Origin of the sequence: Ochrobactrum sp. BTU2, from assembly GCF_024539785.1 — a bacterium.
Taxonomy (GTDB): domain Bacteria; phylum Pseudomonadota; class Alphaproteobacteria; order Rhizobiales; family Rhizobiaceae; genus Brucella; species Brucella anthropi.
This window is the reverse complement of sequence record NZ_JAHWRG010000003.1, coordinates 517403-575073: the sequence shown is the minus strand read 5'-3', so window position 1 is coordinate 575073 and position 57671 is coordinate 517403. Positions and strand designations below refer to the sequence as shown.

The following is a 57671-nucleotide window of genomic DNA, read 5'->3' as shown; positions in this document are numbered from 1 at the left end:
GATTTGGTCCAGTGCAGCGTATCCGGGCTTGCAAAACGCATAAAGATGGTGAGAAGCGCGCCAGCCAGACCAGCGCCCATTCCGGCAAGGACAAAGCCGTAAAGCTTGTAGCGATAGGTTTCGATCCCCATGGCCGTCATGCGCCGCTCGCTCTGGCGAATGCCGGAAAGCACCGCGCCATAGGACGAATGCACGACCCTCCAGAGGAAACCGAAATACAGGATCATCGAAACGAGGATGACATAATACATCGTCGTCTTGTCACGCAGGCTGAGGCCGAAAAGATCATTTGCCCGGCGCACGATGATACCGTCTTCGCCGCCATAGGTTTTGAGCGAAACGAAGAGGAAGAACAGCATCTGGGCAAAGGCGAGCGTAATCATGATGAACTGCACGCCGGAAGTGCGCAGCGCCAGCGCACCGATGACCAGCGCGGCAAGACCTGCCACCAGCATGGCCGCCGGAACGGTGATCAGAAACTGGTCGGAACCCGGAATGAAGCCGAAAAGCAACGTCTCTTCGGCGTGGTGGAAATAAAGGATACCCACGACATAAGAGCCGATCCCGAAGAAGGCGGCGTGACCGAAGGAAACCATCCCGCCATAGCCGAGGATCAGATTGAGGCTGGCCGCGGCGATGGCATAGATCATGATCCGGGCAACAAGGCTGGATGCAGCAGTCTGCCCCAGCGCTTCGGCCCCGAAGGGGAAAAGTGCAAGCGCCACGCAGCCGAGGAAAACAAACAAAATACGATATGACATGATTCAGGCTCCCACCGGAAAGAGGCCTCTCGGGCGGAACAGAAGAACGATGGCCATCAGCAGATAGATGCCCATGGACGCAATGCCCACGCCAAGCGCGTCAGCTTCGGCCCCGGCCATGAATTGACGCAGAATGGAAGGCAGAAAGGCGCGCAGGCAGGTATCGATGATACCGAGCGAAATACCGGCAATGAAAGCTCCCTTGATCGAGCCAACGCCGCCGATAACCACGACCACGAAGGTGGCAAGCAGGATTTGCTCGCCCATACCGACCTGAACGGCAAGGATCGGTCCGGTCATGAATCCTGCAAGACCCGCAAAAGCCGCACCAAGCGCAAACACCAGCGTATAGAGCAGACGGATATCCACGCCGAGCGCGCGGACCATATCGCGGTTGGTCGAACCTGCCCGAACCAGCATGCCGATGCGGGTACGGTTGATGAGCAGATAAAGACCACCGGCAACCAGCAGGCCAGCCACAATGATGAGCAGCCGGAACGGCGGATAGCTCAGGCCTGAAAACAGTTCGATCGGCTGCGAGAGCGATGCAGGCAACTGCGTGAAAATCGGTTGGCGGCCAAAGATCAGCACGGTCAGCTCATTGAAAATCAGAATGAGCGAAAAAGTCGCCAGCACCTGATCCAGATGATCGCGCTGATAGAGCTTTCGCATGACGCCAAGCTCGATCACGATACCGGCAATCGTCGCGGCCAGAATGGCTGCGGGCAAGCCCAACCAGAAATTCCCGGTCTGCACGGCCACCCAGGTGCCGATGAAAGCGCCGATCATGTAGAGCGAGCCATGAGCGAGGTTGATGACGCCCATGATCCCGAAGATCAGCGTCAGCCCTGCTGCCAGAAGGAACAACATGACGCCGTAGAGAAGGCCATTCAAAAGTTGCTCGAAGATGAGTGTCATTGGAGGAAACGACCTTCATGAGAAATGAAAAGAAGCGTGGCGCGCACTTTCGCGCGCGCCGAACGGTGGCTGTTAGAGCTTGCACTCTGCAGAATAGGAATCACCGTAATTTTCGATCAGCTTCTTCTTGATCCTGGTGGTCGGGTTGCCGTCCTCGCCCTTGACGACATCAAGGAGATACCAGTCCTGCAACGGATGCTGGTTCGGACCGAAGGCAAAATTGCCACGCACCGACTGGAAGTCAGCCTTCCGCAACGCTTCGCGCACCGCATCGATATCGTCAACGCCGCCGGTCTGCTTCAAGGCAGAAGCAATCAGGCGAGCCACGTCGTAGCCTTGCGTGCCGTAATAGGTCAGAGGCCGGTCAGGATAAGCGGCTTTCCACTTTGCCACGAGTTCCTTGCTCGCGGCATTGTCCATATCCGGGCTCCAGTGGCTGGTGGCCATGATACCGACCGAAGCATCACCCAGTGATTTGAGGATCACCGCATCGCTGGACGGTTCGGAAAGAACCATCGGAATCTTGCCGAGAAGGCCTGCCTGCTGATACTGGCGCATGAACGCAATGCCCATGCCGCCCGGATGAAACTGGAAGACCACATCAGGGTTTGCGGCGCGAATTTGCGCCATCTCAGCCGAATAGTCGGTTTGGTCGAGCTGGGTGTAGATTTCACCGACAACTTCGCCCTTGAACCGGCGCTTGAAGCCAGCCAGCGCATCCTTGCCTGCCTGATAGTTCGGCGCAAGAATGAAGGCGCGCTTGAAACCTTCCTGTTCCGCAGCAATGCCCGATGCCTCGTGGAGCGAGTCATTCTGCCAGGAAACCACGAAGTAATTCGCATCGCAGCCCTTGCCCGCCATGTTTGATGGCGCGGCGTTGGCGCTGATATAGATACTGTCATTATCGATAATATCCGGCACGGTTGCGCCAGCTACATTCGAGAAGATGATGCCGGTAAAAAGCTTGACGCCGTCTTCCGACATGAACCGCTCGGCGATCTGTCGTCCGTTGCCGGGCTTGGCAGCGTCGTCCTCGACCTTCAGTTCAACCGGCACACCGCCGAGTTTGCCGCCTTCGGCATCAATGGCAAGCTTCATGCCATCGCGCACGTCCTGACCGAGATAACCTCCCGGACCTGACAAGGTCGTAATCACGCCGATCTTGACCGGTTCAGCAGCAGCAGCACCAGTCGTCAGCCCCGCCAGCAGGCCGATCATCAGGAGTTTGTTTTTCATTTCATTTCCCCTTGTCTTTTTATGGATGGGCGCCCGGCAGTTCCGCCGGGCATGCCTCATCAGAGCGCAACCCAGCCTTCCGGCGGGTTCTTGCCGGGGTGGACAGTATTGCAATGTGGGCAGGTCCGCAGTTTCTCATCGTTGTAGAAAGCAGCGTAGAGCGGCGGCAGATCGTCGACGATGGATTCCAGATCCACTTCGGCGCGATGAACGAGACCGCTGCATTCGAAGCAATACCATTCGACGGCATCGAGAACGCCTTCAGGACGGGCCGGTTCGATCACCAGACCGATGGAACCTTCTTGCGGGCGCTGCGGCGAATGACGGATATGCGCCGGCAGAAGGAAGATATCGCCTTCGCGGATCGGCACGTCGTAAAATTCGCCAGTCGACGTGTCATGCAGCTTCAGCAGCATGTCGCCCTTGAGCTGATAGAAGAACTCTTCGACCGGATCGTCGTGGTAATCGGTGCGCTTGTTCGGGCCGCCAACGACCGTCACCATCAGGTCCGCATCCTTGAACACCAGCTGATTGCCGACAGGCGGCTTCAGCAGGTGCTTGTGTTCATCGATCCATTTCTGGAAATTGAAAGCGCTGAGTTTTGTCATTCTTGTTCCCCTTTTCGGTTCGATCAGGACAGTTTGAGACCGCAGCTATCAAATGCCTCCCGGATTGCCCGTTTTTCAGCGTCGGTCAGCTCAAGCATCGGCGCACGAACAGGTCCACCAACCTGGCCGAGCAGCTCCTGCCAGTATTTTTGATGCGAAGTGGGCTTTTCAGCCGGTCGCGTCGACTTGAAGGCATGACGGACAGGCTCGAGGCTCTGCCAGACGGCGCGCGCCTCGGCCTCTTTTCCCGCAAAGGCCAGGTCGGTATAATCGCGCATGCGGCGATCAACCTTGGTCTGCAGCGTGTAGGGCGGTGAAGAGCAGAGATAGAGCTGCCAGCCCAGTTCGAGAATATTATCCAGCCATTCGTCTTCCGATGCGGTCGAGACCAGAATGCGGTCGCCTGCAAGTTCCGTGAGCTTGCAATACATGTCGCGCGGGACCGAATATTTGATCGCGACAACCGTTTCGATGTCGGCCAGACGATTGCAGAGCTCAGGGCTCATCAGATAACCGCTATCTGGATGCGACCAGAGTGCAAGACCGATATCCACCTTCGAGGCAATGGTTTCATAGTAGCGCAGCAGCGTTTCGTCCTGCGCACGCAGGAAATGCAGAACAGGTGCATGGACGACGATATAGTCCGCGCCGCAGGCCTGCGCATGCTTGGCCAGATCGATAACCACATCCATGTTCTGGTCCGAGCAGGACATGATTGTCTGCGCCTTGTCACCTACTGCCGAGACAGCCAGATCGAACATGCGCTTGCGCTCGTCAACCGACATTGAGAAGAATTCGCCCTGCTTTCCCGCGACGAAAAGTCCGTCAATGCCCAGATCGTTGATCCAATGGTCGACATTCTTGCGAAAGCCGCCTTCATCGATCGATCCGTCCTGATTGAAAGGCGTGTTTGCCGCAGCCCAGATACCGCGCATCGTAGCGCGCGAATGGGCCTTGGCGTTCTGACGGTCATACTTCATCGGAATCCTCGCTTCGGGGCGGGTCACTCCAAACCCGCGTCTCCCTGATCGAGCCTGACTTTCTTTCATTCGAGAAGTCTTGTAAGTAGAATATATTCATAAACAAAAACTCATAAGTGAGCCGATGCGTCCCACTCTCCGCCAGATTGAATGTTTTCAAGCCGTGGTCGAACTGGGAAATTTTTCCCGCGCAGCCGAGCGTGTCAGGACGACCCAGGCCAATCTTTCCCACACGATCCGTGATCTGGAGACGGTGCTGGACGCGCGGCTTTTCGACCGGACAACACGGCGCGTCAGCCTGACGGATGCCGGACGTGCCTTTGCCGAAGGTGCGCTTGCCGGTCTTGCCGAAATTGACCGCGCCGCCGAAGTCGTGCGCGATCTGGGGAAGTTACGGCGCGGTCAGGTCAGCATCGCAGCCCCGCCTTTGCTGTGCACGACGGTGCTTCCGCATCTGGTTCGCCGCGTGGCTGATGAACACCCCAACCTCGTCATCAAGATCGAGGATGTCGGGCCTGAAATCGTCATCGAACAGGTTCGCAACGGGCGTTGCGACCTCGGCGTTGGCACGTTTTCCGGTGAAGATTCCGACGTCGAAAGCCAGATGGCACTGCGCGATCAGCTGATGATTTTCGTGTCGCCCCATCACGATTTCGCCGGGCATGAGCAGGTCCGTTGGGCAGAACTCGACGATCAGCCCATCATTACGCTTACCCAGAAAAGCAATATCCGGCTTTTGACGGAAATCGGCTTCGAACAGGCAAAACTGGCGCTTCGACCGCATATGGAGGTCAACCAGATTCACTCGGTGTTGTCGCTGGTCGAGGTCAATGCCGGTATCGCTGTTCTACCCGCCTATGCCTTTACCGCGCTGCGCGGTCGCGGCATCGTGGCCCGCCCCCTGACGGACCCAGCCATCGTGCGCGAGGTGCGCCTTATCACGCCCCGCGACCGCGAACAGTCTGCAGCCACCGTCGCCGTACGATCCATCCTGCGAAACCTGCTGCGTCAGATGATCCCCGAAATTCCCGGAACCGGCAGCGCCAGTTAAACCGCTTCTACGCATGCCTCCCGAGCCTTTTGAGCTTGCTTCACGAGCCTTTGCGCGTTCAAATGCTGCCGCACCGCTGTTTAGAATCATCTGAAAAAGTCGATACTGAACAACCCGTTGAAGGTCGGTCGCGTCGCAAGCAAGGGAATGCAGCCTCATGAATACATACGGAAAACTATTTTCAGCCGCGCTGGTCGCGGCTGCGCTCAACAGCACGGCGGTCGGACAGGTCTTTGCCAAGACGTTGATCTATTGCTCCGAGGCATCTCCTGAAATGTTCGATGCGGCGCAAACGACATCCGGCGCCGTGTATGATGCGTCGGCGCGCAATGTGTCCAACGGACTTATCAAGATCAAGCGCGGCTCGACGGAACTGGAACCCGGCCTCGCGGAAAGCTGGGACGTTTCTGCCGACGGCAAGGAATATACGTTTCACCTGCGAAAGGGCGTGAAGTTTCACACCACGAGTTTTTTCACTCCGACGCGTGAATTCAATGCAGACGATGTGATCTTCACGTTCGACCGTCAGGGGAACAAGGATAATCCCTACTACAATCAGGGTACATGGCCGCAATTCGGAGCCTATTCCTTCCCGTCGCTGATCGAGAAAATCGAAAAGATCGACGATCACACGGTCAAGTTTGTGCTGGCGCATCCCGAAGCGACGTTTATCTCGACGCTGTCGCTGACATTCGCCGTCATTCAGTCCAAGGAATATGCCGACAAGCTGGTCGCCGAAGGCCGCATTGCGGAGTTCAGCCAGCAGCCAGTCGGAACCGGCCCTTATCAGTTTGTCGCCTATCAGAAGGATAGCGCCATCCGCTATCAGGCCAATCCCGACTACTGGGCGGGCAAGCAGAAGATCGACAATCTCATCTTTGCGATCACGCCGGATGCGGCAGTGCGTTATCAGAAACTGAAGTCGGGCGAGTGCCATGTCATTGCCGCTCCCAATCCCGCCGATATTGCAGAGATGAAGAAAGACCCGGCCGTCGAAATGCTGCACAAGGAAGGTTTGAACCTGTCCTTCCTAGCCTACAACACCCAGCAAAAACCGTTTGACGATGTGCGTGTCCGCAAGGCGCTGAACATGGCAGTCAACAAGGCTGCGATCATCGATGCGGTCTATCTCGGCTCTGCGGTCGCTTCGGTCAATCCGCTCCCGCCCAGTGTCTGGGGCTACAACAAGAACGTCAAGGACGACGCTTACGATCCTGAACAGTCGCGCAAAATGCTCGATGAAGCAGGCGTCAAAGACCTGAAAATGAAGATCTGGGCCATGCCCGTGCAGCGGCCCTATATGCCGAATGCGCGCCGTGCAGCCGAGCTCATTCAGTCCGACTTCGCCAAGGTGGGAGTAACGGCGGAAATCGTCACCTATGACTGGGGCGAATATCTCAAGCGTTCGCTGGATAAGGACCGCGATGGTGCCGTCATGCTTGGCTGGACCGGTGGCATTGCCGATCCCGACAACTTCCTCGCCGCACTTTTGAGCTGTCAGGCCATCGGTAGCGCCAATCGCGCAAACTGGTGCGATCAGGACTTCGAGAAGCTCATTCAGGCGGCCAAGCTGACCACCGATCAGGCCGAGCGCACCAAGCTCTACGAACAGGCGCAGGTCGTGTTCAAGGAACAGGCTCCCTGGCTGACCATTGCTCATCAGATTGTCGAGCAGCCGATCAGCAAGAAAGTCAAAGACTTCCGCATCGATCCCTTTGGCGGCTATCTGTTCGAAGATGTCGACATCGAAGAATAGGCTTCGTCCTCCGCCGGTTTGATGACCGGTGATGAAATTCTGGGTAGCCGGCATAGAGCATAATCCGACCGGAGTGAAACGAGGATCGATAAGATTATGCTTGAAATATAAGAGGTTAGAGCGCCGATCTGATTGAATCAGATCGGCACTCCAAACGCCCGCTATTCTTCTTTGGTTCTCGGATCAAATCCGGGCCGATTCCGACCAATAACCGAGAAAATATAATGGATATCGTAGACCGCTTTCTAGCCTATACCCGCATCAACACGACCGCTGTGCCGAATGCAGGCAACCTCCCGTCGAGCGAGGGACAAACCGATCTCGCAAAGTTGCTCGCCAGCGAAATGCGCGCCATGGGCATGGATGTTGAAGAGCGTGACCACTCGATCGTTGTCGGCACATTGCCTGCCAATGTCTCGAATGCCGATCAGCAGTTTCCGACGATTGCATGGGTCGCCCATCTCGATACGTCCGGCGAATATACGACCGATACCCGTGCTCATGTGGTCGATTATCGGGGCGGAGATATCCTGCTCAACGAAACGACCGGTGCTGTCATGCGGCTTGCCGAGTTCCCGGAGCTGGAACGTTATGTCGGGGACCGGATCATCGTGACGGACGGCACCAGCCTGCTCGGCGCCGATAACAAATCTGCCATTGCCGAGGTCATGCATGCCATGCAGATCCTGACCACGCATCCCGAAATCGAGCACGGCACGGTCAAGGTTGTTTTCGTTCCCGATGAGGAAATCGGATTGCTCGGAGCCAAGGCGCTCGACGTCGCGTCCCTGAACGCCGATTTCGCCTACACGCTCGATTGCTGTGCGGTTGGCGAGATCGTGTATGAGAACTGGAACGCCGGTGAATTCCGCCTCACCTTCAAAGGCCAGCCAGCCCATCCGATGTCGGCCAAGGGCAAGCTGCGCAATGCCATTCTCTACGCCCAGCAATTCATTGCCATGATGCCGGGCGGCGAACGCCCGGAATATACGGAAGGTACCGAAGGCTATTATTGGGCCAAGGGCATTCAAGGAACAGTAGCCGAGACCAGCCTGATCATCGACATCCGTGATTTCACGAAGGACGGTTACGAAACACGTCGTGCATTCATCGAAAACCTCGCCGCAAGTTTCAACCAGCTTCATGGCGAGGGCACGGTTCATGTAGACTACAAGGCTGTCTACCGGAATGCCGCCGAAAGCCTGCAGGGCGAAAATCGCTACCCGGTCGTGCTTGCCCTTCAGGCCATGAAGGCAATAGGCGTGACACCGACACCGCTGCCGATGCGCGGCGGTTATGACGGTGCGGTGCTGTCCGAAAAAGGGCTGCCATGCCCGAACCTGTTCTGCGGCGCGCACAACTTCCACTCGATTTACGAGTTTCTACCGGTCGGTTCGCTTAACAAAGCCTCCGAAATGGTCATCGAAATACTGAAGAGCGCACGGATAACCGACAAAAGCATTGGTTGATCCGACACAGACATTGAGGAGACGTGAATTCATCTCGTCTCCTCGCTCTGTCTATGCCTTCGGCCACCGGCAAAACGGTTCTGTTTTAGAGCATTTCCTGTTTTGATTGAATCATTAGAAATGCTCTATCTGTTTGTTTTTACGCATGTCTTTATCCCGAAACCGGTTCCCAATTTCGGGAGACATGCTCTAGTATCCTATTGCAGCACCAGCGACGGCACGGCTGTCGATAGCACCGTAGTAGCGGTTGTCGCCACCCTTTTCGATGGCTGCCATATCCTTGCCGCCGACAAGAATGCCAGCTGCCTCGCCCCAGACCGGCCAGTCAGCGTCTTCCCCGACCGTATAGCCCATGCCGGTCAGCAACCGGATCGTATCCGGCGAAAGCGCGTTCGCTTCCATATAGACCCGATCCGGCAGCCACTGGTGATGGATGCGCGGGGCATCGATAGCCTCCTGAATGTCCATGCCGTGATCGATGACATTCATGATCGCCTCAAGCGTGATCGTGATGATGCGCGAACCGCCGGGACTGCCGATGACCATGAATGGCTTGCCATCCTTCGATACGATGGTCGGGCTCATTGAGGACAACGGTGACTTGCGCGGTTCGATGGCATTGGCTTCACCTTGTATGAGACCATAGAGATTGGCCACGCCCGGCTTGATGGTGAAGTCGTCCATCTCGTTGTTGAGAAGAATGCCGGTGCCCTCGGCCACCTTGGCCGTGCCGAACGATCCATTCAGCGTATAGGTTACGGCGACAGCATTGCCGTCCTTGTCCACGATGGAATAATGCGTGGTTTCGTTGGACTCCTTGAATTCAGCCGGTTTCAGCGCCTCGCTGACACCTGCGCGATAAGGATCGATACGACTGCGGATTTCCGCGGCATAGGCCTTGCTGGTGAGCTTCTCGATCGGATTGTCGACGAAATCAGGGTCGCCCAATGCCGTGTTGCGGTCCACATAGGCGTGGCGCATCGCTTCCACCATCAAACGCGTGGTTTCCGCGGAACCATAGCCCAGATAGGAAATCGGGTAGCCCTCAAGCACGTTCAGGATTTCACAGATGATAAGTCCGCCCGAAGAAGGCGGCGGCGATGAGACGATGTCATAGCCGCGATAGCTGCACTTGACCGGTTCCAGCTCACGGACCTTGTATTCTTCGAAATCGGCCTTGGCGAGAATGCCGCCATTCTCCTTACTCGATTTGACAATCAGATCGGCGATATCGCCCTGATAGAAGGCTGCCGGGCCTTTTTCCGAAATGGCCGAAAGCGACTTTGCCAAATCCGGCTGGACAAGCTTTTCACCCAACGGAATCGGTTTTCCGTCTTTCAGGAATATCTTGGCAGCCGCCGGGTCTTTCGCCAGTCTTTCATTGCCATCGGCGAAGGAGAGAATGTCGCCCAGCTCCAGCGTAAAGCCGTCCTTGGCAAGTTTCAGTGCCGGGTCGATCAACTCCTCGCGCTTGCGGGTGCCATATTTTTCGCGTGCTTCCTCAAGGCCAGCCACCGTGCCCGGCACGCCGATGGCGAGATAGGTTTCAGTGCTGGCGCCTTCGACCGGCTTGCCATCCTTGTCCAGATACATGGTCTTTGTTGCAGCAAGCGGCGCACGCTCGCGAAAATCGAGAAAGGTGCTCTTGCCGTCCTTGAAGCGGATCGTCATGAAGCCACCCCCGCCGAGATTACCGGCAGTCGGATAGACAACCGCCAGTGCATAGCCGACAGCGACAGCCGCATCGACGGCATTGCCACCGTTCTTCAGCACATCGATACCGACTTGCGACGCAAGATGCTGGGCCGTAACCACCATGCCATTCTGGCCTTCAGCCGGCGCTGGCGATGCCGCGTAGGCCGAAGGCAGATGGCCTGCAACGGCAATGACAGCGGCAAGGGAAAGCGATTTCAGTCTGTAATGCTGCATGTCTTTCCTCCCATGTGTTCTCCCGGACAGGAGTCCCGACAACAACGTCCGCAATATCTTGCGCAAAAGCAAGCGTGAGAAATTCTATCCAGCCGAACTTGCGGATAGAGCGCTAAGAGATGATAATGCGAAGTATTCGGTTCAGATGCTGCTGGAGTTGCAGCCGAACCCGAAGCCCTAGCCAGTTCCTTCCGGAACACTCTGGCCATTCGGGCTGTATTTCCATTCCATTTCTGATGATGCGATCTCACCTTGCAGGAGAAATCCATGACCTATGCTCAATGCGTATGCGGAAATCTGACAGTAACGCCCCACGGGCCACCACAATTAACGGCACTGTGCCACTGCTTCGCCTGTCAGCGGAGAACAGGTTCGCCATTCAGTGCAAATGCCTTCTATGCGATAGGCTGCGTTGAAATTTCAGGCGCATCGACGGAATTCATTCGGACGGCGGAAAGTGGCCGCAAGGTCCGGATGCATTTTTGCCCGGCTTGCGGCTCGACCGTCTATTGGCTGCCTGATGCGGTCCCTTCCGTAATCGGCGTGGCAGTTGGCCTTTTTGCCGATCCGGCTTTTGCCCAGCCCACCCTATCTGTATTCGAGCAATCGAAGCATGAATGGGTGTTCCTTGATGAAACGATGGAGCACTTTCCACGTTTGCCGGAAAACGACTAGAGCATGTCTCTCGAAAGAGGGAACCGGTTTCGGGATAAAGACATGCGTAAAAACAAACGGATAGAGCATTTCCTATGATCCAATCAAAACAGGAAATGCTCTGGCAGTCTGCTTCCGACAGATCGTCAAACTATTCCGATCATTCTTCTGGAACTTTACGCACCGGTCGTTGCCAGCGTTCGTAGCAGGGTTGAGAAAGTGAGGGAGCGGTTCGCGTCAGACTGGCTGTCGCTGATGCCGTCGTTTCGCGACAGCGACTTGCGGACATTGCTCGGACTATAGCCAAAATGCTGCGTGAATGCCCGCGTGAAATTGGCTGCCGTATCGAAGCCAAACAGCTGCGCTATGTCGGACACCCTGCGGTTTTCGGATGCATCCGCAAGCATCTCATGTGCTGCAAGCAAACGCTTCTGGCGAATATAGTTGAGTACCCCGCCCGAGCCTTCGAACAGCTGATAGAGATGCGTGCGTGAGATGGCGAGCTCCTTGCTCAGTGCATCGGGCGTGAGTTCACGGGACATGAGATTTTTCTGGATGAAGCGTCTGGCCTTGGTCATCAACCCCAGAGAGGCCCCGAGAGACGCATTGTGTTCGCTCGCATCGTTTTCCTTTACCAAAGGGGCGATCGTATCAAATACGATCTGGCGCAGGGCGTCGCGCAGCTCCGGCAGGTCTTCGCTTCTGATATGGTCAAGTCCCGCCTGGATCGTCGATACGAAATCGATCAGCAGCTTGGCGCGATAGCCTCCGAGCGTCGCATTGTTGCACGCTTCCGGCATACCGCCCAGACCGGCGAAATGATCGACCGGAATGATCAGCAGCACCACGTCCGTTGCCAGCGCACGACCGCGAAACGGATAACCAAACGAACGGATATTGATCATGCCGGGCTCGTTTTCCGCCACACGATCATCCACCGCCGTCCATGTGCGACCGCTTCGCAGAAAACTGATCTGCCAGTGATCAATCGGGCTGGAACGAACCTTTTCCGCTGTACGTTCATAACTGAATGGAGGAACAGTCTGTTCTATCAGCAGCATGCCGCGCAGATTCCAGACTTTCTGGGTAACGGCAAAACCGTCTTCGGCGTTCACACCATCCGGCATCCGCACATCATAGAGGGGAGCCACGTGCTGTTGCCATGTGGGAAACTGTGCGCAGGGTTCCAGCTCTTCGGTCGTAAAGACCAGCGGGGTCAGAATATTGGTGCTTCGGGCATCTTCTCCAAGGGGCGCGAGTGGAACGCGCACTGACTGGCGGCGCTCCACAAAATCGGGCTTCAGATCACGCGAGGCCTTGTCGCTCGGGGATGTCACGGCAACTCCCTAAACCAACCCGGAGGCTCGAGGCGCGGTAATGGCGACCCAAGCCCTGCGTTGATAGTAGCATTTGCACGTATAAAATCAAAATAAGCTGGAACACTATCAGCCACGTAACCGTTCAGACCGGTAGCCGACGTTTCCTCTTACGCGCCGACAACCCCGCTTTCCCGGCCTTTTCCCAGATTTGGCCGGAAGTGTCGGAGCGCGCAAAACGGTCTCTGAAATGAGTTAATTGCATCCCATTTGATGAAAATTTTCAGGAAAATCCGGCCAGAATATTAAAACGCGTCCGATAGAAAGCACGGTAATAACAACCGGAGGCAATCGCATGAACAATGTATTTGCATATACTGTGCGCCGCGAAAGCTTGAAATGGGCTGCCGCTATTGTCGTTGGACTGTCCGCTTCATTATGCCTGACGGCAGGCGCCGAAGCCAAGGATGCCCGCAAGCAGAAAAGCGAAACAGTTTCCGTTTACCTCGTCAAGTACAAGGTGAATAGCCAAGCGCGCTACAACAAGCCTGCATCGGCCAAGGTCATCAGGGTTTCCGCCACGCAATATGCGGCCGGCACGCCCTATGTGTGCACGCCGAGCGGTTTCGGGCAGAAATCCCGCTGCTTCATCCGCGATTAGAGCACAATCCGACCGGCGTGAAACTGTTTTCGGAATGCACTCCTTGGCATACCGGCTCGCAAGAACTCCATACAGATCAGCGAGCCGGCATGCTTGCCTGGCGATTATCTCGCCTTGGCTTTCATGATCGCCAGTCCCTTGCTAACACGGTCGCCGCGCAGCAGCTTGGCGGCCTCATCGGTCGGGCGTGGCGGATTGTTGCGGAAGACATACCAGCTGCCGCCCAGTGAGCGCTTCTGATAGATGACGCCATCTTTCTCACGATGGAGGAAGCAGGTCGTATCGCTGCCGCCGCCCATCTTGTTGACCCAATAGGCCTGCAGGCAAAGCTTGCCGCGATTGGTGGCATACCAGCGCCCCTGCCCGTAAGACCACGCCCTGCCTTTCTGCGACCAGGCGATGAAACGATGTCTGTCGGCGGAGAAATAGCCGCCGCCATCCTTCCATTTCCATGACTTACCGGAATAGAGCGCCTCAAGCGCGTCGGCTGACAGCGGTGCAGCCGCCGCAGCCTTGATGGCGATCGGGTCCTCGGTTTTCTGTTTCGGCGCCGCATCGGCAGCGCCTGCCAGAAGAAGTACGGACAGCGCCGCACTTACGGTTCTCAAACGGATCGAAAACATTGTCGTATTCCTGTTCAGACGTTGGAGCATTTCCAGCAAAAATGCGAAGCGGTTTTGCGTGAGGTAAATGCGACATCAATCAAGCGGATGGTTCGCAACCCGCCAGTCAGGCCGCCCGACACCCCGTGGCCACGGATAGACTTCGCGGTCGTTGAAGTAGACGGTCGCAGTCAGTTCCGGAAATTCGGGCTGCGGCTTGTTGGTTTCCTGTGCCCAGGCCCGGACATAGGCGTCGCTTCCTTCATAACCGAGCTCAGCGATAACAATCGGCTTCTTGAAGCCTACCACCCGGTCGTATCCCGGTTTTGTCCGTTCAACGAATGTGGACGCATGTCCCAGTTCCAGCATATCGTAAGGTTCGTAGCCGAACACCGACAGGCCGATCACATCGACATAACCATCGCCCGGATAATAGGCCTCAAGCCCCGCATCTCCCTTCGGCGACCACATATACTTGGCATTCGGCAATGACTTGCGGCAGACATTGACCGCATGCTGATAGGCACGGACGTAACCCTGTGCCGACCAGTAGGACCAGGTGAACTGGCCCGTCTTGTCGTCCATTTCCTGCGCCCAGCGAATGGTCACAGGGCTCTTCAGCTTCGAAGCAGCGGAGCAGACGGCAGCCATGTTTGTATCGTAATGCCCCCGCACGATTCCGCTCAGGAGATCATCCGGTGCAACGCGCCAGTCGCGAGCCCACGACCAGGGTTCGACGGTGATCAGCAGTTCGCGGCCCCGTTCCTGCGCATAGGCATCAGCGGTTGACAGGCTCGTCAGGTCCACATCCTCCCACGGAAGGAACAGATGCTCGATGCGGGAATTGGGATCGTTGGTGAAATCCCCGTGCGGATCATAGGCCCCGAACTTGATGGATTGCGGGGTAATGACCGGGCGCTTGTCGTGGAACATGTTGCGGGTGTCGACATTGGCACCCGAAACACCGCTCGCTGCGTAAACAGCGGTTGAAAGCAGCCCACCGCAAAGAATGGCCGTTGCTATTTTATATGAGGTTTTCATCGCCGCCTCCTTTATTGTACGGGCGATTGGGCAACGGGCAACGCCAGATTCAGCGCTTCCGTTTTGGGCGTTATTGTTTCGATGGAGAGGAGCTTGCGCGCTTCGTCATCCTTGTTTCCGCCAGCATGGCGGAAGACGTACCAGACACCGTCCGGCTCACGTTTCTGATAGATCGTCCCATCGGCGATACGGTGAGAGAAGCAAGTCTTGTTCGGGAAGACGCCCTGAGCCAGATGCCATTTCGCATCGAAGCACATCTGGCCCGACCAGGTGATCCGCCAGCGGCCTTCAGCCCAGGCCTTGCCCTTCTCCCCATCGACACGGGCGGTGAAACGGCGGTTCTGGCTTTCCATCCGGCCAGCGCCGTCAGCCCACTGCCAGTTCTTGTCGCGATAGAGTAGGTAAAGCTCGGCAGGCGTCATCACACGGGCGCCGTCGGGCAAACCATCTACCGGAACCGTTGCCGCTCCAGCCGGTCCACTTAGCCCCGCAAGCAGGACAACCAGCGGCAGGACATATCTGCTCCGATCAGTGTTCCGACCAGATCGGGACCGTTGGCCTTCAAACATCACATGTTTCATTTGAACCTCCCACGACCTTCAGGTTGCGCGCACCCGCCAAGGGTTCTTGCGATTGACGGATGCGCGCGTGCGGCAGAACGTTTGTTGGTCTTGTTTCCTGCCGCAGTTGAACAGGACGGCCGATTGTCGAAATCCGGAAGCCCAGATTCTCGGCAACCGCCGGTGAAAAGACATTGCGCAAGTCAACGAGTACGGCGTCCCGCATGACCTGTTTCATCCGAACGAGATCAAGCTTGCGGACACTGTCCCATTCGGTCACGACCACTGCCGCATCGGCAGTGCTCAGGCACTCGTAAGGGTCGTCGTAAAACTCGACGTCGCTGAGAAGACGGCGCGCATTCTCCATTCCGGCCGGATCGTAGGCCCGGATGCTGGCACCGAAGCGCTGCAAGGTTTCGATAAGCGGGATGGACGGCGCATAGCGCATATCATCCGTATCGGGTTTGAACGTCAGGCCGAGGACGGCAATCGTCCGGCCTTCGACGCTGCCGCCGAGCGCATCCAGCACCTTCAGCGCCATGCGACGCTTGCGCGCTTCATTGACGGTAACCGTTTCCTCGACCAGCCGCAGGGCGACCCCGTGATCCTGCGCGGTGCGCAAAAGCGCTATCGTATCCTTCGGAAAACAGGAGCCACCATATCCCGGCCCCGCATTGAGAAAACTGGTGCCGATACGCTTGTCCAGCCCCATGCCGAGCGCCAGCTCGGTGACATCGCTGCCGACTTCCTCACACAGATCCGCCAGTTCATTGATGAAGGTGATCTTGGTGGCGAGAAAAGCGTTGGCCGCATATTTGATCAGTTCCGATGTCCGGCGCTGCGTGATCACGATTGGCGTCTTTGCGGCCTCAAGCGGTGGAGCGTAAAGGGCGACGAGCGCAGAACGAGCGCGCTCATCTTCCACGCCGATGACGACGCGATCGGGCTCCAGAAAATCGCGGATCGCAACACCCTCACGCAGAAACTCCGGATTGGAAGCAACAGAGAATGTGCCGGGTCGGCGCACCGAGCCGATGATCTTCTGCACCACATCGCCTGTGCCGACCGGAACGGTGGACTTGACCACGACGACGCTATGGTCTTCGATCAGCGGCGCAAGCTCGCGAGCGGCCATATAGACGAAGGACAGATCGGCATCGCCGTGCCCCGCCCGTGCCGGTGTGCCGACGGCAATGAAGACAAGCTCCGCACCCTTGACGGCTTCCGCCAGATTGGTCGTGAAGCTGAGCCGGCCAAAGGCGAAATTGCGTTCCACCAGTTCATCCAGCCCCGGCTCGTAGATCGGCACGATGCCGCGCTCCAGCCGGACAATCTTCTGGGCATCCTTGTCGACGCAGACGACCTCGTGTCCCCATGCCGCGAAGCACGTGCCACTGACCAATCCGACATATCCCGTACCGATGACAGCGATCTTCATAATCGTCGCGCCTTTCCCGCTAGTTCGTTCCACTGGCGGTATTCGTGCGCCAGCGTGGATTGAAAATTGTCCTGTGGACGTCGCGTCCGCCTACACCGGCACCGGCAACCGAGAAGCGGTCGTCAAATACCGTGAAGCTTTTCGTGCCCCAGCTCAGTGCCTCGATGCCGTCGCGTCCGCGCTCGACAGTGGTAAAGCCGGTCAGCGCGACCAGCGCCGTAAAACTGCATGCCATTGCCGGTCGATAGAGGCGGCTCGTCATCCGCACGTGATTTTCGCGTGTGTGCTGGATCACGATCATCGCCATCAGGAACAGGTAGAAACACGCATTGATGATGGCGAAGATGAAGAAGCCTCGTGTCTGATCAGCACCGCTGACCAGGAGGACCGGCAGAATGGACAGACCGGAGATCAGCGCATAGGGCGCGATCACCCGCAGTGGCACCGGATCGACCTCGGATGAGCCTTTCGGCGTGACACGAAAATCGACAAAGGAACCGGTCAGCCAGTCACGGAAAGCTGCGAAGGTTCCAGCCAGAACCCAGGGCCACCGCGCCAGCAGGAACAGCATCGCTTCCCAGCTGAAAATCCTGCCGTCGACAGGGCGGAACGTCTTGCTCGACCGCCACCAGAATGCCAGCGCCAAAATCACGAGCGATTGCGGCATGAAGTGCATCAGGAAAGCGGGATAGGTAACGCTGACGAAATTATCACCATAAGCCAGAATGGCTATCGGCAGAACGAATGTCAGTGCCAGAAAGAAAGCATAGAGAGGATACCAGAGCTGCGAGAACAGAAACTGGATCTTCAGGCGCAGCGGCAACCGTCCGATCAGCTTCGGCGTATATTGCAACAGGATCATCACGAGGCTGCGCGACCACTGGAATTCCTGCGTCACAAGATCGGCGAAGGTGCGCGGACCGTCGCCATGGGCGATGGCATCCAGCGCGTGAACACCCCGCCAGCCATGCGCGTTCATGAACAGGGTCGTGGAATGATCCTCGGCCAGTTCCGGCCCAAGACCGCCGATCTCCTTCAGCGCTGCCGTGCGTACCGCATAATGAGAGCCGATGCAGACTGGGGCAAAGCCGCCGTTGTAACCGGCCTGCAGCGAGCCATGCATGCTGGCTTCCACATAGAGACGCCCGCGGGCCGACCAGCTTTCATGCGCATTGCGATCACAAATGCTTGGCGCGGAAACATAACCGACAGCGGGATCAGCGAAGGGCCGCAGCATATTGAAGAGATAACCCGGCTCAGGCACATGGTCGGCATCGAGCTGCGAGACGAAATCATAGCGCTCATAGCCATAGTGATCGTAGAAGAAGGCGAGATTGCCTTCCTTGCACCGGGTACGGCGCGGCCAGGTCTGCCGATGATAGTCGGCACGGCCCTTGCGTGTGGAAACGAACACGCCATGCTCACGGCACCAGGCAAGTGTCGAGGGTGAAGGGTCCTCATCGGCAAGCCATGTATCGTGCGGCACATCCTGCGCCAGCATGGCGCGCAATGTTTCAGCCACCACCTCGAAAGGCTCAGACGGAGCCTTGGTGACGACCATGGCGACGCGGCTTCCGGCGGGGATGCGAAGCGGGCCGGTCGGGCGCGCTGCGTGGAAGAAAATAGTGATGAAATAAAGCGGCAGGATCGTGATCCAGGCCAGCAGCGCGGTCACCAGAATGGAGCCGAGCAGATGATTGTGCTTCGCGCTGATGAACCACCATTGCCAGAAATAGGTGATGGCGAGCGCCCACAGGATGATGCCCACCACATATTCCACCCGCTTGCGGCCAGTGAAGATGGGCGCCAGCAATGGTTCCCTTTCGCCGTTGTCGCCGTCAATGGCCGGATGAAATTCGCGCCGTGTCATGTCCGCATCTCCAGACCAAAGAAGGGCGCAGCCGTGCGGATGATCGTGTCGAGATCGGAATGGAGCGTGCGAAACCCAAGCTTCGCTGCCGCTTCAGCCGGGTCGGCATAAAGCACCGGCGGATCGCCCGCCCGGCGCGCGCGCATTTCGACAGGCACCTTGCGTCCGGTAAGCCGGTCTATCGCATCCACGATTTCCTTGATGGATGTTCCGCGCCCGGTTCCCAGATTAAGGACCAGATTGCCGCCGCCATTCAGCAGATGCTCGACCGCAAGCACATGCGCCCGTGCCAGATCGACCACGTGAATATAATCGCGAATGCAGGTGCCATCCGGCGTATCGTAATCATCGCCGTAAATTTCGAGGCAATCTGCGGTTCCAGCGGCAGCCAGCATGGCGCGCGGTATCAAATGAGTTTCGGGATCGTGCTTTTCGCCCAGTTCGCCATCCAGATCAGCGCCGCAGGCATTGAAGTAGCGCAGTGCCGCATAGGGCATGCCATAGGCTGCCGAATAATCGGCCAGCATATGTTCCGCAATCAGCTTTGTGCGTCCGTAAGGGTTGATCGGATTCTGCATTTCGCCTTCGCGGATCGGCAGCACATCCGGAATGCCATAGGTGGCGCAGCTCGACGAGAAAATGACCGGGCGTTCACCTGTCAGGCGGCTGGCCTCCAGAACGGACTGGATGCCGCCGACATTGTTGCGATAATATTTTGCGGGGTCCGTGACGGATTCACCCACATAGGCCGAAGCCGCAAAGTGGATGATGGCAGCCGGATCGAAGGTCCTGATAGCAGCGATAAGCTGTTCCTGCGAAAGCGTGTCGCCCTCGACAAACTTGCCCCAGCGCACGGAAGACCGGTGACCCGTCGACAGGTTGTCATAGACGACCGGCGAGAATCCGCTCTTGTGCAGAAGCTTGGCGGTATGGCTGCCAATGAAGCCAGCACCACCGGTGACGAGTATATTTTGCCGGGTCATCTCGCCACCTCGAAGAGCTCGCCCGATGGTCTGACCAGCTGGCGTTCAAAATAGGCGATCGTCTGCTTCAGCCCTTCGACAAGTGCAATCTGTGGTTCCCAGCCAAGTTCACGCTTGGCGAGCATGATGTCCGGGCGCCGCTGGCGCGGATCATCAGTTGGCAGCGGGCGATAGACGATGCGCGAGGACGAATTTGTCAGCGCAATGATCTGCTCGGCCAGCTCACGCACAGTGAATTCGCCCGGATTGCCGAGATTGACGGGCTTCTGAACCTGACTGCTCATCAAGCGGCTGAAGCCTTCGATCAGGTCATCGACATAGCAGAAGGAACGGGTCTGCGAGCCGTCGCCATAGATGGTGATATCTTCGCGCTCGAGGGCCTGAACGATGAAGTTCGACACGACACGACCATCGTCGGGTCGCATGCGCGGGCCATAGGTGTTGAAGATGCGCACGATACGGATGTCGACGCCATACTGCTTGTGAAAATCGTAGAACAGCGTTTCGGCCGAGCGCTTGCCTTCGTCATAGCAGGACCGGGGGCCGAAAGAGTTCACATTGCCCCAATAGGCTTCCGGCTGCGGATGTGTTTGCGGATCGCCATACACTTCCGACGTTGAAGCCTGAAAAATCCGAGCCTGATAATGCGCGGCAAGTTCGAGCAGATTGAGCGAGCCAATGACGCTCGTCTTCATCGTGTGCACCGGATCGGCCTGATAATGTGGCGGCGATGCGGGGCATGCGAGATTGTAAATCTCATCCACCGGCAGATCGATCGGGTTGACAATATCGTGACGCACGAAGCTGAACGTGTCGTAGCGCAGGAGATTGCGCAGGTTCTCAAGCCGCCCTGTCGAAAAATTATCGACGCAGATGACGAAGTTTCCTTCGTTCAAAAGACGTTCGCAAAGATGAGAACCGAGAAATCCGGCACCGCCTGCTACAAGAATGCGCCGTGTTGACATGCGCTCTGCAGATATACCCGATGATCTGAAGTTTATACTCACGAGAACCTCCAACGCTACTTCTTCACTTGCGTGATCCGGCAAAAAGCAAAGAATTTCCCTCAACGCACCCGAATAGAAGCGCGCCGGTCGGTGTTTTTCGATTGCTTTACTAGATGATTGAAGATAGCCGGGCTGAAGTCTTGAGTCGTTAGCGTAGAATCCGGAATCTTATCCTTGCGTCCATTTTTGAAATGGAGCGATTTCTGTTATCCGGTGCTTTCGTGCTGCTGTGAATGCGCTATTTCGCGCCATATTCCAGAGCATGTCACCCATAAGGGAAACCGCTTTGGGGAGACATGTTCTAGAGCATAATCCGACCGGAGTGAAACGAGGATCGATAAGATTATGCTTAAAATATAATAGGTTAGAGCGCAGGCCTGATTGAATCAAATCTGCGCTCTAACGCAGAATATCGGACAGACGCTTCTGTTCTTTTTCGACACGCTCGAGATTGAGGCCCGCCAGAAGATCAAGAATATGGGTCTTCATCAGGGCCGCAGCGTCGTCGCTCCTGTGCTCTTCGATGGCATCGACCAGCGCATGATGCGCGTCGCTCTGGCAGGTCGTCTCGCGCCGTTCCCAATAGAGCGAAATGATGAGCGAGGAACGCGGCAGCAGATCGCCGACAAAACCCGCCAGGATCGAGTGTCCCGAAATTTCGGCCAGATGCGTATGGAAAAGCGCCGACAGCATGATCGCCTCGCTGTCGCGTCCGGCATGAAGTGCTTCATGCTCGTCATGGAGATGCTGGCGCAGCTGCTTGACCTGCTGGGGCTTGATGACCTTCGCTGCAAGCGAAGCCACCTCCGGCTCGATCAGCAAGCGCGCCTCGAACACTTCGCGCGCTTCCTCGCGCGAGGGTTCGGCAACGAAGGCACCGCGATTGGGTTCCAGACGCACCAGCCTGTCATGCGCCAGCGCCTGCAGGGCGGAGCGAACAAAGGCACGGCTGACGGAATAGATCGTCGCCAGCTCGTCCTCCGGCAACTTGGTGCCGGGAAGCAGACGATGGCTGACGACCGCCTCGCGCAAGCCGTTATAGACCGGAAGCCAACGCACATTCCCGCCGTTTTGGTCTGTCATGTTCGTCGCAGCCAGGTTCATCATCATCCAGTAGAAGCTGTTCAAATGGCAGATGCAATCGGTCGATACTGCATCCGCAAATCCTCTATCAATTTCCTTACATATCGAACACAGGTCCGGCGAGTGTCAACAATGTCGCGAGTTTTGATGCACAAACCCGGCTGAAATCATCTGAACGTCAATTCTGGGGCGAAAAAGGTTCAAAAATACCTTGAAAATCCTTCATTCGCGGCAGCTGATAGCCACCCAGTTTCGATGTTTTCAAGCCGAGACCGACAAGGCTTTCACACAGTTTCACCGCACAGGTCACGCCGTCGATGACCGGCAGCCCATGCTCCCTGGACAGAGAAGCAGCAAGGTCGGCCATGCCCGCACAACCAAGCACAATCGCTTCGGCATGGTCTTCCCGGATCGCCTTCGCGATCTCGTTCGAGACCTTGTTGCGCGCGTCTGATCCCGGAATTTCGAGGTCAAGTACGGCCACGTCGCTGGCCCGAACACGGGCGCAACGCGACATGAGACCATAGCGGGACAGGTTATGCTCGATTGCAGGCACCGAACGCGACAATGTGGTGACAACGCTGAACTTTCCGGCAATCAGGCTTGCCATGTGAAAAGCCGCCTCGCCGATGCCGATCACCGGCATGGTTCCGGCACAGCGCGCTGCATCAAGGCCGGTATCGTCGAAACAGGCAATGACGCAGGCATCGGCGGTCGGGCGCTTCTGCATTTCCCCGATCATGCCGGGAATGGCAAAAACCTCGTCGAAATATCCTTCGATGCTCGGCGGACCGTCGGCGGGATTGCTTGCGATGATTGTCGTGCCGGCACCTGCCACGCTGCGTGCAGCCTCGCCGATCTTGTGCGTCATCGATGCAGTTGTATTGGGGTTGATGACAAGTATTTCCATTTTCCTCGAACCATCGAAATATTTGTTTTCGTTCTGGATGGTCCAGAGCGTCTTTCGGACGCTCTGCCTAGTCTGCAATACCGGCGGTCAGATTTCCCCGCCCAGATAGAGTTTCGCGACGCGATCATCCGTCGCCAGTTCTTCCGAATTACCGGACAGGACGATCTTTCCGGTCGTCAGGGCATAGGCGCGCTGCGAGATGCGGAGCGCCATCCGTGAATTCTGCTCGACCAGAAGAACGCTCACCTTTTCGTCGCGGTTGATGGCGACGATGGAGCGGGCGATATCCTGCACCAGTTTGGGTGCGACCCCGAGAGATGGCTCGTCCAGCAGCAAAAGCTTCGGTTTGGCCATGAGCGCACGCCCAATGACCAGCATCTGCTGCTCGCCGCCGCTCATTGTGCCTGCGGCCTGCGAATAGCGTTCCTTCAGGCGCGGGAACCGCCCCAGAACCATCTCCAGCGTGTTGGCGATATCCGCCTTGCTGGAACGGGTAAACGCCCCCATCATCAGATTGTCGCGCACGCTCATATAGGGAAAGACGCGGCGGCCTTCCGGTACCATGGCAATCCCCATCTTGACGATCTCGTCCGACCGGGTGCCGTCGATCCGGCGGCCCTCATAATGGATTTCGCCCTTGCGGATCTTTTTCAGCCCCGTGATCGCCCGCAGGATCGAGGATTTGCCCGCACCATTTGCGCCGATCAGCGCGACTGTCTCTCCCTCCTGAACGCTCAGCGAAACGCCTTTCAGCGCATAGACGTGATCGTAATAGAGTTCGGCATCGGAAACTTTGAGAAGCTCTGCCATGGTCAATATCCAATCGTTTCGTCTTCTGCGCCGAGATAGGCTTCGATCACCTTCTCGTTTTCCTGGATCTGTTTCGGCGTTCCTTCCGCGATCTTCTGGCCGAAATTGATGACGACGATCCGGTCGGAAATATTCATCACCGCCGGCATGTCATGTTCCACCAGCAGCACCGTGACACCCCGGTCACGGACCGCCCGCACCATTTCCACCGCCTTGACGGTTTCGTCATGGTTCATCCCGGCAAAGGGTTCATCCAGAAGCAGGATTTTCGGCTCCGTGGCGAGACCGATGGCAATGCCAAGCGCCCGCAAGTGACCATGCGGCAGGTTCTGCGCAACCTCGTCCCGCTGCTTCCACAGGCCGAGAAACTGCAGGATTTCATCGGCGGAGCGTCCGAATTCCTCCTGATCCCGGCGAGCAAGGCTTGACCCCACATAACAGCCGAGGAAACTCGCCTTGGCGCGCAGATGGTGGCCGACAATCACATTGTCGCGCACCGTCATGCCCTTGAAGATCGTCGTTTCCTGAAAGGTGCGCACCACGCCCTTTCGCGCCACGATATGCGGTGCCAGACCGGAAATGCGTTCGCCCTTGAAGCGGACTTCCCCGGAGGTGGGCGTGAGAAATGAGGCGATCAGCTTGAACAGCGTGGATTTGCCCGCGCCATTCGGCCCGATGACCGACAGGATTTCCTTTTCACGCACCGAAAAGGAGACATCGTTGACCGCCACCAGACCGCCGAAACGTTTGGTAACGCTTTTGACTTCCAGAAGATCGCTCATGATCCTGCTCCCTTCTTTCCGGTCAGTCTGAGGCTGAGAAGCCCGTTAGGCAGGAACAGCATCAGGATGATGAGAACGCTGGAGAAGATCAGAAGCTGGAACTTGCCGGTCTGGAACAGGAAGTCCCAACCGAAATAGAGGACGAAGGTTCCAATGATCGGACCGAAGACATAGCCAAGCCCGCCCAGGAAGCAGTTGAGCATGAAATTGACCGAGTCCGTGACGGTGAAGCTCGACGGATAGATCGACTGCGAGATCGCCACGAACATCGCACCGCCAAGCCCGCCAAGGAAGGACGAGATCGCATAAGCCAGCACGCGCAGATTGGTGATGTTGACGCCAATCGACGAGGCAAGCTCCTCATTTTGCTGCAACGACTGGCAAAGACCACCGATGCGCGAATTGATGAGGCGATAAAGCCCCGCGAAGCACAGCACCATCAGCACAATGGATACGAAATAGAAGGCCGCGCGCGGGTTCTGCAATGTTGCGAAATCCGGCAGGATGGTCAGGCCGAAAAGCGATATGCCACCCGGCATCGGAATGCTGACCATGCCCTTGGCGCCATTGGTGATGGGCAGCGCCATCGCCAGAAGACGGGCAACTTCGGTCAGAACCAGCGTGACCATGGCGAAATAGACGCCGCGAAGCCGCAGGATCGGAATGCCGATCAGGATGCTGGCGAAAGCGCAGAACAGCCCGGCCAGAGGAAGCGTCAGCCAGAAGGAGACGCCATATTTCACCATCAGGATCGCCGACACATAGCCGCCCATAAGAGCATAGGCACCCTGGCCGATATTGATGCGACCGATATAGAAGGTGAGCCACACCCCGCCACTAACAATGGAGAGAAGCGCCACCGAAGTGAGCGTATAATAGAGGTCGTGCCGTCCGGTAGTCTCGATCAGCACCGGAATACCGATGAAGATCAGAGCCAGAAAGGCAGCAACGCCGATAAGCTTTGTTGTCTTTGTCATGATTGCCCCCTCAACCCCACGGCTTGCCCATGAGCCCGTTCGGACGGATGCTCAGGAACACCATCAATGCGGCGAAGATGACGAGATAGGTGATGTCGCCATAGGAGCGCAGCACCGTCAGCCCGACGGATTCCATCATACCGAGGATAAAGCCGCCAGCAATGGCACCGCTCACGACGCCTGCGCCGCCGATCATCACCATCATGAAAGCCTTGATGGAGATGGCGCCGCCGATGCCGGAATTGACGCCGGTAATCGCGACCAGCAACCCGCCCACCAGACCTGCAAGCATTGCCCCCAGCGCGAAGCCGATCATTGAATAACGATCGACATTCACACCCATCAACTGCGCGGCCACGCGGTCCTGGGCAAGTGCGCGCATGGCGCGACCGGGTTTGGTGTATTGCATGAAAAGAACGAAAGCTGCGATGAAGACCACGGCAAGCACTCCGATCAGAATGCGGTCATAAGGCATGATCAGGCTGTCGGAGACGAACACGCCATTGACGATCTTCGGCACGCCGCGCTGCTTTTCACCGAACAGAAGCAGGATCACCGCATCCAGAAAGAAAGCGACGGCCGCAGCAAGCAGCATCGTGCTTTCATCGCGCAGACTTCGCTTGATGACCGGCCGGAAGAGAAATTTTTCGATCAGCGCACCAACGATCATCAAAGTGACCGCGGAAGCCAGAAGAGCGACAACAAACGGCAGGCCAAGCTGTCCGTAAACCGTATAGGTGACAAAACCGCCCAGCACATACATCTGGCCGTGCGCGAAATTGAGGACGTTCATGAGCGCGAAGATCAGCGTCAGTCCCAACGCGATCAGTGCATATTGCGCACCCAGATATAGCCCATTGGCTATCACTTGTTCCATGAAGGCAGACTCCCTCGTGTGAAGTGCCGGGTAAACTGCAAGGCAGGCCCAAAACTCCGTGACAGTTCCTGGAGCATTTCCCGTTTGGCATGAGCCATTGGAAACGCTCTAACTGTTTGTTTTAACGCGCATCTTATTCCGAAAACCGCTTTGCACTTTTCGGGATGCGCTCTAGCGATTGGGAGGCCCGAAGCAGAAGTACCCCTCTTCCGCTTCGGGCTTTTCACAGGCCTATCGGTTAATCGACCTGGCCGACGAAAAGCGTTTCAAACTTGCCGTCCTTGTATTCTGTCACAACCATCGGAATACCGAGCTGGCGCTTCTGCGTGAAGGAGGAGGTGCCGACATAGGTCAGCTTGGAACCGTCGCCATCGCCCTTGACGAAAGGATTGGGCGCGGAGAACGTGTCCACCGTCTTCTTGAATTCCTCGACATTGTCGACCGCAGCCGGGTTGGCCTTCAGCGTCTCGACAATGTATTCGAGCGCATAGACCTTGGTGTTGGACTCGTCATTATATTCGCCATAGGCCTTGGTATAACGGTCAACGAATTCCTTCATCACGTCGGATGCGATTTCAGGCGTGGAAGCGCCACCCACCGAGATGAAGCCATTGGCGAGTTCGCCTGCACCTTCTTCCAGAACCTTGGCGTCCTGCGCGGTTTCGGTGGAAATGAAGCCCTGATAACCAAGCTCACGCGCAGCGCGGATCAGCAACGGCGCATTGCCCGGCGCAACGCCCGACAGAACCAGCAGATCCGGCTTCTGCATGACAATCGGCGTCAGAACAGGCGTGAAGTCGCGCGTATCGTTCTGATAGGCATCGTTGGTGGAGACGACTTCAAGACCGAGCGCCTTGGCTGCCTCGATGCCGCTGTCGCGCTGGCTGAGCGGATCGGATTCATTGGCCGCCACAAAGGCCACCGTCTTGATGCCCTTGTTTTCCTTCAGATATTTATAGATCGCCGGGCCGGACTGATAGTTGGCGATCATGCCGAGAACAGCATTGGACGCTGGTGGCGTATAAAGTTCCTTCGGGAAGGAATAAGGGAAATAGATGATGCCCTTGGCTTCCGCCACCGGACGGACGGCAGCGGCGCCGTCATCCACATTCGGACCCACGACGTAGTGAATGCCTTCCTGTGCCATCTTTTCCATGCCGGCGATGGCGCGCTTCGGGTCTTTCTGATCATCGAAGGTGACGACTTTGATCTTGTAGGTATCGTCGCCGATCTTCACGCCGCCCTGCTCGTTGAGCCAGTCGGCACGAACCTGCATCGAGCGAACATTGGATGTGCCCCAGGCCGCCGCAGGGCCGCTGGTGACACCGACGAAACCGATCTTCAGCTCCTTGTCCGCTGCCTGGGAGGCCGACGCGGACATGAGCGCAAATATAGAAACGGCGCCTAGCGCCGCAGTCTTAACAACTGCGCGTCTATTGATCATTTTAGTTCCCCTTACTTAGCTTTACCTTTCCCTCATTTGGCGGAGAAAGGATATTCAAGCTAAACACGCGTTCGAAATATTGTCAACAATCTGAATATTTTTAATGAACGATCTTGGAACGACGCGTCATCAATTCCAGAAAATTTCTGAACGGAAAAAGGCGCGTCGGTTTCCGACGCGCCTATTGAAATGACAAACTGGGAACAGACTAGCTCCGCGCCTGCAACTGCGCGAAATGGGCGAGCATCCGGTTCGGGTCAGCCTTGATGCCACTGAAGAGTTCAAACGCGCCGACCGCCTGAAACACAGCCATGCCGCCACCGTCGAGTACGCGGCATCCGCGCTCCCTGGCAAGCCGGACAAGCGCCGTCTGCAGAGGAAAATAAACAATGTCCGAAACCCAGAGGTGCGGCTGCACCAGCTCAGGCGCAAGCGGCAGACCCGGATGCGCGTCCATGCCCGTTGGTGTTGCATGGACCAGACCCGAAGCCTGTGCCAGTGTCTCCTCCAGATCGGCCCCGGCAATGAAACTGCATTGCGGCTGCACCGAAACAAGCTTGCCAATTACCGCATCGACCTTCGTGGCATCGAGGTCGAAGATGTGGACCTCCCTTGCACCCATTTCCGCCAGCGCATAGGCAACGGCAACGCCCGCCCCGCCCGCACCGAGCAACACGACACGCTCCAACGACGCATCCGGCAGGCCGCGGCGAAACCCTTCAGCGTAGCCCCACCAGTCGGTATTGTGACCGATGCGCCTGCCGTCGGAAAACACCATCGTGTTGATTGATTGCAGGGCCAAGGCATGGGGCGAAAGTTCATCGACCAGCGCCACCGCAGCCTGCTTGCAGGGATGGGTGATATTGAGCCCGGCAAATCCTGCAGCTTCGGCCTCCGCGACAAGGGCTGGCAGATCGCGTTCCGAACGCCCGTTCTCGGCGATGTCGATAATGTCGTAGCGATAGGCCAGCCCGGCGGCCTCGCCTTCCCGCATATGCATTGCCGGCGAAAGCGAACGTTGAATGTTTGCGCCGATCAGACCCACATGCACACGACGTTTGGTCACTTCACTTATCAATTCTCATCTCCGCAGGATCGGACGATATGTCGATCCTCGTTATTCCGGGCTTTTCAAAAGAGCGATGATCGTATCGCTGATCAGGCGGCGATGCCGCGCCTTCACGTCGGACGCCATCAGGTCGGTGCCGAAAATCGCGCCGAACGTATGTCTGTTGGACACACGAAAGAAGCATTGCGCACTGATCAGCATGTGAAGGTCGAGCGCGGAAATGCGCCGTTGAAAGATGCCCTGCTCGCGCCCGCGCTCCAGAATTTTCTCGATCGTCTCCAGAATGGTTACATTCTGGCGCGACAGAACATCCGAGCGTTCCATATGTTCGGCGCGGTGAATATTTTCCACCGCGACGAGCCGCACGAAATCCGGATTGGCATCGTCATGGTCGAAAGTGCTTTCCACCAGACTGCGCATGGCGGATTCCGGGTCCTGATCGTCGAGCGACAGTGAGCTTTCAAGCGTGCGTATCTTGCCATAGGCCCGTTCCAGCACGGCGAGATAAAGCCCATCCTTGCTGCCGAAGTAATAGTAGATCATGCGCTTGGACGTGCGGGTCTGCGCCGCGATTTCATCCACGCGCGCGCCGGAGAAACCCGATGCCACGAACTCCCGCGCCGCGACATCGAGAATATTCTCGCGCGTTGCGTCAGGATCGTTCTTGCGCGGCTGCGCCTTGGCGAGTGCCTTTGCCATAGTCCTCCCCCTTCAGCGTTCAGAGTGCCACAGCACTTTTTGGCATGCCCGCCGGACGCATGTATCGCCGCAGCGCCGCAATGCGGAAGATCGCATTGGCTGCGCCATATCCCTTGTAGCCTCGCCTCTGCACGACTTCGAAAAAGAAGCCCTGATCGTCGGTCGGGCTGTAAAGCTGGAAATATTCCCCGCTCTCATCGCGATCATAAAGCACGTTCGCGGCCTTGAGCCGGTCGGTGAATTCCGGATCGAGACCGAGACGTGCTTCCAGATCGTCGTAATAATTCGGCGAGATTTCCAGCGTATGGAAGCCGTTGTCGCGCAAAGCCGCAGCCGTCGCGAAGATATCATCCGTCGCAAAGGCCAGATGCTGGATGCCCGACCCGAAGGTCTCGGCAATGAAGCGACCGGCCAGTGTGCGACGGTTTTCCGCACCGTTGAGCGTGATGCGCAGCGTTCCCTCGTCGTTTTCCACCACCTGACTGCGCACGACACCGCCCGGATCGACGATATCGACCATGGGCGACTTCCGCGATTCCGTAAGCGAAGTATAGAAAAGCAGCCAGGTCAGAAGTTCATCGAACTTCATCGTCTGGGCAACGTGATCGATATGGGTGAGACCGACACTGGTCCCTGTATCATTGCCTGCGACCGGCTCGAACTCGATATCAAAGATACGGCCGAGATCGGTCTTCTCATCGAGGAAATAGACCAGCCCGCCGCCAACGCCACGAATGGCAGGCATACCGATTTCGCCCGGATCGAGCGGTTGCTCAAAACTTTCCGCGCCCATGGCCACTGCGCGGGCATGGGCCTCAGCCGCATCGTCCACGACAAGCCCCATGGCATAGGCAGCAGTGCCGTGTACTGCATAGGCCGAGCTGGCGAAGCCGCGCGTATCCGTATTGATGACGAGGTTGATGTCGCCCTGCCGGTAGAGCGCAACGTCCTTCGTACGATGCTTGCCAGCGAGTTTGAAGCCCAGCGCACCAACTGCGGAAACCAGCCGTTCGGCATCATCGGCATGGGTGGCAAACTCGACAAAGCCGACACGGTGCACCTTTGCGCGGGGCGGCATGGCAGCAACCGTCAGCTTGTTGTCCGGCTCGACCCGGCGAACCTGATCGCCAAGATAGATCAGCGAACGGCGTCCGTCGGCGGCGATGGTGGCTGGCGATCCGCCACGGAACTGGTCGTTGAAGATTTCGAGCGAGAAATAACCGTCATAGCCGGTCGCAGCCACCGCACGCATGAAATCCAGCACCGGCAGATCGCCCTCGCCCGGCATGTTGCGATAATGGCGGCTCCAGTAAAGCAGATCCATATCGATCAGTGGCGCGTCGGCCATCTGGATGATGAAAAGCTTGTCCTTCGGAATGGAGCGGATCGAGTTCACGTCGATCTTGCGCGCCAGAGTATGAAAACTGTCGAGGATAAGGCCGACATTGGGATGATCGGCGCGGCGCACGATCTCCCATGCATCGCGATGGTCGCTGATATGGCGACCCCAGGCGAGAGCCTCATAACCGACACGCAGATTGCGCCGTGCCGCTCTTTCGCCAAGCTCGCGAAAATCGTCCGCAGCGCGGTCGATGCCACCAATGGCAGCTGGCGACACGTTGGAGCAGACCAGAACGAGATCGGTGCCCAGCTCCTGCATGAGGTCGAACTTGCGTTCCGCCCGATCGAAAGTGCGGCTGCGCAAAGGCTCCGGCATACCTTCAAAATCACGGAATGGCTGGAAAAGTGTGATCTCCAGGCCAAGGTCGCGCGCCATCTGGCCCACCTGACGCGGGCTTTCGTCAAAGGTGAGAAAATCGTTCTCGAAAATCTCGACCCCGTCGAAACCGGCTTTGGCGATGGCCCCCAGTTTCTGCTGGAGATCGCCGCTGATGGAGACGGTTGCTATCGAAGTCTTCATGTCACACTCCTGTCTCCGGCCAGACCGGAGTCCACTGGCGGTTCCGGACAAATCGGCCCGGAACCATCTAGTTCAGTATCGGCAAGATATTCAGCCGTACTGTTTTAGTTTTCGCCGCGTACCTTCTTCAATTCGGCGAAGAGTTCATCGACCGTTTCTGCACCGATTTCGGCGGTAAACTTGTCGATGATCGGCTTTACCGCATCGCGCAGGCGCGTGGTTTCTTCCGGCGTAAGCTCGGTAACCTGCATGCCGGTCTTCTTGATCTCGTCCAGCGCCGTCGCATCCTGCTCGCGCGAAACCTTGCGCTGATAATCGCGCGCCTCGACAGCGGCCTGCTCGATCACCGCTTTTTCCTCATCGTTAAGGCGATCCCAGAACTTCTTGCTGATCATGACGATCTGCGGATTATACTGGTGGCGGGTCAGCGTCAGATATTTCTGCACTTCATAGAATTTGGCATTGATGATGTTGGCATTGGGATTTTCCTGCCCATCCACCGTACCGGTTTCAAGCGCCGTATAAAGCTCGGTATAGGGCAGCGGCACCGCATTGGCGCCAAGTGCATTGAACAAGGCAACCGGAACCGGCGATTGCAGGGTGCGGATCTTCAGCCCGGCAATATCCTCCAGCTTTGCGACCGGATGACGGTTGTTGGTCAGATTGCGGAAACCGAGTTCCCAATAGGCAAGCCCGATCAGACCCGTATCGGGCAGGCGTTTCATCAGATTGGTACCGAAGGGGCCATCCATGACCTTGTCGGCTTCCTCACCGCTGTTGAACAGGAATGGCAAATCAACCGCTTCGAATGCCTTGACGGTGCTGGACAGGATGCCCGCATTCATCACCGTCATTTCCACGACGCCGCCCTGCAAGCCGGAAAGCGTCTGCGGATCGCTGCCCAGAACACCGCCGGGGAACAGTTTCACATTGATCTGCCCGCCGCTCTTTTCCTTCACCAGCTCGGCAAATTTCTCCATACCCGTGACCTGCGGATGGCCCTTGCTGTTGGCGGCAGCAAACTTGATTGTCTGCGAACGGATTTCAGCCATGGCGGTGGTCGTCATCAGTGCCAGCGGCAGCATCACGCCCAGTGCCATTGTCTTCAGTATTTTCTTCATGTCTTCCTCCCACTCAAAAATTCTGTCTCTGTTTTTACGCATGTCTCCCGAAACCGGTTTCCACTTTCGGGAGACATGCTTTGATTTAATGGAACCAGTTCATCGGGACCGTCACCAGTTGCGGGAACAGCACCATCAGGAAAAGCACCACCAGCTGCGCAATCAGGAACGGCAGAACACCAGTCATCACCTTCTCAAACGGCAGGCGCGCGACGCCGCACACCACATTCAGCACCGTGCCGACAGGCGGGGTGATGAGGCCGATGGAATTGTTGATGATGAACAGCACACCGAAATAGACCGGATCGATGCCCGCCTCCTTGATGATCGGCATCAGCACCGGCGTCAGGATCAGGATTGTCGGGGTCATGTCCATCGCCATGCCGACGAGAACAACCAAGAGCATGATGGCAAGCAGCAGCAGCGTCTGGTTATCCATCAAAGGCCGCACCAGTTCGGCCAGTTCACCCGGCACATCGGCAACCGTAATCATCCAGGCCGAAACGCTGGCGCTGGCAACGAGGAACATCACCACGGCGGTCGTCTTCGCCGCATCGACCATTGCCGGATAGAGTCTTGAAAGCGGCAATTCCCGATAGATCACGGTTGCGACGAACAGCGAATAGACAGCGGCAACCACGCCCGCTTCCGTCGGCGTGAACACACCGAAGCGAAGGCCGACAATGATGATGACCGGCAGCATCAAGGCCCAGATACTGTCGAGGAAAGCCCGCATCCGTGCACTGGGTTCAGCTTTCTTCGGCAGTTCGAACTGTTCGCGACGCGCGAGGATGAACCAGGTCACGCACAGCGCAACGGCAATCATCAGGCCGGGGAAAATCCCCGCCAGGAACAGTTTGGTGATCGAAACGCCGCCAACCACGCCAAACAGGATGAAACCGATGGAGGGCGGGATGACCGGGGCAATGATCGATGCCGAGGCGATCAGCCCGGCGGCGCGACCCGGCTCGTGTCCGGCATTGCGCATCATCGGAAACAGCAATGCGCCGAGCGCTGCCGCATCGGCAACCGCCGAACCCGAAAGACTTGCGATCACACAGGCTGCAAAGATCGCGACGAAACCGAGACCGCCGCGCACATGCCCCACCATGACCAGCGCCAGATTGACGATGCGACGCGACAAGCCGCCCGCATTCATGATTTCCCCGGCAAGCAGGAAGAACGGAACGGCCATCAGCGGAAAACTGTCGGCGCCGTTCAGCACGTTCTGCGCCACGATCTGGGCGTCGAACAAATCCATATACATCATCAGCGCCGCACCGCTGATGATGAGCGCGAAGGCAACGGGGACGCCAAGCGCCATCGGAACCAGAAGGGCGGCAAGAAAGATGAGCAAGGTCATGGTCGGCGCGCCCTACTTGCGATTTTCATCGGTCGAGACGGGCGTGACATGCTCCTCGCTATCCGTCACGAAATGCATCCCGGCGACATCGATCCGCCCGGTTGCGATGCCGAAACCATTCCACGCAATGATCAGGAGTGCGGGGACTGCAAAGGCCAGCCCTGCGCCATAAAACCAACCCATCGACATGCCTGTCGCCGGGGCCAGCGTCGGAATATTGATGAGTGTCTGCGTCCAGCTTCCCGAAAGAACCAGCCATGTCGCGCCGAACATCATGATATGGCCGGCGACCAGCGCAATGCGCGCGCCCCTAGGCGACAGGCGGCGCACCAGCGAATCCACACCCAGATGCGCATGGTCGCGCATGGCGACCACTGCGCCAAGAAAGGTGAGCCAGATGAAGAAGATGCGCGACAATTCTTCTGAAACCGTTATGCCCTGATTGAAGGCATAGCGCAGCACCACATTGCCGAACACGAGCACGACCATGCAACCAAGAAGGCAGGCAATGGCGAACCGCGCCGCGGTAAAATAGAAATCGACTAAAGCTTTCATGTTCCTCCTCCCGGCGCATTACTTACAGACTGCCGCCCCTTTTCGGGTTTCGGGTGAAAGCGACGCGGCATCACCGGCAGGATGTCCCATACATCCCGAGGCGAAACATCGCTTTCCCCACAGTCCTTGACCGATTCCGGGCCGACCATCGCAACGAAAGCCCTGCCAGAAAACCATTCCGGTCTCCGGCATGCGCCTCATCGTGACCAGCAATCCATCCTCCTCAGCCATCCCGCTTCAGAACGGAATCGCATCGGTCAGCTGCGCCATTTCTCTAAAATGTACTAACTGGTTAGGAAGTCAATCGATTCTGTTTGAACAAACGCATGAAAGCCTTTATTCCAAGGATATCAGAAATGTTCCATCTGGTTCAAAAGAGCGGATTTCTGTGCGAAGCACAGGCTATTGACGAAAAATCAGCCACCGTTCACCAGCGCCAGAATAAGCTGATGGACATTGCCGCCATTGCCCATCTCGACCTTGTCGAAGGCGCGGCCCTGAGCGCGCTGGACGTCCACCATATCGGTGATTTCCTTGATCAGCACCTTGCGGATTTTCTGGCATTTCGGATCGTTTGGAACCGACAGGCCAACGGTCCGGCGCACAATCTCGCGCGTCATGTCCTTGGCATGGTCGCCATGCACAAGCTCATGCTTGCGGATGCCTTCGGAGAAAGTTTCCCAGTGTTCTTTCACCGGGGAATTGAGCTTCTGCGAGGGCTTCGGCAGCGTATAGGTGATCTTCAGCTTCGGCGTGGCGGACAGGATCGTGCAGGCATTGTTGGAGCGGTCGAACTTCCGGTCCCAGGTCAGCACATAGCTGGTATGGGCGATGACGCGGGTTTTGCCGCCGCCGATCTTCGGGCCACGCTCGCCGATGGATTCATAAAGTTCGGGACCGGTTTTCCCGGCTATGGCGTAGGTCTTGATTTCCTCGACGGCTTTCCAATTGTCTTCTGCCAGTGCAGGTGCCGCCACCAGAATTCCAAGGAATGCGAATGCTGCCGCTTTTTTCACGCTTGCCCCGATCCATCGATTTGCCCGGATGATTTGCGGGCAAGCTACAATATCAGCGGGCGATGCGTAAGCGGCTTTCCAGCAAAAAGCCCGCCCCGGTTTCCCGAGGCGAGCTTTTTAGATCATATATTGATCTTACTTTTCGATGGTGCGGTTCCAGCGGCTGTTGAGCTGCTGACGACCTTCATTGACAGCATCCCAATCCAGCGTATTGGCTGTTTTCATGTAACCGTTGAAAGCGTCGAGCTTGGCCTGCGCATCGGGCGTACCGGCCTTCGCCTTCTGGTTCGACGGAATGAGGTTGCCATGGTCGAGCGCCTTGCTCTGTGCATCGGCGGAAAGCAGATAGTGAGCAAGCTTCTGGCTCAGTTCCGGTTCGTTATTGCCTGCGAGCACGCATTCGGTCACAGCGAGGACGACAGAGCCTTCCTTTGGCTGTGCATATTCAACCGGAATTCCCTTGGCCTTCAGGTTGTTGACGCCCGTCGGCGTCAGCGGGAAGATCGCTGCCTCGCCGGTCTGCACCATTTCCGAAATCTTGGCCGATGACGGAATGTATTCCAGAACGTTCTTGCCGATTGTGTCCGGGAATTTTTCGAAGCCCGGCTCGAGGTTCTTTTCATCACCGCCCTGAATGCGGTTGAACATCAGGAAGGCATGGAGGCCGAAAGTCGAAGCGGAAGCCGACTGGAACACCACGGCGTTCGCATATTTTTCGTCGGCAAAGTCCATCCACGAGGTCGGTGCTGCCCAGCCCTTTTCGTCGAAAAGCTTCTTGTTATAGGCAATGCCGGTCATGCCCATATCGATGCCGATGGCCATGTCGTCCTTGAGGCGTGCGGCAGGCTGAATGTCAGCCAGAACCGGATCATCCGAAATCTTCTGGCACAGGCCGGAACTGATCGCGCGCACCATGACGCCGTCGTCGAGCAGCATGACATGCATCTGCGGATTGTCTTTCTGCGCGGTTGCCTTGGCGAGAATATCCGCCGAAGTGCCCGGCACGACAACGACCTTCACGTCATTGGCCTTTTCGAATTCCGGCAGAACGTGCTCGGTATAGGCCTTCTCCATATTGCCGCCATTCATGCCGATATAGAGCGTCTTGGTTTCAGCCGATGCGGCGGAAGCAAAGGCGACCGACAGGCCGAGCGCCAACAGGGCGGACTTGGTGATGGCCTTGTTGGTGAATTGAGTTTTCATGCTACTCCCCTTTGTGGTTTGAGTTTTTATCGAACCGGTCGATGCGGAATGCATCGATCGGTGTTTCCGTCTCGCCTTTAACGGCGAGATCGCAAAGAACGGCACCCACAGCCGGACCGGTCTGGAAACCGGCGCCGCAAAATCCGAAGGCGTGAAAGAGGTTTTTGACCCGGCTGCTTGGCCCGATCACCGGATTGTCGTCCGGCATTTCCGATTCAGTGCCGGACCAGAAGCGGATGACCTGAGCGTTTTTCAGATGCGGAAAAAGTTCGATGGCGCGCAGCATCACCGATGAAGCCGCATTGACCGAAGGCCGCGAAAAATCCGGGTTTTCAAGCGGCGCACCGCGTCCGCCACCCATGACATAATTGCCGCGCGTGACCTGACGGCCGTAGAAGCCGCCGCCCTCTTCGCCAAGGCTCATCGGCAGGCGAAACGGCATTGGCTCGGTTACAACCATCGATGGATAGATGCGCTGGAGCGGCACCGGCTCGCCAAATGAAGCAGCAAACTGATCCGACCATGCACCGGCGCAATTGAACAAGAGACGCGAGCGGATTTCGATGCCGTTTCCCGCCAGAATGGCAAAACCATCGCCGGTTTCACGCGCTTCGATGACCGGGGTGTTTTCCAGCACCGTGGCACCGGCAGCAAGTGCTGCGCGGGCAAAGGCAGGCGCGACCAGACGCGGATTGGCGTGGCCATCTTCCGCGCAGAGCGAAGCGCCCGCGACGTTGCCCGGAAGCCATGGGAAACGCTCTCGCACGGCATTGCCACCGATCAGCTCGACATCGAGCCCAAGCGGCTGCACTGTAGCCGCATAGGCTTCAAGCTTCGCAAAATGCGCTTCCGTGCGGGCAAGCTTCAAATGGCCGCTGCGGATATATTCGCCATCGATGCCGATAAGTTCCGGCAGACGCGCCCACAATGCGTGCGAACGCTGTGCGAGCGGCAGCTGTTCCGGCGCGCGACCCTGCCTGCGAACGCCGCCATAATTCACGCCGCTTGCCTGCGCCCCGCAAAAGCCCTTGTCGAGCAGAATGACCGACAACCCGGCCTGACGCATGAAAAGCGCAGCCGAACCACCGACAATCCCGCCGCCAATAATGACCACATCGGCCAGAAGATGCTTTGTCATGGCAACACCTCCTGCTCAGGCTTTGCGCCAAAGCCAAGCGGGATCGGTTTGACTGGTGCCTGGGCGCGGATGCGGCCCGCTTCTTCGGGCGCCTTGTCCTGCATCGACGCCAGAAGTTCTGCGGCGGCAGCGGTACACATGCGCCCCTGACAGCGCCCCATCCCCACACGGGTAAGCGCCTTGAGCCGGTTGATCTCGCGCACATCACCCTTGCCGATAACCGCCTTGGCATCACGCACCGCGATTTCTTCGCAACGGCAAAGCGTGACATCGCCTGCGATTGTATCGAACCAGTCGCGCGGGAACGGGAAAGCTTTTTCGACGATCAGACGCTCGCGATAGATATGATCGAGCTTTGCGAGAAGGCCGCGTTCGGTGCCTTCGTCAAACGGCAGGCCCCTGTCGCGCAGCAAGGCCATCGCGGCCAATGACCCACGAATTTCAGCAGCATCCGCACCCGCGATGCCCGCGCCATCGCCCGCCACGTAAACACCTTCGCGGCTTGAACGGCCGAGCTTGTCGGCAGCAGGAAGCCAGGCGCGGTCACGTTCTTCAAAGCGGAATTCGCAACCGGCGAGATCGGCAAGCTGGGTTTCAGGACGCAGCGCAAAACCATAGGCCAGCGCATCGCATTCAACCTCGCGAACACGCTTGCCCGTGCGATAGCGAATGGCTTCGACATGGCCCTCGCCCAGAACTTCATCTGGTCGCACATTATAGTGGATCGGTACGCCACCAAGCTTCAGCCGCAGGCCGTAATAAGCGCCGAGAGCGACAATGCGCGGTGCATAGAGCGCCAGATGTGCCAGATGAAACTTTGAAGCGAAGGGCGCTGTGTCGAGCACGGCTGCAACCTTCGCACCGGCATGATGATATTGCCAGGCGACCAGATAAAGCAGCGGCCCCGAACCCATGAACACCACGCGTTCGCCAACCGTGCAGCCTTGCGCCTTGAGTGCGGTCTGTGATGCACCAAGCGTATAGACGCCGGGCTTGGTCCAGCCTTTGAACGGAAGAACCCGATCAGTCGCACCCGTCGCCAGAATGAGATGGCTGTAAGGCAGCTGGCTATGCACACCCTTGGTCAGCAGATCGAGACGATCACCTTCACCGCGCGTGATATTCCAGACCAGCGTTTCCGGACGATAGTCGATTACGCTACGCAACGCGTCGAATGTCTTGTGCAGCGCTTCGGCCTTATGCGCTTCCGACCCGTAACGGCTTCGATAGCTGCGCCCGTCATCGAGCGGCGGGCGACGATAGATCTGACCACCGGAACGAAAACCTTCGTCGAGCACGATAGGCTTGAGACCCGCCTTGACCAGCGTTTCGGTGGCGCGAATGCCCGCAGGACCAGCGCCCACAATGACCGGATTGGGAACCGCACTCATATCGCGGGCTCCGTCACAAAGGCCATGCCGTCTTCCAGAAGCGTGGTGCAGGCACGAAGCTTGTGGCCCTCAGCCGTCATGACGTGGCAATCCTGACACGCGCCGATCAGGCAGAAGCCCGCCCGCGGCTCACCGGTAAATTCGGTATGACGCAACTTTCCCTGCACCGAGAGAATGGCGGTCAGCACGGTATCGCCACGGCGTCCCTCGAAGGAAACGCCGTCAAGCGAGAAGCTGATCGGCTGCTCAGTCAGCCGATACCGTCTGCGGAACTGAGCCGCCGAAGGGGAAACCGGGATCGTCATGATCTGCCTGCTCAACCCTTGCCCACCAGCAGCCGGTCGAGGCCGAACATGCGATCGATGATAATCATGGTCACGGTGGCAACGAGGATCATCAGGGCCGAAACCGCTGCCATCATCGGGTCGATGGATTCGCTGGCATACATATACATGCGGACCGGCAGCGTGACCGTGGACGGCGAGGTCACGAAGATCGACATGGTGAGTTCGTCGAACGAATTGATGAAGGCAAGCAGCCAGCCGCCCGACAGACCCGGCACAAGCAATGGCAAGGTGACGCGACGGAACACGGTCCATTCACCGGCGCCCAGCGTGCGCGCCGCATTTTCCGCATTGCGATCCATGCTGCCAAGCGAAGCAAGGATAAGGCGCAGCGCATAGGGCGTGACGACAATCGAATGTGCCGCAACCAGCCAGACGAAGGAGCCGGTAAAGCCCATCAGCGAGAACAGACGCAGGAACGCCACACCCAACACCAGATGCGGGATGATGAGCGGCGACAGGAAAAGCGCGTTCAACGCATCGCGACCACGGAAATTATACTGCGCAATCGCGAGCCCCGATGGCACGGCCAGAAGCGTCGAAATGGATGCCGAGAAGAAGGCGAGCTGCACACTGTTATAGAACGAAGTCATGAAATCATTGTGCGCAAACACGGCAGCGAACCAGCGCAGTGAAAGGCCGTTCCACGGCATTGTCAGCGTGTTTTCCGGCGTGAAGGCCACCAGACACACCACAACCATCGGCGCCAGCATGAAGATGACGATCAGCGTGTGGAAGAAAAGAGCGAAAGGACCGTTCTTTGTCATGGCGGTTACCCCAGCTTCTTTCTCGCTTGCCCTTCGAGCATGCGATTATAGGCAATCATGATCACGAGATTGGCGACCAGAACGATGATGGCGATGGCAGCACCCAGCGGCCAGTTCAGCTCGATCAGGAACTCGTCATAGACAACGGTTGCCGCCATCTTGAGACGACGCCCACCAAGCAGGCCCGGAATGGCAAAGGAGCTGGCCGAAAGCGCAAACACGATGAGGCTGCCCGACAGGATGCCAAGCACTGCCTGCGGAAACACCACACGGCGAAGTGCTGTCAGGCGCGATGCGCCGAGCGTCAGCGCTGCGGCTTCCACCGACGGATCGAGCTTTTGCAGCACGGTCCAGACCGGGATCACCATGAATGGCAGCATGATATGCACCAGACCGATGACGATGGCTGTCTCGCTGTAGAGGATTTGCGTCGTCGGCAGGCCCACCATGTCGAGCGCGCTGTTCACGAGGCCATTGCGCCCCAGCAACATGCTCCAGCCAAATGTGCGGACCACGACCGAAACCAGAAGCGGGCCGATGATGACCAAAAGGAAGATCGAGCGCCATGGCTTGCGCATATTGGAAAGAATATAGGCCTCGGGCACACCGATCAGCACCGTGATGACGGTTGTGATCAGCGCCAGCTTGAGCGTGCGCCAGAAGATCGAGAGGTAATAGGGGTCTTTGAGAACCTGCGTATAATTGGCAAGCGTGTAGACGTTCTCGATGCCTTTGTCATAGCTGTAGCTGTTGAATGAAAGCAGCACGGTGAGACCGAGCGGCAACAGCACCAGCGCGAAGAACAGAAGCGTCGACGGCCCGACCAGAAAGAGCGGCGTCAGATCGCGCTGCCCTTTGGGCCCGGCGGATGTATCCTGTGAGGTGACGGCCGACATGTTCAGTTCACCCCTGCGGTGAGGATACGGCAATCCTCATGGTTCCAGCTGAGGCCGACCGATGTGCCTTCCGATGGCGGTGGGTTGCCAAGATTGGGCAGGGCCACCGAAAGCTGGCCCGCAGGCGTGGTCACGCCGAGCAGCCACTGCGCACCCATGAAGTAGCGCGTCGTCACTTCACCGGCGACATGCCCCTCACCCGCTGCAACGAGCTGCACCTTTTCAGGACGGATGAAGACAGAAAGCTCGCCGGAAACCTGTTTGCCATTTGCAGGGAAGCGGATTGTCGTTTCGGCCAGCGCAATCATATCGCCTTCAGCGCGCGCCTTCAGGAAGTTCGACTTGCCGACGAAGTTGGAAATGAAGTGGTTATGCGGATGCTCATAGAGCTTGTAGGGCGCATCGACCTGTGTGATGACGCCCTTTTCCATAACCACGATGCGATCGCTGATCGAAAGCGCTTCGGCCTGATCATGCGTCACCATGATGGTGGTAATGCCGACAGTACGCTGGATGCGACGCAGCTCGAACTGCATTTCTTCACGCAGCTGCGCATCGAGATTGGACAGCGGCTCGTCGAGCAGCAAGACCGGCGGATTGATGACCAGCGCACGGGCAATGGCCACACGCTGGCGCTGACCGCCCGACATTTCACGCGGATAACGATCGGCAAGTGCGCTGAGATGCACCAGTTCCAGCACGTCGCGAACGCGCTTTTCGCGCTCTGCCTTTGGCACCTTGCGCATTTCAAGACCAAAGCTCACATTCTGCGCCACCGTCATATGCGGGAAGAGTGCATAGCTCTGGAAAACGACGCCCAGTTCACGCTTGGCCGGGGCAAGGCGCGTGATTTCACGTCCGTCAAGCGTGATGGAACCTGCCGTCGGCGTCACCAGCCCGGCGATCATCTGCAAGGTCGTGGTCTTGCCGCAGCCGGAAGGACCGAGAAGCGAAATGAACTCGCCCTTTTCAATCGCCAAGTTGAAATTGTCGACAGCCGCGAACTTGCCGTAGTGGCGGGAAATTCCGGAAAGGGTCAAAAAGCTCATTGCATCTCCCTCTCGGCCCAATCTCCCCCTGAATGACAGGGAGCAGAAACGCCGTGATATTGTCTCACGTCGCCTCTTCATCGGGGCTGGCTGGCGGGAGCGGCTTGATCGCGCATTTTCTGCGCTGACCGGACCTTGGGTCTTTTGAACGCGTGATTATCCAGCCGCTAACGCAGCCGCAGCGTTCCCCATTGCGTCGAGTTAAAACCGCCGACCCGCTTACAGCATTGGTTGCAATACCTTGCCGGACCTTCCCATTGGCGACGGTTCCAGTTGGCGGAAAATCCCGCAGGAATGCAAATTATAATTTCCATATTCGGAAGAAATTATATATTTCTTTCAAAATACAGAATTTGGAAGCAATCTTATGGATGATATATCTGAGAATCCGAAATCCGGCGCCGCACTTAACTCAAGTTTGGTGAAGGCAATCCATATTTTGAAAGGTCTGGCATCCAGCACCGAGGATGGCGTGCGGCTGATCGATCTGGCGCGGGACCTCGAACTCAGCCAGCCATCGACCCATCGCCTGCTGAAGACGCTGATTGCGGAAAATCTTGTCGAACAGCTTCCCGACAAGAAGGCCTATCGCCTGTCGCTGGAGTTTTTCGCAATGGCGGCGCAGGCGCGCCAGCGCGACGGCATATTGAACATTGCGCGCCCGTCACTGCTGCGGCTTTCGACCACGTTCAACGATACGGTCTTCCTGCTGGTGCGCAGCAACTTCGATGCGGTCTGCCTCGACCGTGTGGAAGGCCCGTTTCCCATCCGCTCCTTTACCGGTGATATTGGCGGCAAAGTGCCACTCGGCATCGGTCAGGGCAGCCTCGCCATCCTCTCCTTCCTGCCTGAAGAAGAGCGCGAGGCGATCATACGCTTCAACATGCCCCGCATTCTGGACAAATCGTCAGTGGACGAGGTCGACCTGCGCATCATGATCGAGGAAGTGCGCAAGAGCGGTGCGGCAACCTTCAACTTCAACATGATCGACGGTATGGCGGGTCTCGGCGTACCAATTTTGAACGGCGACGGTGAAGCCGTGGCAGCGCTCAGCATCGGCACGCTTGCCGCGCGCCTCACCGAAAAGCGCCAGCAGACGGTGACGGAACTGCTGCGCAAGGAAGCGGCGATCATCTCGCAAAAGCTCAATCCATTCGACCCGACACTACGGCATCCAAATCAGGCTTTGTTGAAATAATCGAAAGCTTTAGCCCCGTTGCGCGCAACAGACTTGCTTTGTCCACAGCGGGCAAAAAGTTTGGCGATTGACTCACACACGCCGTCAGCGTTTGATCGCTGTCAGGTGTGGGGGTTCTGTGGGCGGAGGCAAATTATCCAAAGCAGAAAATCCATCTCTATAACGCTACAGTATTGGAGTTCTGTTGTGATCAAATCCACCAGACGGGGAATAATCCACCTTGCCTTTGCTCTCGCCGCATCGACGGCGATGGGCACGTTTGCCACCACGGCAGCACAGGCTCAGGACAAGATCCTGCTCATCATCAATGGCGCGCTCGGCGACAAGTCGTTCTTCGACAGCGCTGCCAAGGGCATGAAGATGATCAAGGACAAGTATGGCGACGACGTCGAGACCAAGATTCTCGAAATCGGCGACGATCCGACGAAATGGGAGCCGGTGTTCCTCGATGCGTCCGAACAGGACTGGGACCTGATCATCGGCGGCACCTACCAGATGTCGGAAACCGTTGGCTCGGTCGCACAGCAATATCCGGACAAGAAATATATCCTCTATGATGCAAGTGTGCCTTATGAAGAAGGCGGCTACGACAACGTCTATTCCATCCAGTACAAGCAAAACGAAGGTTCTTATCTCGGCGGCATGCTGGCAGCTTCGCTCCTGAAGGAAGGCAAGCTCGGCGATACCGGCAAGAATCTCGGCTTCCTCGGCGGCATGGACATTCCGGTCATCAACGACTTCCTCGTCGGCTACATTGCCGGTGCGCAGTCCGTGATGCCTGATGCCAAGATCGCGATTTCCTATGCCGGTTCCTTCATGGATGCCGCAAAGGGCAAGGAACTCGGTCTCGCGCAATATCGCTCCGACGTGTCGCTCGGCTTCGTCGTCGCCTCGCAGACCGGCCTCGGCCAGCTTTCGGCTGCCAAGGAAACCGGTAAATATGTTCTGGGCGTCGATTCCGATCAGGAAGCGATCTTCAAGGACAGCGATCCGGCTATCGCCAAGCAGGTTGTCAGCTCCGTTCTGAAGAATGTCGATGTCAGCCTTCTGCAAGCTTATGAACGTTTCAAGGCAGGCGACCTGCCGTTCGGCAAGGCGGAAGCGCTTGGCCTCAAGGAAGGCGCTGTCGGCATCGTGCAGGACGGCAACATGGCTTCCATGGCCACGCAGGAAATGAAGGATGCCATCAAGAAGGCTTCCGACGAGATTTCCGAAGGCAAGATCACGGTTCCGACCGCATTCGGCATGAGCACCGAGGATCTTAACGCGATCCGCAACAAGGTTCGTCCCTGATCGTGGAAAATCCAGCTGAAAATATTGAAGGCGGCGATGCTATCGTCGCCTTCCGCCCAATCGTCGCCTTCCGCGATGTGAGCAAGGTCTATCCGAACGGCACGCAAGCGCTTCGCGACGTGTCTTTTTCGATCCGCGCAGGCTCCATCCACGCCATTTGCGGCGAGAACGGTGCGGGCAAATCCACGCTCATGAAAATCCTGTTCGGCATCGAAAATGCCACGGCAGGCGAAATCATCGTCGATGGACAGCACATTGCGTCCTGGTCGCCGGAAGATGCCGCGGCCAAGGGCATTGGCATGGTGCACCAGCATTTCTCGCTCGTGCCGACCCTGACAGTTACCGAAAACATCATTCTCGGCCATGAGCCGGTGAAGGCAGGGCTGATCGACCGTGTGAGCGCGCGCAAAATGGTCGAAGCGCTGATGCAGCAATATGATCTGCACGCTGACCCCGAAGCGATCACGGGCGCACTTTCCGTCGCCGCCCAGCAGAAGGTTGAAATCCTGAAAGCGCTGGCGCGCCGCACGAGGCTCCTGATCCTCGACGAGCCGACCGCTGTTCTCTCTCCGCCGGAGATCGAGGAGCTGATGCGCAAGCTGAAGGCGCTGCGCGACGAAGGCATTACCATCCTCTTCATTTCCCACAAGCTGAACGAAGTGCGCGAACTGGCTGAAAGCGTGACCGTATTGCGTGCAGGCGCGGTTGCGGGCACGGAAAAGCTTGCCGACGTGCCGGACGATGCCATCATGCAGATGGTGATGGGCCATGCGGTCGACATTCCGCAACGCGCCCACAAGCACGGCACAATGAAAACCGTTCTCGACATGAAGGGCGTTACGACAAAAGCAGCCGACCCGGCAGACCGCATCAAGGATGTGAACCTGACCGTCGGTGCAGGCGAGATCGTCGGCGTCGCCGGTGTCGATGGCAGCGGCCAGCGCGGCCTCGTATCGGTGCTTTCCGGCCTTGCCGAAGCGGCCAGCGGCACGATCAGCCTCAACGGTGAGGATATGCTGCGCGCCGACACGGCAAGCTGGCGCAGACAAGGTCTCGCTCATCTGCCAGCCGACCGCTTTTCGCAAGGTGGCGCACCCGGCCTGTCTCTCGCCGAAAACGCGATCGCCGGAACTGGATCGATTACCGCCGACAAGCAGATCTTCTGGGGGCCGTTCCTGCGCTGGAATGCGATCAAGGCCCGTGTCAGCGGAATGATAAAGCAATATTCGGTGCGCGCAGGCGCAATCACCGAACGGCTCGATTCCCTTTCCGGCGGCAATGCGCAAAAGCTCATCGCCGCGCGCGAACTTGCCACCAATCCGAAATTCCTGATCGCCGACCAGCCAACACGCGGCATCGACGTTTCGGCGGCAGCCTTCCTGCACCGCCGCATCGACGAAGTGGCGCAGGGCGGCTGCGCCGTGCTGCTCGTCAGCGCCGATCTCGATGAATTGCTGCGCCTGAGCGACCGCATCGTCGTTCTCTTCAACGGACGTATCGTTGCCGTTCTGGAAAACGGACCAGACATCACACCGGCTGTCCTTGGACCTTATATGCTGGGGACACGAGCATGATCCCAAAAAGTGTAACGTGGTTTTTGGATGAGATCATGCTCAAGCAGAGAGTTGCAGCGTAATGCGCAGACTGATTTCCTATCTCATTCCATTCTTCCTGACCGTGCTTGTCATCGCCGTCATCATGGCGGTGCTTCTGGTGCCGCTGGCGCTGATGCAGGACAATCCCATCGGGGTTCTCAAGACGTTTTTCCTCGGACCATTCGGCAGCATTCGCCATATGGGCAATGTGGTGGAAGCGGCAACGCCGATCATGCTGACCGGCCTTGCGATCACCATCATGTTCCGCTCCGGCCTGTTCAATCTCGGCGCGGAAAGCGGCTTCTTCCTCGGCGCGCTCGGCGCTGTGGCGGGCGCTGTTCTGCTCCCTTCGCTCGGCTGGTTCTCGCTGCCGGTCGCCATTTTGTGCGGTGCGGTTGCGGGCAGTTTCGCTTGCACCATCCCGGCAGCGCTGCGGCTGCGTTTCGGCGCATCGGAAATGGTGACGTCGCTCGTCCTGAACTATGCCTTCCTGTTTCTCGGCCTGTTCGTCCTCAACTATGTCATCCGCGACCCGGCTGCGGGCGGAATGATGTCGCTCAGGATTCCGCCGGATGCCAAGCTTGACCGTCTGCTCGCCGGTACGCGTCTCAACAGCGGTTCGATCATTGCCATTCTGGCCTGTATCGCTGGCGGCATCTGGCTTTACTGGACGCGCTCGGGTCTCAATATCCGTATCGCAGGCTCCAGTCCTGGCTTTGCCAATCATCTTGGCCTGCCGCTCAAGGGCATCATCATGCGTGCCCAGATTGTCGGAGGACTGGTGGCGGGCATGGCCGGTGCGCTGGAAGTGCTCGGCCTTCACGCCCGCTTTGCCTGGCTCGATCTGCCCGGCTATGGCTGGACCGGCCTTGTCGTCGCCATTCTGGCACGCGAAAATCCGTTCCTGCTTATTCCGTCCGCACTTTTCCTTGGCTTCGTGCAGATCGGCGGCGATCTTCTGGCCCGCAACATGAACATCCCGACCGAAGTGGTGGGGCTTGTGACCGCCGCCATCATGGTGGGCGCGACGGCAAGCGTCATTCACAATCATCCGACCGTATTGCGGCTGATCCGCAACCTTCGCAATCGCGAAGGAGAACAAGCGGTAGTGCAGGCCGGAGTACAACCATGAGCATGGTTCTCGCACAAATTCTCGACCCATCCTTCATCGGCACCATCCTGCGCGTGGCAACACCTTTGCTGCTGGCAGCACTCGGCGTGATGATTTCCGACCGGGCAGGCGTCCTCAATATCGGCATGGAAGGGATGATGTTGTCGGCGGCGCTCATTGCCGTTCTGGCCAGTGCCGCTACCGGCAGCCCGGCTGTCGGCCTGCTGGCCGCGCTCATCACAGGTGCAGCTCTCGGCTGGCTGATGTCGCTTTCGGTCAACCGGCTTGGCACTGATCTCATCATGACCGGCATTGCACTCAACATCGCGGCTGCAGCGGCAACGACGCTCGGGCTTTTTCTTGCAACGGGCGACAAGGGCATGTCGGGCGCGTTGAAAAGCGGCGCTCTGCCAAGCCTTCCCGTGCCTTTCATCGGCAATATCCACATATTGACCTTTGCCGCCCTTCTCGCTGTCCCGGCGGTCAGCCTCCTGATGATGCGCACACGCTTCGGCCTGCATCTGCGCGCCACCGGCGTTGATCCCAAATCGGCGCGTGCCGCCGGTATCCATACAGGCCGGGTGCAGATGATGGCGCTTGTCCTGTCCGGTCTCTTCGGCGGTGCAGCCGGTGCCTATCTGTCGCTCGGCTATGTCACATGGTTTGCCCAGAACATGACTGCAGGTCGCGGTTTCATCGCGATTGCAGCCGAAGTTATGGGGCAAGGAACCGCATGGGGCACGCTTGTGGCAAGCCTGGTTCTCGCGGCGGCTGAATCTTTCGCCATCACGCTTCAGAGCCTCGGCCTGCCGTTCGAACTGATGCAGATGATCCCTTATCTCGTCCCGGTCGTTGTGCTGACGATCCACGCGGCACGCCGTCAGCGGCGCGCAAAGCAACTGAAAAACTCCTGAAATGCATAAGAATGAGAATGAAATGAAAGCTTGGGAATTGACCCGCGATCTGCTGCGCGACACGAAACCGGTGGTGCGCACAGCGGAAGAACAGACCTGGGATGCAAGCGCCGTCATGAAGGCGCAGGACGATCTCATGGCCATGTTCTGGAAAAGCAACGTGCCGGGATCGGCAGCACCTGAATGCCTAATGGCCGGTGCGCTGCAATCGCTGGAAAACAAGGGCTTCGTTCTTGCTCCCTATGAGGAGCTTCTTCGCGACGGGCTGACCGCACTTGAGCGCGGTGACTTTGAAACACTGTATCGCATCGACATGCGCCTGCGTGTCCTGATGCGCGCGGCACGGCCCGATCCGAACCATCCGTCGCAAAAGACTGTGCGTTACGGATCGTGGGACGAATTCGACGCCGCCGTTCAATGGCCTGACGATGTGCTCTATGCCGTCCAGTCCGATGATTTCCGCGACCGCACCGCAGCCGCCTGGATGGCGCAGCTTGTCGGAGCTGCGGCTGGTACGGCGCTCGAAGGTTATACGGCAGAAAACATCGCCGAGGTCTTCGGACCGATCCGCGATTATGTGCGCGAGCCAAACACCTATAATGACGACATCACCTTCGAGATCGCATTTCTCGAAGCCTTCGGCGACAAGGGTTCTGCCGTGACCAGCGCGGACATTGCCGAGCGCTGGACCTCGCTGATCCCGCTTGGCTGGTCGGCGGAGGCGATCGCGCTTTCCAATATGCGGCGCGGCCTCATCGCGCCCGAAACCGGCACGTCCGACAATCCGTTCGATGAATGGATCGGCGCACAGATGCGCGGCACAATCTGCGGCATGGTCGTGCCGGGTCGCGCTCGCGAAGCTGCCCGCCTCGCCTGGATGGACGCGGAAGTCTCCCATGCCGGAAACGGTATTTTGGGCGAAGTCTTCAATGCTGTCATGGCGGCGCGCGCCTTTGCAATTGGCGACACGCGCGAATTGCTCGTCTCGACAGCAGCGCTTTTCTCAACCGACACCGAATATGGTGCAGTTCTGGCCTTCGCACTCGACGCCTGCCGTTCTGCCGGCAACTGGCAGGACGCATGGGCGAAATGCGATGTGGAATATGCCGAATATAACTGGATTCACGTCTATCCGAATGCAGCCGCACAGGTGATTGCGCTCTGGTTCGGCGAAGGCGATTTCGACCGCACGCTCGAAATCGTCTGCGGTATTGGCCACGACGTAGACTGCAATGCCGCCCAGATTCTGAGCATGATCGCCATCCAGCGCGGGTCCGCCATCATCGCCGAACGATGGTCGAAGCCGCTGCTGGCCGGCGACATCGTCACCTATATGCGCCGCCCGGCGAAAATCTCCTTCGACGCGCTTGTCGACCAGACGGTCAGTGCCGCGCGCAACGCTCTCTAAATCCCCTCATCAGGAAACCATCATGGCCCGTAAAATCATTATCGATACCGATCCCGGTCAGGACGATGCAGTCGCCATTCTTCTGGCCTTGGCAAGCCCGGAACTCGACATTCTCGGCATCACCGCAGTGGCAGGCAACGGCCCACTGGCGCGCACCGAAATCAACGCGCGCACGGTCTGCGAAGTGGCAAAGAAGCCGGGCACAAAAGTGTTTGCGGGCTCCATCCGTCCTCTGGTGCGCCCGCTTGTGACGGCTGAAAACGTCCATGGCAAGACCGGCCTCGACGGCTACGACCTGCCAGTTCCGACCATGCCGCTTCAGACGCAGCATGGCGTTGATTTCATCATCGAAACGCTGATGAAGGAAGAACCCGGCACCGTCACGCTTTGCCCGCTCGGACCGCTGACCAACATCGCATCCGCACTGATCCGCGAGCCGAAGATTGCCGACCGCGTCAAGGAAATCGTGCTGATGGGGGGTGGCTATTTCGAGGGCGGCAACATCACGCCATCGGCGGAATTCAACATCTATGTCGATCCGCACGCCGCTGCGGTTGTGTTCAAATCCGGCATCAAGATCACCATGATGCCGCTCGATGTGACACACAAGGTTCTGACCACCGAAAAGCGCATCGCCGCCATTCGCGGCATCGGTACGCATGTCGGCGAAGTGGTTGCGGCATGGCTCGAATTCTTCGAGCGCTATGATGAAGCGAAATACGGCACCGACGGCGGCCCGCTGCACGATCCAAACGTCATCGCCTATCTCATCAAGCCGGAACTCTATTCCGGACGCGAGTGCAATGTGGAAATCGAAATCAATTCGGAACTGACCATCGGCGAAACAGTCGTCGACTGGTGGGAAGTGACCGACCGTCCGAAGAACGCGCTCTTCATCAAGGATGTGGATGCAGACGGCTTCTTCAGCCTGCTGACCGAACATCTCGCAACGCTCTAAGACATAATTAAGCCACAAAAAAGCCGCGAGCGTCTTATTCTCGCGGCTTCTTCGCCATGTTTGACAAGAGGTTTTTGCGCAGTTTTCTGCTCAAAATGAGCGAAATCGGCGCAAATTGCCTTCAATCTTCACTTTGCCATAGTTTGCAAAAGTTCAGCTACTTCTGCTGCGGTTGGCGCAGCCGCTCCCGCGCCCGCTCTTGTGACCGCAATCGCACCCGCTGCCGAACCATACCGCACGCAATCATGCAAGGACTGGCCCTGTGAGAACGCGACCGCGAAACCACCGTTGAAACTGTCACCGGCTGCGACCGTATCCACCACCTGAACCTTGAACGGCGCGAAGTGTTTCACCTCATCCGCCGTCACCAGCAATGCGCCACGGCTTCCAAGCTTGACGATGACCGTCTTCGGCCCGCGCTCCAGAAGATTGCGCGCGGCAGCTTCCGCCGAAGCAAGATCGGTCGGCTCGATACCGGTAATTTCAGCAGCTTCTGTTTCGTTGGGAGAGATGATGTCGCTCAATGAAATCAGGTCCGCCATGCGGCTTGCATCGCCGACCGGTGCCGGGTCAAGCAAAACACTGCCGCCAGCCGCACGCGCGGCCTTTGCCACGGCCAGATTGGCTTCATGCGGAACTTCGCGCTGCAACAGCGTAATCTTCGCCCTGGCAATATCGGCAGCATAGGCATCGATGTCGGCAGCCGACCAGTGCGCATTGGCTCCGGCACAAACAGCAATCGTGTTCTGTCCGGCTTCCTCAACCTGAATGATCGCCATGCCCGTATCGACACCGTCAATCACGCGCACGCTTCCGGTGTTGAGGCCAAATTCCTGCATCTGCTTCAAGGCCAGCTCGCCGAAGGCATCGTTGCCGACAGCACCGACGAAGCGGACATCACCGCCCATCTTGGCGACCGCAACCGCCTGATTGGCACCCTTGCCACCGAGGCCGATACCATAGCCCGATGCATTCACGGTCTGCCCCGGACGCGGCAGCGCGGCCATCCGGGCGCTGACATCCACATTCACACTGCCGAAAATAAAAATCTTCAACGGTTTTCTCCATCGCTTTGCTGCCGCACCATAGCTGCGCCGAAACAAAACTTCCACGCCGGGCTTGCCACCATGCACAGAGAGAAAAAAGCCGCGGATTTCTCCGCGGCTTCATCATAGGACCTGTTCAGAGGCTTATTCGGCCTTCAGGAACTCACCCACTTCCAGCAGCACGAATTCATTGTCATCCACCTTGTCGAGGAAACGACCAGCTGAGAACGGCAGATTGTTGTCGTTGCCGACCACAATATGCGTGTCGTCCACACGATCCACATTCTCGATGGTCAGGAACGGCATATCGTAAATGCCTTCACGTCCACCTTGACGGCGCTTGTTTTCCGGGTCGGCGATGGCGAGCAGATCGATATAGCCGATCTTGCGCACTTCCTTGCCGACATTGCTGTCGTCGAAAGCGATCTTGTAGATGCGCTTGACCTTCGACGGCACATCGAAGCAATCGGCCTGCGGCTTCTTCGGATCGGCGCAGGCCTTGTCCGCCGTACCGACGCCGTTGTCACGCTCGATGACCAGCGCCGTGGTTTCATCCAGCATGTTGAAATCGCCGATGGCTTCGCCACCCTCGGCCAGCGGATAGAGCCAGGAGCGGCCCGTCCACTTCTTGTCGGCAACGTTGAATTCGATGACCCGCAGCCCGGTCTTGCCGCTTTCAGTCTTTTCCGGCGCGCCATCGACAAAAAGCGGACCTTCCAGAAGACCGTAGAGCTTCGAGCCGTCTTTCGACATCGCCAGCCCCTCGAAGCCCCCCGAGCGCTTCAGATTGTAAGTCGGGAGCTTGAGGCTCGGATTGGCGGGCAAAGCGAGCTTCGGATTGTCCGGTGATACGACTTGTGTCTCGCCGACAACCGTCGGAATAACGTCGGTCAGCTTGCCGTCCATGTCGAATTTCAGCAGGAAAGGACCGAATTCCTCGCCGACCCAGAAGCCATCCGCAACCGGCTGGATGGATTCCACATCGAAGTCGGCGCCGGTCAGATAGCGCTTTTCAGCGCCTTCCATGACGATGGGAAACGGAGCCTTCTTGTCCGGATCGCTGAGGAACACGGTCTTCACGCGCTCGACCGTTCCCTTGTCCCAGTCGAACTTGACATTGTGCAGCATCAGCATGGCATCGGGCGAGTTGAGCTTGGAGCCAAAACCATTGTCGGACAGTGACCAGAAGCTGCCGTCTTCCATGGTCTTGATGCCGGAAAAGCCCTGCACCGGCTGGCCGTCGAACGGTACAGACAGGCCGGTCTTGCGCACGCCGTCCTTGCCTTCAACAGTGCCGATGCCCTCAGCACGCTTGCGGTCGGCGGTGGTGAACTTGCCCGACGTCTTCAGGTGATCCGCCGCATCATCGGGTGCAGCGATGATCGTGTTCGCAGGCAGGATGGCATGGGCCTTGAGCGTTGCAGGAAAAGCCTTTTCTTCAGCGGAGGCTGGAAAAGCCAATGCGACGGCACCGGCAAGCATGGTCGAAGCGACGAGACGCGATATCATGATAAGTCCCCGTTGGAATTCAAATACAGGGACGCAATTAGGCTGGCTTTGTATCGCTGGCTTGACGCTTCCATGAAGCTTTGACGAAGGCCCCCAACTTTCACCGGGGGCCAACTGTCTCATCAAGTCATTACACCGCGATCTTGCCGCCGCCCTGCTTGGTGATTGCCACCACGGCAGGCCGAACCGGCATATCGTCCTTGAAATCCGGCCAGCGGGTGGACAGGTCCTCGTAATAGGACGGACGGCCATGACCGTCCCAATCCTCGCCGCCGTCGCCCGGATGCTGCACGGCGACGAAAGCCGTCTCATCATCGGGTGCAAACAGCGGACCGCACATTTCTGCACCCACCGGCACGCGGTAGAACAGTTTCGAGGTCGCGCGCGCATCGCCTTCCGTATCGACCGCCCAAAGTCCGTCCGTGCGACCGGTACCCTTGTTGCTGTTGCCATCGGTTGCGACCCAAAGCCGACCGGCACTGTCGACGGCGGCGTTGTCCGGCATACCGAACCAGCCATTGCGCGTCGTATCGGTGGAAAAGCTGGCACCGACTTCTGCCACAGAAGGATCGCCGCATTTCAACAGCACCTCCCACTTGCCCGTCGTGGCGGCAAAATCCTGACCATCTTCCTCGATCTCGATGATATGGCCAAAGGCATTCTTGGCGCGCGGATTGGCGGCATCCACCTGATCGTCCTTGCGCTTGGTATTGTTGGTGAGCATGACATAAACACGGCCATTGACCGGGTTCGGCTGCACGTCCTCGGGGCGATCCATTTTGGTCGCTCCGAGAAGATCACCGGCACGCCGGGTTTCGATCAGCACATCGGCCTGACTTTTGAAGCCGTTCTGCTCGGTCAGCGGACCCTGACCGAATACCAGCGGCATCCACTCAACCTTGCCATCTTCATGGAATTTGGCCACGTGAAGCGTGCCTTCATCCAGCAGATCCATATTGGCAGCGCGATCATCCGGGTTGAACTTGCCCGCCGTCACGAACTTGTAGACATAGTCGAAGCGTTCGTCGTCGCCCAGATAGAAGACCACGCGCCCGTCCTTGTTGACGATGGATTCGGCGCCCTCATGCTTGAAACGGCCAAGCGCGGTCCGCTTCTTCGGCACGGAGTTCGGATCGGACACATCGACCTCGACGATCCAGCCGAAACGGTTCGGTTCGTTCGGTTCCTTGGAAACATCGAAACGGTCGTAGAAACGTCCCCATTCGTATGAACCTTCGGGAATGCCCATGCGCTTGTAATTGGCCGTCTCCGCGTGACCTTCCGGCAGTTCGCCGATGAAATAGCCATGGATGTTTTCCTCGGCCATGATGTAGGTGCCCCAGGGTGTGACGCCGCCTGCACAATTGTTGACCGTGCCGAAAACCTTGGTGCCGGAAGGATCGGCATTGGTCTTGACGCGATCATGACCGGCGGCGGGACCGCTCAGCGCCATCTCGGTATTGGAGGTGATGCGGCGATTGTTTGCACCGTCGAGCACCGGTTGCCACTTGCCGTCCTGCTTGCGGATTTCGACAATCGTGCCGCCATGGGCGGCCATTTCGATATCCACCTGTTCCTTCGAGAGCGGAGCCTGCTCCACCTTGCCGTCGACTATCTTGACGAGGCCGGGGAACATCAGGTGCGGATTGGTATATTCGTGATTGACCACGAGGAAGCCATGTTCCGGCGATCCCTCGATGGCGATATAGCCGACATAATCATTGTTGTAGCCGAACTGGCGCGCCTGCGCCTCGGCAGACTGTTTGGTCGGATCGAACTCCGGCGCATCGGCGAAAAGCCTGTCACCCCAGCGCAAAAGCACATCGGCATCATAGCCTTCCGCGACATGGTGATGGGCATCCACACCGGCCTCGACCTCCTTGAAGGAAAAGGCCGAACCGGATGCAGCGCGCGCATCACCGGCGCTCATCAGGGCGAGCGGGCTGACCGTTGCCGCAATGGCCGAGACAGCGAGCGATCCACGCAGAAAGCCACGGCGGGAAAAGCGCCGGCTGATGATTTCGCCCATGGTTGGATTATCGGACGGATTGCGCGGATCGGCATCTGCTTCTTCCAACTGGCTGGTCTTGAACAGACTTTGCTGGGAAAGATTCTCTGACATTGCTGGCTCCCTATCGAATTGTGGAGTTGCAAATTAGAAGCACTAGATGACAGCCGGACGACATCGGGCTGTCCAAATTGGATTCCCACATGCATCGCAGGCCTGCATGGTTGCGTCTCTGTTGTCCGCCCAGGTTTTGTATGAGTGAAGATGCGCTCGCTGATGCGATAATTATTCAAACTGATAGACCAGCAGCCCAACTCTGCCTACTCTGTCAGTATAATTTCATTCCAGATTTGAGATATATTCACTCTTCAACAAGTATATAGGTGAAGAATGGCTATTGAAATCTCGTTGAAACCCGGATTCTTGGTCATGAATGGCGATGATCACGAGTATGTTTTGGTGACACTAACCAATAACGGACAAGGTTTTTCCGGAGAGGTAAATATATATTCCGATAATTCGACAGAGCTTTTAACTGCGCAGTTCGGTATTGACGAAAGCACTATAGTTACAAAGCCGGATGGCACATATGAAGCTGGCTTCTCATCAGATTATGTTGGGCGATCAAAACCGCCACATAGCGGCCCTCTGCCCACGATGAATGGTACAATTTACTTTCAGTACGCTGACGATCATGGCGTCAATACCGCCTGCAATGTCTCTATCGGAGCACTGGACGAATAATATTATGGGCTAATTGCCAAATATCCTCTTAAACCCGGATGCGTCGTCACATCCATCTCATCGTTTGAAACGGAATAGCTGACCCAGTCAAAAAATGTTCTAACCAGCTGTAGAATAATTTTGCCGGTAAATGCGCTTTCCGATAAAACCATCCCGGTTTATCGATTGAGGGGTTGGTTATGACCGACGCGACGGCTGCACGACGCAATATTGTTATCCTGACAATTGCACAGGCACTGGGCGCTTCCAGCCCGCCTATCGTGATTTCGCTTGGCGGTCTGGTAGGCCAGAAACTGTCTTCCGATCCGGCACTCGTCACGCTGCCCGTCAGTCTGTTCAATCTCGGCCTTGCGCTTGGCACACTGCCTGCCGCTTTCTTCATGCGCCAGTTCGGACGCCGCAATGCCTATATGCTGGGCGCGCTTGTCGGCGCCTCGGCAGGTGTGATCGCAGCCGCAGGTATTTTTGCCGCCTCCTTCCTCATCTTCTGTCTCGGAACGCTGACTGCCGGTTTCTACGCCTCTTATGTCCAGAGCTATCGCTTTGCCGCGACCGATGCGGCAACGGGCGACATGAAGGCGCGCGCCATATCATGGGTCATGGTGGGTGGGCTCGTTGCGGCAATCGTCGGGCCACAGCTCGTCATCTGGACACGCGATACCATTCCGGATGCGATGTTTGCTGGCAGTTTCCTCAGCCAGGCTGTTCTTGGGCTTCTCGCCCTCCCCGTCCTTTTCATGCTGCGCGCACCGAAGGTCCGGAAAGATCCGAACGCTATCCATGATACAGGCCGCCCGCTGGGCGAAATTCTCCGTTCACCGCGCTTCATCCTTTCCGTGGCTGCTGGCGTCTGTTCCTATGCGCTGATGACTTTCGTGATGACGGCAGCGCCCATCGCCATGGTCGGCCATGGCCATTCCGTCGATCATGCGGCCCTTGGCATCCAGTGGCATGTGCTTGCCATGTTCGCGCCAAGCTTCTTCACCGGAAAGCTCATCACCCGTTTCGGCAAGGAAAAGATCACCGCGCTCGGTCTGGTTTTGATCGCGTTCTCCGCCATTATTGCATTGGGCGGCTTTGATGTCGGTCATTTCTGGGGTGCGCTGATCTTCCTCGGTATCGGCTGGAATTTCGGCTTTATTGGCGCGACTGCCATGGTGACCGACTGCCACACGCCGGCTGAACGCGGCAAGGCGCAGGGCGCCAATGATTTCATCATGTTTGGTACAGTGGCCTGCGCTTCGTTCTTTGCAGGGTCGCTGCTGCATTCGTCAGGCTGGGAAACCATCAACTGGCTGGTCTTCCCGATCGTCGCTCTTGTTCTGGTTCCGCTTATCCTGCGCCTGAAGCCGAAAGGGGCAGCAGCCGAAGCCTGACCGATTAAAAACCCTGCTCTTTCATCCAGAGCCTGCCGCCTTCGGACACCGCGTCATAAACCGCACCACCGAGGGCGGCGCCGATATCCGTATGCAAGCCCGCATATGATGCTGCCTCTCCCGCCTGCCCGTGTGGAGCGGAAACGGCGATGCAATCCGTTCCAGTCCCTGTTGCAGCTCTACCGCCGACAATTAGGCCGAGTTCGATAATGGCAGTGGTGCGGGCCTCGGCAGCAATCGACATTGCCTCTATATG

Annotated in this window: 53 protein-coding genes (2 of these 53 running past the window's edge); 14 read left to right on the top strand and 39 right to left on the bottom strand. The window is 57.7% G+C overall.

Annotated features, from left to right (window positions below; genetic code table 11):
• From KWJ32_RS11585 to KWJ32_RS11565, 5 genes are all read right to left on the bottom strand, one after another.
• On the bottom strand, window positions 1-761 hold the 5' portion of the coding sequence (locus KWJ32_RS11585) for a branched-chain amino acid ABC transporter permease (protein WP_012093678.1). Its footprint begins 241 nt before the window's first position; the window shows 761 of its 1002 coding nt (coding positions 1-761); the start codon lies at window positions 759-761; its stop codon lies beyond the left edge, outside the window.
• Between the two features lie 3 nt (window positions 762-764).
• Complete coding sequence (locus tag KWJ32_RS11580; RefSeq protein ID WP_010660592.1) at window positions 765-1679, bottom strand: branched-chain amino acid ABC transporter permease; 915 nt, start codon at window positions 1677-1679, stop codon at window positions 765-767.
• Window positions 1680-1751: 72 nt separating this feature from the next.
• Complete coding sequence (locus KWJ32_RS11575; RefSeq protein WP_010660591.1) at window positions 1752-2915, bottom strand: ABC transporter substrate-binding protein; 1164 nt, start codon at window positions 2913-2915, stop codon at window positions 1752-1754.
• 59 nt (window positions 2916-2974) lie between these two features.
• Window positions 2975-3523, bottom strand: a complete 549-nt coding sequence (locus KWJ32_RS11570; protein ID WP_010660590.1) for a 3-hydroxyanthranilate 3,4-dioxygenase — start codon at window positions 3521-3523, stop codon at window positions 2975-2977.
• A 23-nt stretch (window positions 3524-3546) separates the two neighbouring features.
• Window positions 3547-4503, bottom strand: a complete 957-nt coding sequence (locus KWJ32_RS11565) for a dihydrodipicolinate synthase family protein (RefSeq protein WP_151610133.1) — start codon at window positions 4501-4503, stop codon at window positions 3547-3549.
• 124 nt (window positions 4504-4627) lie between these two features.
• Between KWJ32_RS11565 and KWJ32_RS11560 the strand changes: the two genes are divergently transcribed.
• The 3 genes from KWJ32_RS11560 to pepT all read left to right on the top strand — a co-directional run bounded on the left by KWJ32_RS11560 (window position 4628) and on the right by pepT (window position 8779).
• Complete coding sequence (locus KWJ32_RS11560) at window positions 4628-5554, top strand: LysR family transcriptional regulator (protein ID WP_010660588.1); 927 nt, start codon at window positions 4628-4630, stop codon at window positions 5552-5554.
• 157 nt (window positions 5555-5711) lie between these two features.
• The gene (locus tag KWJ32_RS11555) at window positions 5712-7310 is read left to right on the top strand and encodes an ABC transporter substrate-binding protein (RefSeq protein WP_010660587.1); all 1599 of its coding nucleotides are present in this window, start codon (window positions 5712-5714) and stop codon (window positions 7308-7310) included.
• A gap of 224 nt (window positions 7311-7534) precedes the next feature.
• Complete coding sequence (gene pepT / locus KWJ32_RS11550) at window positions 7535-8779, top strand: peptidase T (protein ID WP_012093681.1); 1245 nt, start codon at window positions 7535-7537, stop codon at window positions 8777-8779.
• Window positions 8780-8968: 189 nt separating this feature from the next.
• Here the strand turns inward: pepT and ggt are convergent, their stop codons facing one another.
• Window positions 8969-10708, bottom strand: coding sequence for a gamma-glutamyltransferase (ggt, locus tag KWJ32_RS11545; protein WP_151610134.1), 1740 nt, complete (start codon window positions 10706-10708; stop codon window positions 8969-8971).
• A 267-nt stretch (window positions 10709-10975) separates the two neighbouring features.
• On the opposite strand from ggt, the gene KWJ32_RS11540 reads away from it, so the two are divergent.
• Window positions 10976-11383: a GFA family protein gene (locus tag KWJ32_RS11540; protein ID WP_125301087.1), complete on the top strand. Its 408-nt coding sequence runs from the start codon at window positions 10976-10978 to the stop codon at window positions 11381-11383.
• Window positions 11384-11538: 155 nt separating this feature from the next.
• On the opposite strand, the gene KWJ32_RS11535 is transcribed toward KWJ32_RS11540, so the two are convergent.
• Window positions 11539-12699 (bottom strand): AraC family transcriptional regulator, encoded by a 1161-nt coding sequence (locus KWJ32_RS11535; RefSeq protein WP_151610135.1) that lies wholly within the window; start codon window positions 12697-12699, stop codon window positions 11539-11541.
• A 334-nt stretch (window positions 12700-13033) separates the two neighbouring features.
• Here KWJ32_RS11535 and KWJ32_RS11530 point away from each other — a divergent pair, with 334 nt between their 5' ends.
• Window positions 13034-13339: a hypothetical protein gene (locus tag KWJ32_RS11530; protein ID WP_010660582.1), complete on the top strand. Its 306-nt coding sequence runs from the start codon at window positions 13034-13036 to the stop codon at window positions 13337-13339.
• Window positions 13340-13443: 104 nt separating this feature from the next.
• Here KWJ32_RS11530 and KWJ32_RS11525 read toward each other — a convergent pair whose 3' ends face one another.
• From KWJ32_RS11525 to KWJ32_RS11390, 28 genes are all read right to left on the bottom strand, one after another.
• A complete protein-coding gene (locus KWJ32_RS11525; RefSeq protein WP_012093686.1) occupies window positions 13444-13962 on the bottom strand; it encodes a DUF995 domain-containing protein in 519 nt (172 codons plus the stop codon).
• Between the two features lie 75 nt (window positions 13963-14037).
• Entirely contained in the window at window positions 14038-14982 is a 945-nt protein-coding gene (locus KWJ32_RS11520; protein ID WP_010660580.1) for a glycoside hydrolase family 26 protein, read from the bottom strand.
• 11 nt (window positions 14983-14993) lie between these two features.
• Window positions 14994-15563, bottom strand: a complete 570-nt coding sequence (locus KWJ32_RS11515; protein WP_151610136.1) for a DUF995 domain-containing protein — start codon at window positions 15561-15563, stop codon at window positions 14994-14996.
• Window positions 15544-16980, bottom strand: a complete 1437-nt coding sequence (locus tag KWJ32_RS11510; protein WP_256885981.1) for a UDP-glucose/GDP-mannose dehydrogenase family protein — start codon at window positions 16978-16980, stop codon at window positions 15544-15546. The genes KWJ32_RS11515 and KWJ32_RS11510 overlap by 20 nt, the downstream gene beginning before the upstream one ends.
• Window positions 16981-16999: 19 nt before the next feature.
• Window positions 17000-18850, bottom strand: coding sequence for a cellulose synthase catalytic subunit (locus KWJ32_RS11505; RefSeq protein WP_010660577.1), 1851 nt, complete (start codon window positions 18848-18850; stop codon window positions 17000-17002).
• Window positions 18847-19833, bottom strand: coding sequence for a UDP-glucose 4-epimerase GalE (gene galE / locus KWJ32_RS11500; protein ID WP_012093688.1), 987 nt, complete (start codon window positions 19831-19833; stop codon window positions 18847-18849). Before galE ends, KWJ32_RS11505 begins: the two co-directional genes overlap by 4 nt.
• Complete coding sequence (locus tag KWJ32_RS11495; protein WP_080514364.1) at window positions 19830-20798, bottom strand: UDP-glucuronic acid decarboxylase family protein; 969 nt, start codon at window positions 20796-20798, stop codon at window positions 19830-19832. The genes galE and KWJ32_RS11495 overlap by 4 nt, the downstream gene beginning before the upstream one ends.
• Before the next feature lie 441 nt (window positions 20799-21239).
• Window positions 21240-21944 carry a GntR family transcriptional regulator gene (locus KWJ32_RS11490; RefSeq protein ID WP_029928696.1) on the bottom strand — a complete coding sequence of 235 codons (705 nt, stop codon included), beginning with the start codon at window positions 21942-21944 and terminating at the stop codon, window positions 21240-21242.
• A gap of 157 nt (window positions 21945-22101) precedes the next feature.
• A complete protein-coding gene (locus KWJ32_RS11485) occupies window positions 22102-22833 on the bottom strand; it encodes an aspartate/glutamate racemase family protein (RefSeq protein WP_012093691.1) in 732 nt (243 codons plus the stop codon).
• Window positions 22834-22920: 87 nt separating this feature from the next.
• Window positions 22921-23643, bottom strand: a complete 723-nt coding sequence (locus KWJ32_RS11480) for an ABC transporter ATP-binding protein (RefSeq protein WP_010660572.1) — start codon at window positions 23641-23643, stop codon at window positions 22921-22923.
• Window positions 23644-23645: 2 nt separating this feature from the next.
• Window positions 23646-24425 (bottom strand): ABC transporter ATP-binding protein, encoded by a 780-nt coding sequence (locus KWJ32_RS11475; protein ID WP_012093692.1) that lies wholly within the window; start codon window positions 24423-24425, stop codon window positions 23646-23648.
• Complete coding sequence (locus KWJ32_RS11470) at window positions 24422-25402, bottom strand: branched-chain amino acid ABC transporter permease (protein ID WP_012093693.1); 981 nt, start codon at window positions 25400-25402, stop codon at window positions 24422-24424. Before KWJ32_RS11470 ends, KWJ32_RS11475 begins: the two co-directional genes overlap by 4 nt.
• 10 nt (window positions 25403-25412) lie before the next feature.
• A complete protein-coding gene (locus tag KWJ32_RS11465) occupies window positions 25413-26279 on the bottom strand; it encodes a branched-chain amino acid ABC transporter permease (protein ID WP_010660569.1) in 867 nt (288 codons plus the stop codon).
• A 238-nt stretch (window positions 26280-26517) separates the two neighbouring features.
• Complete coding sequence (locus KWJ32_RS11460) at window positions 26518-27723, bottom strand: ABC transporter substrate-binding protein (protein ID WP_010660568.1); 1206 nt, start codon at window positions 27721-27723, stop codon at window positions 26518-26520.
• Between the two features lie 208 nt (window positions 27724-27931).
• The gene (locus KWJ32_RS11455; protein WP_012093694.1) at window positions 27932-28801 is read right to left on the bottom strand and encodes a shikimate dehydrogenase; all 870 of its coding nucleotides are present in this window, start codon (window positions 28799-28801) and stop codon (window positions 27932-27934) included.
• 39 nt (window positions 28802-28840) lie between these two features.
• Entirely contained in the window at window positions 28841-29491 is a 651-nt protein-coding gene (locus KWJ32_RS11450) for a TetR/AcrR family transcriptional regulator (protein WP_010660566.1), read from the bottom strand.
• 19 nt (window positions 29492-29510) lie between these two features.
• A complete protein-coding gene (locus tag KWJ32_RS11445) occupies window positions 29511-31412 on the bottom strand; it encodes a sugar phosphate isomerase/epimerase and 4-hydroxyphenylpyruvate domain-containing protein (RefSeq protein ID WP_012093695.1) in 1902 nt (633 codons plus the stop codon).
• A gap of 104 nt (window positions 31413-31516) precedes the next feature.
• Window positions 31517-32533, bottom strand: a complete 1017-nt coding sequence (locus tag KWJ32_RS11440; RefSeq protein WP_151610137.1) for a TRAP transporter substrate-binding protein — start codon at window positions 32531-32533, stop codon at window positions 31517-31519.
• 85 nt (window positions 32534-32618) lie between these two features.
• Window positions 32619-33896: a TRAP transporter large permease subunit gene (locus KWJ32_RS11435; RefSeq protein WP_012093696.1), complete on the bottom strand. Its 1278-nt coding sequence runs from the start codon at window positions 33894-33896 to the stop codon at window positions 32619-32621.
• 12 nt (window positions 33897-33908) lie between these two features.
• Window positions 33909-34451 carry a TRAP transporter small permease gene (locus KWJ32_RS11430; RefSeq protein WP_094515454.1) on the bottom strand — a complete coding sequence of 181 codons (543 nt, stop codon included), beginning with the start codon at window positions 34449-34451 and terminating at the stop codon, window positions 33909-33911.
• A gap of 416 nt (window positions 34452-34867) precedes the next feature.
• On the bottom strand, window positions 34868-35467 hold the full coding sequence (locus KWJ32_RS11425; RefSeq protein WP_010660561.1) for a DUF922 domain-containing Zn-dependent protease: 600 nt from the start codon (window positions 35465-35467) through the stop codon (window positions 34868-34870).
• Window positions 35468-35602: 135 nt separating this feature from the next.
• Window positions 35603-36670, bottom strand: a complete 1068-nt coding sequence (locus tag KWJ32_RS11420; protein WP_012093698.1) for an ABC transporter substrate-binding protein — start codon at window positions 36668-36670, stop codon at window positions 35603-35605.
• 1 nt (window position 36671) lies between these two features.
• Complete coding sequence (locus tag KWJ32_RS11415; protein WP_094515455.1) at window positions 36672-37808, bottom strand: FAD-binding oxidoreductase; 1137 nt, start codon at window positions 37806-37808, stop codon at window positions 36672-36674.
• Window positions 37805-39199, bottom strand: coding sequence for an FAD/NAD(P)-binding oxidoreductase (locus KWJ32_RS11410; RefSeq protein ID WP_151610138.1), 1395 nt, complete (start codon window positions 39197-39199; stop codon window positions 37805-37807). The genes KWJ32_RS11415 and KWJ32_RS11410 overlap by 4 nt, the downstream gene beginning before the upstream one ends.
• Window positions 39196-39504 (bottom strand): (2Fe-2S)-binding protein, encoded by a 309-nt coding sequence (locus KWJ32_RS11405; RefSeq protein ID WP_036588165.1) that lies wholly within the window; start codon window positions 39502-39504, stop codon window positions 39196-39198. Before KWJ32_RS11405 ends, KWJ32_RS11410 begins: the two co-directional genes overlap by 4 nt.
• A gap of 11 nt (window positions 39505-39515) precedes the next feature.
• Window positions 39516-40310, bottom strand: coding sequence for an ABC transporter permease (locus KWJ32_RS11400; protein WP_010660556.1), 795 nt, complete (start codon window positions 40308-40310; stop codon window positions 39516-39518).
• 5 nt (window positions 40311-40315) lie between these two features.
• Window positions 40316-41206 (bottom strand): ABC transporter permease, encoded by an 891-nt coding sequence (locus KWJ32_RS11395; protein ID WP_094515457.1) that lies wholly within the window; start codon window positions 41204-41206, stop codon window positions 40316-40318.
• A gap of 2 nt (window positions 41207-41208) precedes the next feature.
• On the bottom strand, window positions 41209-42255 hold the full coding sequence (locus KWJ32_RS11390; RefSeq protein WP_012093703.1) for an ABC transporter ATP-binding protein: 1047 nt from the start codon (window positions 42253-42255) through the stop codon (window positions 41209-41211).
• Window positions 42256-42622: 367 nt separating this feature from the next.
• Between KWJ32_RS11390 and KWJ32_RS11385 the strand changes: the two genes are divergently transcribed.
• The 7 genes from KWJ32_RS11385 to KWJ32_RS11355 all read left to right on the top strand — a co-directional run bounded on the left by KWJ32_RS11385 (window position 42623) and on the right by KWJ32_RS11355 (window position 50732).
• The gene (locus KWJ32_RS11385) at window positions 42623-43453 is read left to right on the top strand and encodes an IclR family transcriptional regulator (protein ID WP_012093704.1); all 831 of its coding nucleotides are present in this window, start codon (window positions 42623-42625) and stop codon (window positions 43451-43453) included.
• A gap of 186 nt (window positions 43454-43639) precedes the next feature.
• On the top strand, window positions 43640-44746 hold the full coding sequence (locus KWJ32_RS11380; protein ID WP_010660552.1) for a BMP family ABC transporter substrate-binding protein: 1107 nt from the start codon (window positions 43640-43642) through the stop codon (window positions 44744-44746).
• A gap of 2 nt (window positions 44747-44748) precedes the next feature.
• Window positions 44749-46320 (top strand): ABC transporter ATP-binding protein, encoded by a 1572-nt coding sequence (locus KWJ32_RS11375; protein ID WP_012093705.1) that lies wholly within the window; start codon window positions 44749-44751, stop codon window positions 46318-46320.
• 61 nt (window positions 46321-46381) lie between these two features.
• The gene (locus KWJ32_RS11370; protein WP_012093706.1) at window positions 46382-47473 is read left to right on the top strand and encodes an ABC transporter permease; all 1092 of its coding nucleotides are present in this window, start codon (window positions 46382-46384) and stop codon (window positions 47471-47473) included.
• Complete coding sequence (locus KWJ32_RS11365) at window positions 47470-48366, top strand: ABC transporter permease (RefSeq protein ID WP_012093707.1); 897 nt, start codon at window positions 47470-47472, stop codon at window positions 48364-48366. The genes KWJ32_RS11370 and KWJ32_RS11365 overlap by 4 nt, the downstream gene beginning before the upstream one ends.
• 22 nt (window positions 48367-48388) lie before the next feature.
• Window positions 48389-49774: an ADP-ribosylglycohydrolase family protein gene (locus KWJ32_RS11360; protein WP_231771535.1), complete on the top strand. Its 1386-nt coding sequence runs from the start codon at window positions 48389-48391 to the stop codon at window positions 49772-49774.
• Between the two features lie 22 nt (window positions 49775-49796).
• Window positions 49797-50732, top strand: a complete 936-nt coding sequence (locus KWJ32_RS11355; RefSeq protein ID WP_151610140.1) for a nucleoside hydrolase — start codon at window positions 49797-49799, stop codon at window positions 50730-50732.
• A 128-nt stretch (window positions 50733-50860) separates the two neighbouring features.
• On the opposite strand, the gene rbsK is transcribed toward KWJ32_RS11355, so the two are convergent.
• From rbsK to KWJ32_RS11340, 3 genes are all read right to left on the bottom strand, one after another.
• Window positions 50861-51739: a ribokinase gene (gene rbsK, locus KWJ32_RS11350; protein WP_231771626.1), complete on the bottom strand. Its 879-nt coding sequence runs from the start codon at window positions 51737-51739 to the stop codon at window positions 50861-50863.
• A 183-nt stretch (window positions 51740-51922) separates the two neighbouring features.
• Entirely contained in the window at window positions 51923-53287 is a 1365-nt protein-coding gene (locus tag KWJ32_RS11345) for an esterase-like activity of phytase family protein (RefSeq protein WP_151610142.1), read from the bottom strand.
• Between the two features lie 130 nt (window positions 53288-53417).
• On the bottom strand, window positions 53418-55409 hold the full coding sequence (locus KWJ32_RS11340) for a PhoX family phosphatase (protein WP_012093712.1): 1992 nt from the start codon (window positions 55407-55409) through the stop codon (window positions 53418-53420).
• Window positions 55410-55685: 276 nt separating this feature from the next.
• Here KWJ32_RS11340 and KWJ32_RS11335 point away from each other — a divergent pair, with 276 nt between their 5' ends.
• Window positions 55686-56039 (top strand): hypothetical protein, encoded by a 354-nt coding sequence (locus KWJ32_RS11335; protein ID WP_029928650.1) that lies wholly within the window; start codon window positions 55686-55688, stop codon window positions 56037-56039.
• A gap of 179 nt (window positions 56040-56218) precedes the next feature.
• On the top strand, window positions 56219-57415 hold the full coding sequence (locus tag KWJ32_RS11330) for an MFS transporter (RefSeq protein WP_036583006.1): 1197 nt from the start codon (window positions 56219-56221) through the stop codon (window positions 57413-57415).
• Between the two features lie 4 nt (window positions 57416-57419).
• Here the strand turns inward: KWJ32_RS11330 and KWJ32_RS11325 are convergent, their stop codons facing one another.
• Window positions 57420-57671 carry the 3' portion of an adenosylcobinamide amidohydrolase gene (locus KWJ32_RS11325; protein WP_151610143.1) on the bottom strand. 408 nt of this gene lie beyond the right edge of the window, so the window shows 252 of its 660 coding nt (coding positions 409-660); its start codon lies beyond the right edge, outside the window; its stop codon occupies window positions 57420-57422.

Coding starts and splice junctions, on each gene's coding strand:
- KWJ32_RS11480 (WP_010660572.1), bottom strand. CDS start 23,643: ATGGCAGAGCTTCTCAAAGTTTCCGATGCCGAACTCTATTACGATCAC.
- KWJ32_RS11415 (WP_094515455.1), bottom strand. CDS start 37,808: ATGACAAAGCATCTTCTGGCCGATGTGGTCATTATTGGCGGCGGGATT.
- KWJ32_RS11410 (WP_151610138.1), bottom strand. CDS start 39,199: ATGAGTGCGGTTCCCAATCCGGTCATTGTGGGCGCTGGTCCTGCGGGC.
- KWJ32_RS11450 (WP_010660566.1), bottom strand. CDS start 29,491: ATGGCAAAGGCACTCGCCAAGGCGCAGCCGCGCAAGAACGATCCTGAC.
- KWJ32_RS11360 (WP_231771535.1), top strand. CDS start 48,389: ATGAAAGCTTGGGAATTGACCCGCGATCTGCTGCGCGACACGAAACCG.
- KWJ32_RS11340 (WP_012093712.1), bottom strand. CDS start 55,409: ATGTCAGAGAATCTTTCCCAGCAAAGTCTGTTCAAGACCAGCCAGTTG.
- KWJ32_RS11570 (WP_010660590.1), bottom strand. CDS start 3,523: ATGACAAAACTCAGCGCTTTCAATTTCCAGAAATGGATCGATGAACAC.
- KWJ32_RS11420 (WP_012093698.1), bottom strand. CDS start 36,670: ATGAAAACTCAATTCACCAACAAGGCCATCACCAAGTCCGCCCTGTTG.
- pepT (WP_012093681.1), top strand. CDS start 7,535: ATGGATATCGTAGACCGCTTTCTAGCCTATACCCGCATCAACACGACC.
- KWJ32_RS11400 (WP_010660556.1), bottom strand. CDS start 40,310: ATGACAAAGAACGGTCCTTTCGCTCTTTTCTTCCACACGCTGATCGTC.
- KWJ32_RS11395 (WP_094515457.1), bottom strand. CDS start 41,206: ATGTCGGCCGTCACCTCACAGGATACATCCGCCGGGCCCAAAGGGCAG.
- galE (WP_012093688.1), bottom strand. CDS start 19,833: ATGACCCGGCAAAATATACTCGTCACCGGTGGTGCTGGCTTCATTGGC.
- KWJ32_RS11355 (WP_151610140.1), top strand. CDS start 49,797: ATGGCCCGTAAAATCATTATCGATACCGATCCCGGTCAGGACGATGCA.
- KWJ32_RS11440 (WP_151610137.1), bottom strand. CDS start 32,533: ATGAAGAAAATACTGAAGACAATGGCACTGGGCGTGATGCTGCCGCTG.
- KWJ32_RS11560 (WP_010660588.1), top strand. CDS start 4,628: ATGCGTCCCACTCTCCGCCAGATTGAATGTTTTCAAGCCGTGGTCGAA.
- KWJ32_RS11525 (WP_012093686.1), bottom strand. CDS start 13,962: ATGTTTTCGATCCGTTTGAGAACCGTAAGTGCGGCGCTGTCCGTACTT.
- KWJ32_RS11335 (WP_029928650.1), top strand. CDS start 55,686: ATGGCTATTGAAATCTCGTTGAAACCCGGATTCTTGGTCATGAATGGC.
- ggt (WP_151610134.1), bottom strand. CDS start 10,708: ATGCAGCATTACAGACTGAAATCGCTTTCCCTTGCCGCTGTCATTGCC.
- KWJ32_RS11485 (WP_012093691.1), bottom strand. CDS start 22,833: ATGGAAATACTTGTCATCAACCCCAATACAACTGCATCGATGACGCAC.
- KWJ32_RS11445 (WP_012093695.1), bottom strand. CDS start 31,412: ATGAAGACTTCGATAGCAACCGTCTCCATCAGCGGCGATCTCCAGCAG.
- KWJ32_RS11385 (WP_012093704.1), top strand. CDS start 42,623: ATGGATGATATATCTGAGAATCCGAAATCCGGCGCCGCACTTAACTCA.
- KWJ32_RS11475 (WP_012093692.1), bottom strand. CDS start 24,425: ATGAGCGATCTTCTGGAAGTCAAAAGCGTTACCAAACGTTTCGGCGGT.
- KWJ32_RS11430 (WP_094515454.1), bottom strand. CDS start 34,451: ATGAAAGCTTTAGTCGATTTCTATTTTACCGCGGCGCGGTTCGCCATT.
- KWJ32_RS11530 (WP_010660582.1), top strand. CDS start 13,034: ATGAACAATGTATTTGCATATACTGTGCGCCGCGAAAGCTTGAAATGG.
- KWJ32_RS11555 (WP_010660587.1), top strand. CDS start 5,712: ATGAATACATACGGAAAACTATTTTCAGCCGCGCTGGTCGCGGCTGCG.
- KWJ32_RS11490 (WP_029928696.1), bottom strand. CDS start 21,944: ATGAACCTGGCTGCGACGAACATGACAGACCAAAACGGCGGGAATGTG.
- KWJ32_RS11460 (WP_010660568.1), bottom strand. CDS start 27,723: ATGATCAATAGACGCGCAGTTGTTAAGACTGCGGCGCTAGGCGCCGTT.
- rbsK (WP_231771626.1), bottom strand. CDS start 51,739: ATGGCCGCGCTGCCGCGTCCGGGGCAGACCGTGAATGCATCGGGCTAT.
- KWJ32_RS11465 (WP_010660569.1), bottom strand. CDS start 26,279: ATGGAACAAGTGATAGCCAATGGGCTATATCTGGGTGCGCAATATGCA.
- KWJ32_RS11575 (WP_010660591.1), bottom strand. CDS start 2,915: ATGAAAAACAAACTCCTGATGATCGGCCTGCTGGCGGGGCTGACGACT.
- KWJ32_RS11510 (WP_256885981.1), bottom strand. CDS start 16,980: ATGAAGATCGCTGTCATCGGTACGGGATATGTCGGATTGGTCAGTGGC.
- KWJ32_RS11515 (WP_151610136.1), bottom strand. CDS start 15,563: ATGAAACATGTGATGTTTGAAGGCCAACGGTCCCGATCTGGTCGGAAC.
- KWJ32_RS11505 (WP_010660577.1), bottom strand. CDS start 18,850: ATGACACGGCGCGAATTTCATCCGGCCATTGACGGCGACAACGGCGAA.
- KWJ32_RS11470 (WP_012093693.1), bottom strand. CDS start 25,402: ATGACAAAGACAACAAAGCTTATCGGCGTTGCTGCCTTTCTGGCTCTG.
- KWJ32_RS11345 (WP_151610142.1), bottom strand. CDS start 53,287: ATGATATCGCGTCTCGTCGCTTCGACCATGCTTGCCGGTGCCGTCGCA.
- KWJ32_RS11495 (WP_080514364.1), bottom strand. CDS start 20,798: ATGTCAACACGGCGCATTCTTGTAGCAGGCGGTGCCGGATTTCTCGGT.
- KWJ32_RS11435 (WP_012093696.1), bottom strand. CDS start 33,896: ATGACCTTGCTCATCTTTCTTGCCGCCCTTCTGGTTCCGATGGCGCTT.
- KWJ32_RS11365 (WP_012093707.1), top strand. CDS start 47,470: ATGAGCATGGTTCTCGCACAAATTCTCGACCCATCCTTCATCGGCACC.
- KWJ32_RS11580 (WP_010660592.1), bottom strand. CDS start 1,679: ATGACACTCATCTTCGAGCAACTTTTGAATGGCCTTCTCTACGGCGTC.
- KWJ32_RS11370 (WP_012093706.1), top strand. CDS start 46,382: ATGCGCAGACTGATTTCCTATCTCATTCCATTCTTCCTGACCGTGCTT.
- KWJ32_RS11390 (WP_012093703.1), bottom strand. CDS start 42,255: ATGAGCTTTTTGACCCTTTCCGGAATTTCCCGCCACTACGGCAAGTTC.
- KWJ32_RS11520 (WP_010660580.1), bottom strand. CDS start 14,982: ATGAAAACCTCATATAAAATAGCAACGGCCATTCTTTGCGGTGGGCTG.
- KWJ32_RS11330 (WP_036583006.1), top strand. CDS start 56,219: ATGACCGACGCGACGGCTGCACGACGCAATATTGTTATCCTGACAATT.
- KWJ32_RS11405 (WP_036588165.1), bottom strand. CDS start 39,504: ATGACGATCCCGGTTTCCCCTTCGGCGGCTCAGTTCCGCAGACGGTAT.
- KWJ32_RS11565 (WP_151610133.1), bottom strand. CDS start 4,503: ATGAAGTATGACCGTCAGAACGCCAAGGCCCATTCGCGCGCTACGATG.
- KWJ32_RS11540 (WP_125301087.1), top strand. CDS start 10,976: ATGACCTATGCTCAATGCGTATGCGGAAATCTGACAGTAACGCCCCAC.